The sequence below is a fragment of the Micromonospora sp. NPDC001898 genome (assembly GCF_042891255.1).
GTDB lineage: Bacteria > Actinomycetota > Actinomycetes > Mycobacteriales > Micromonosporaceae > Micromonospora.
Genome location: NZ_JBIATC010000003.1, coordinates 307,773 through 363,690 on the forward strand (window position 1 = coordinate 307,773; position 55,918 = coordinate 363,690).

Here is a 55,918-nt window from a genome sequence, read left to right on the forward strand (position 1 = left end):
GGTGACCGCGGCCGGGGTGCCGACGCGGGGGCCGCCGAGGCCGCCGCACCGCTGCTCGACGAGTCGGGGATGCGGCGGTGGACGGACGCGGACGGGATCACCGCGTCGGGCACCCTGCCGGTGGCGCTGATCGGCGTCCGGGTGGACGAGCCGGCTGGCGCGCCGGAGCGCTTCGGCCGGCGCAGCGCGGCCCGCGAGGCGCAGGCGGTGATCGGGGCGGTGACCGCGCCGCTGCGTCCGGTGGACCGGGCCGTACGCCTGTCGGACCAGGAGTACCTGTTGCTCCTGCCGGCGCTGACCGAGGAGCAGGCGGTGACGGTGGCCGGCCAGGTACACGAGGCGGTCGGCGACCTGGTCCGGTCGTACCCGTTCGTCGCGTTCGCGGTGCACGCGGCGGTCACCGTGACGGCCCGGCGGCCCCTGCCCGTGGCCGACGTCCGGCACGCGGTCGGGTGGGCCGCCCGGGAGGGCGTGCCGGTGGCCCGGCTGGCCCCCGAGACGGCCGAGGTACCGGTCGGGTAGTGCGAGGCGTTCCCGGCAGGCCGTGCGCGCTGCTCTCCGGGCGACATCTCACCTGGTAGGGCCCCGGTACCCGCCGGCGCGGCCGTCGGCCCCGCCCGCGCGATCACCGGTCTGCGGTCTCCGGTCTGCGGTCTCCGGTCTGCGGTCTCCTCGGTTGCGGTTGCGTGATCATCGACTACGGTCGGACGAGGCCGACGGGGGACTGTCCGGGCGGAACGAAGTGGATCAGGGTCGAAGGTCCCGGTCGGAAGCGGACCCATCGGCCCTGACCGGGACGTCGGTGACGATGTCCAATGGAACTGCCACCGGGAACGCGGTGCGAGGCACAGGAAGGGACGTGGAGACCATGGCCGCGACGACCGAGCGGACCACCGCCAACACCATCGCTCCATCGGGCGAGACCACCCCACAGAGGGCCACCCGGTACGTCCTGGCCGGAATTCGGATCGCCCTGGGCTGGACCTTCCTCTGGGCCTTTTTGGACAAGATGTTCGGTCTCGGTCACGGGACCGAGGCGAAGAACGCCTGGATCGAGGGGGGCAGCCCCACCAAGGGCTTCCTGGCTTTCGGCACGGCCGGCCCGTTCAAGGGGCTCTACACCGAGATCGCCGGCGCGGCCTGGGCGGACTGGCTGTTCATGGCCGGCCTCGCCGCCATCGGCGTGGCCCTGATCCTCGGCATCGGGATGCGGATCGCCGCCGTCGCCGGTGGCCTGCTGCTGGTGATGATGTGGACGGCCGTCCTGCCCCCCGAGAACAACCCCTTCATGGACGACCACCTCATCTACGCCGCGGTCCTGGTGGTCCTCGCCCTGCTCGGCGCGGGCGACACCCTCGGCCTCGGCCGGGCCTGGAAGCGGCTGCCCATCGTCCAGCGGTTCCCCTGGCTGATCTAGTCGGACGAGCACGGCCCGGCGGGCGCCACCTTCCCGGTGGCGCCCGCCGCCGCTTGTCGGACCGTGCCGGGGACGCCGGACGCGGGACCGCCGGACATCGGCGGATCACGATCCGGCAGGATCGACGGCGACCGCAGTTGACCGCAGCACCGAGCAGGAGGCGTACGACATGGACAAGCCCCAGGTTGGCCCGATCGAGGGCGCGCCGCCCGCCGATCTCGTCATCGAGGACCTCACGGTCGGCGATGGCCCGGAGGCCCAGCCCGGTCAGCGGGCCACCGTGCACTACGTGGGGGTGGCCCACTCCACCGGTCGCGAGTTCGACGCGTCCTGGAACCACGGCGAGGCGTTCGAGTTCCCGCTGGGCGGCGGGAGGGTCATCGCCGGCTGGGATCAGGGCGTGGTCGGCATGCGGGTCGGCGGCCGGCGCAAGCTCACCATTCCGCCGCACCTCGGGTACGGCAACCAGGGCGCCGGCGGCCTCATCAAGCCCGGCGAGACCCTGGTGTTCGTCGTCGACCTGCTCGGCGTCCGCTGACCCGGGTGGGGTCGTCGGCCGGTGCCGGCGGCCCCACTGGACGGCAGGCCGTCAGACGCAGGCCAGCATGGGTGCGGAGGACGCCTCCGCCACGGGCACGAGCGACCCCAGGGCGCGGGCCAGCGATCCGAGCACGACAGGTTCCGGCGGGGTCACCGCCGGACCCGGTCGCGCCGACGACTCTTCCGCCAGGGCCGGGGCGAGCGGCGCCAGCACCCGCGGCGCTGCCGCGATCGAGCCAGCGGCAGCGACGGTCGAGACAGCGGCGCCGTCCCGGACGGGGATGACGCGGTCCAGGCCGGTGACGTGCAGCACCCGGGCGACCACCGGGGCCGGGTCGACGAGCACCAGCTCGCCGCCACGGGCGCGGACCCGTCGGTGCGCGGCGACCAGCGCCCGGACCCCGGCCGCGGAGAGCAGCCGGACGCCGGAGATGTCGAGCCGCAGCAGCGGCCGGGCCGGGGCGGCCCACAGCGCGGCGCGCAGCAGGCCCACGGTGGCGATGTCGACCTCGCCGGTCGCCCTCATCTCCACCGCGTGGTCGCCCACGCTGACCTGCACGTGGAATCGATCGCTGCGCTGCTCCATGACCACGAATCTATCCCCACCCCCCGACAATTCCGCCCTGCCGAGGAGTGAGTCCGGGTACACCCAGGGTCTGACCCCGAGTCACTCCGGGTCCACCCTGAGCAGGAGCCACGGCAACGCCGGGCATCCCCGGGGGCACCGGCGAACCCGGGCCGGCCGACCGGGCCGCCCCGGGCGAGGTGGGCGACGGGGCGAGGTGGGCCACGGGGCGCAGCCGGTGAGGACGGCGACCGGGGCGCCCCCCCGCCGGGGGGGGCCCCCCCCCCCCCGCCCCCCCCCCCCGCGGGGGGCCCCCCCGGTCCGGCGGTCGTTCCTCCCGTTTTCAGCCGCCGCTGGCCGAGGGGGCCGGTGCGGGCGAGCTGCCGCCGGCCACCGCGCCGGGGTGCGGCGCCACGTGCGGGCTGGGCCGCAGCCCGGCCGGTACGGGCAACGCGCTGCCCTTGGCGAACTCGTCCCAGCCGACGTTCCAGGCCGTCCAGCCGTTGCCGGCCTGTAGCGGCACCTCGGTGCCCTTGACGGTCACCAGGTCGCCGACCTGGGTGATCCCCATCAGCCAGTCGGCCGCCGTGGCGGAGACGTTGGCGCAGCCATGGGAGACGTTGGTGTAGCCCTGGTCGCCCTCGGACCACGGCGCCGAGTGGATGAACTCACCGCCCCAGGTGATCCGCTGCGCGTCGTCGACATCGACCACGTACCCGCCGTCGGGCTCGCCGCGGGTGTCGAACGTCGTCCGCTCGTGCTTCTCCATGATCACCATTTTGCCGCTGGAGCTGGGCGTGCTCGGCTTGCCGAGGCTGACCGGGATCCGGCGGACCAGCTTGCCGTCCCGGAACACCGACATCTGCTTCGTGGCGTTGTCGATGTCGACGGCGACCTGCCGCCCGATCTTCGAGGTGGCCCTGCGGTCGGCGTCGCCCATCCGCTCCTTGCCGATCGGCAGCCCTTCCAGCGCCGCCCGGACGCTGATCGCGGTGCCCGGCCGCCAGAAGTCGGGTGCCCGGTAGTACACCTGACTGCCGTCCTCCAGCCACGACCAGGTGCCCGGCTGCGGCGGGTCGGTCTTGACGAACAGCCGCTTCTGCACCGCCGCCCGCGCCTCCTTCGGCACGGCCGGCTCGAAGGCCACCGTCACCGGCATCGCGGTGCCGTACGTCTGGTTGCCCGCGAAGTAGAGAGTGCTGGTGATCGCCGGCTTCGTCGACTTCGACGCCGTGGTGAAGGTTGTCTTCCGGGTGGAGGTCCGCCCCTGGTCCCCGGTCACCGTCACCTCGGCGGTGTACGTCCGCCCGTTCGCCAGGGGCGCGCTGGGCACCCAGCCCGACCCGTCATCCCGGGGCTCGCCGCCCAACTGCCGCCCCTTGTCGTCGGTGAGCCGGACGGCGCTGACCTTCCCGTTCGTCACGCTGGTGCCGACCTCGGCGCTGAGCGGGACGTCCCGGGCCCGGTCGACCGGCGTCAGCTCGACCGCGGGCGGCGGCGCCGCTCCCCCGGCGGCCTTCCGCTCGGCGGTGCACCCGCCGAGCACCAGCGAGGTGGCTGCGATGGTTACCGCAAATAGCGTCGATCGCCGCCTCACGTTCATATTCGCACCCCATTCCCATTTCCCCTTGGCCACATTCTGTACGGCCCGACGGGAGGCGCGACGTAGCTTTCCAGGAATTACGTGAAGCATTTTTCGGCAGTTTCGGCGGCACCGGGCCGAAAGTGTTCCCGCCGACCTGGCAGAACCCGATGTCACGGTTCTGCCGGGTCACCCCGGACGACCGGTTCGCCCCGTCGTGCACCCGGCCGGAACCGTCCACCGGCGATCAGCAGCCCCAGTCCTGGTCACCGTGGTTGCGGTCCCAACGGCCGCCGACCGGCGGGGTGTCCAGCCGGGTGGGGGCCACGGCGTTGCCCGCCAGGTCGTTGTCCTCCACCCGGCAGGCGACGCAACTGCCCCGCTCGGTGATCCACAGCCCGTGGGTCTGCGTACGCCTGTGGTGGTTGTCCCAGACCCGGTTGCCCCGGACGGTGGCGGAGTCGAACGGCGCGTTGATCGTGATCCCGGCCCGGCACTCCGGCGCCGGCAACAACTCGTACGCGGTGCCGGGCAGGGGGGTGTCGCCACTCCACCCGCTGTAGGCGTCGGGGCGGACCGGGGCGAGGGTGATCTCGTTGCCGTCGTTCGCGGCGACGACGGCGACCCGCCTGCCCACCCGCAGCACCTTGCCCCGGTGCCCGTCGTGCGGCCAGTCCGCCGCCCGGTCGACCAGCGACCGGTCGGTGTAGCGGACGGACTCCCCGCTGCCCCGGTGCTCGTCGGCGCACTGCCGGCCGTTGTTGCGGATCCGGTTGTTGAGCAGCACGGCGTCGGCCATCGGGCGGTCGATCCGGATGCCGTCCAGGCCGTTGCCCCAGAAGTCGTTGCTGTCGATGACCACGTCCATGGCCGCCCCCTGGTAGCCGTGGCCCAGATCGTGCCCGTGGTACCCGTACGCCCCGTTCCCGCTGATCCGGTTGCCCCGGATCGTGTACGGACCGGGGGTGTTGCCCATGCTGACGCCGTCGCGGACGTTGCCGTCGATGACGCAGTCGGTCAGCAGGCCGCCCCGGCCGGCGATGCCGGACGTGCCCTCGGCTGAGACGTCGAAGCCGGCCTCCAAATTGCCGATCATGGTGCAGGCGGAGACGACCAGCCCGTCGGCGCCCCAGTCGGAGATGCCGAACCTGTTGCCCTGGCTGTGGCAGCCGATGATCCGGTAGCCACGCGGGGGCTGCCAGTAGGGCTTCTGCAACTCCAGGAAGATGCCGTTGGTGCCGTTGCCCAGCGTGGTGCAGTTGGCGATGGTGAGCCGCTCCACGGTGCCCCAGCCGCCGATGCCGACGCCGATCCCGGCGCCGCCCATCTCCTCGCCGTTGTCCAGCCGGCCGCAGCCGACCACCACCACCCCCTCGATCAGGCTGTCCTGGAGGAAGTCGCAGCCGAGCCCCGTCGCGGCGGTGTGGTGGATGTAGAGGTTCCGGAACGTCCCGCGCACCACGTACTGGAGGCCGAGCCCCTTCGCCAGGTAGTTGTACTCGGCCATGCTCACGCCGGAGCCGTCGATCTCGAAGTCGGCGAAGGTGCAGTCGGCGATGTGCCGGTCTCGGTCGGCGCCGTGCTGGACCGTGGTCCAGAAGGCCAGCGGCGTCGGCTCGGCGCGGTTGCCCTCGTTGCTCAGCAGGAACCGGGTCGCGCTCGGTCCGGCGCCGATCAGTGACACCCCGCTGCGCCACACCGTGCCCGCGTCCCGGATGGAGTAGATGCCGGGCGGGCAGTAGATCACCCGGGCCCGTCCGTCGGCGTCGTACCCCGCACCGAGGCGGTCCACCAACGCGGCCAGCGCTGGCTGGTCGTTGGTCACCCCGTCACCGCGCAGCCCGTACTCGGTGGCGTCACAGTGCAACGGCGCTCCGGCGACGGCGGGACGACGGTCCCGGACGTTGACGGGCACTCCCTGGAACGGCACTGCGCTCTCCTCTCCGACGGCGAACGACGGGCGACGGAGGGCGCGGCTCACACCCGGACCGCCACCGCCACGGACGACCGGGACGGCCGCCGACGGCGCCGATTTCCCGGCCACCGAGCAGGAAAACGGAATGGCGCCGCCGCTGTCCCCGCACGACAGGTATGCCTCCCGGCGCTTATGGAGCTGAGTCGGATCTGCCCCGGCGCCTCAGTCGGATTGCGCTCGTTCGGGAAACAATTCCCTCATCGCACCCGCGAGGCCACTATTTGCCGGATCGCGCACGATATTCCCCGCCGTGACAGGTTGGCGAATTGTGGGGGCGGTGGTCCGGCCGGGCTCGGACACCCGTTTTCGCCGGAAAGGGATGTCCTCGACCGGGCGAGGTGGTTCACGACAAGGCGCGTCGAATGCGGTGACCGCAGGGTTCGCGTGCGTACCGGACCGACTGCTGCGGTCGCCTTCGGGTGCGTCTCCTGCCAAGACGGCAGGAGACGCACCCGAAGTGCGGCGCGCGCCGGGACGGACCGGCGCGGTCAGACGTTCGCCACCAGCAGGGCAGGCTGTTCGACGCAGTCGGCGACGTGCCGCAGGAAGCCCCCGGCCACCGCGCCGTCGCAGACCCGGTGGTCGAAGGTGAGACTGAGCTGCGTCACCTTCCGTACGGCGAGCTGCCCGTCGACCACCCACGGCTTGTCCACGATCCGGCCCACCCCGAGCAGCGCCGCCTCCGGGTGGTTGATGATCGGGGTGGAGCCGTCGACCCCGAACACCCCGTAGTTGTTGAGGGTGAAGGTGCCACCGGTGAGGCGGGCCGGGGGCAGGGCGCCGGCCCGGGCCGCGGCGGTGGTCTCGGCGAGGGCCACGGACAGCTCCCGGGTGGTGAGCAGTTGGGCGTCGCGCAGCACCGGGACGACCAGGCCCCGGTCGGTCTGCGCGGCGATGCCCAGGTGCACCCCACGGGACTGGACGATCCGCTGCCCCGCGGTGTCGACGTGCGCGTTGAGCTGCGGGAACCGGCGCAGGCCGCTGAGGCAGATCCGGGCCAGCAGGGCCAGGATGCTCACCGGCTGGTCCGGCGTCGCGGCGTTGATCGCCCGCCGGGTCTGCACCAGCGCGGTGGCATCCGTGTCGACCCAGATGGTCACCTCGGGGATCTCCCGCCGGCTGCGGGAGAGCTTGTCGGCGATCGCCTTACGGATGCCGGTGAGCGGGATGACCAGGTCATCGTCGCTGACCGACCGGGCGGGCTCGGACCGGGCCGGCACCGGGGCGAGCCGAGGGGCCGGGGTGGCGAGGGCTGCTTCGACGTCGGCCCGGCGGACCACCCCGCCAGGGCCGGTGCCCCGCACGGTGGCCGGGTCGATGCCGTGCTCGCGGGCCAGCCTCCGGACGATCGGCGAGATGACCAGCGCCGACCCCGTCCCGGTGCCGGCCGCCCCCACCGGGGCGCTCGCGGGAGCCACGGCTTGGGCGGTCGGCGGTTCCGGGGCGACCGCGGGAGCCACGGCCGGGTGGGCGGCCGGTGGTTCCGGGGCGATCGCGAGGCGGGGGCGGCGGCGCCGGCCCGGCCCGCCGTGACCGGTGCCGTACCCGATGAGGACGTTGCCGGAGCCGGCGCGCTCCTCCTCCCGGTAGGTGGCGTGCCCGGCGGGCTCGCCGCCGTCGCCGTCCGGCGGCGCGATGGTGATCAGTGGCTGACCGACCGGGCGCATCTCGCCGGCCGCGCCGTGCAGGGCCACGACCCGACCGGCGTACGGGCAGGGCACGTCCACGACCGCCTTGGCGGTCTCCACCTCGACGACGGTCTGGTCCACGGTCACGGTGTCGCCCACGGCGACCCGCCACTCGACGATCTCCGCCTCGGCCAGCCCCTCGCCCAGGTCCGGCAGGAGGAAGACCTGGGTACGGTCCACGGTGGTCATGCCGCGCTGCCCTGGGTCAGCCAGCGCGGATCGGGCCGGTCGTCCCACTGGAGCCGGGCCACCGTGTCGAGCACCCGGTCCACCCCGGGCAGGTGGGTGTGCTCCAGCATCGGCGCCGGGTACGGGATGTCCAGCCCGGACACCCGCAGCACCGGGGCGTGCAGGGCGTGGAAGCAGCGCTCCTGCACCCGGGCGGCGATCTCGGCGCCGACCCCGGCGAAGCCCTGCGCCTCCTGGATCACCACGCACCGGCCGGTCCTGCGCACGGAGGCGGCGATGGTGGCGTCGTCGAGCGGGACGATGGTGCGCACGTCCACCACCTCCAGGTCCCAGCCCTCCTCGCGGGCAGCCTCGGCGGCCTCCAGCGCGACCGGCACCGCCGGCCCGTACGCCACCAGGGTGGCGTCGCGGCCGGGGCGGCGCACGACGGCCCGGCCGAACGGCTCGGTGCGGGTGGGCAGCTCGGCCTCGGCGCTGGAGAAGTAGAGCTTCTTCGGCTCCATGAAGACCACCGGGTCGGGGTCGGCGATCGCCTCGCGCAGCAGCGAGTACGCGTCGGCCACGGTCGCCGGGGTGACCACCTTCAGGCCCGGGGTGTGCGCGTAGTACGCCTCGGACGAGTCGCAGTGATGCTCGACCCCGCCGATGCCGCCGGCGTACGGCACCCGGATGACCATGGGGACGCTCAGCGCACCCCTGGTGCGGTTGCGCAGCTTGGCCACGTGCGAGGCGATCTGCTCGAAAGCCGGGTACGCGAACGCGTCGAACTGCATCTCCACGACCGGCCGCATCCCGGACATGGCCAGGCCGACGGCGAAGCCGACGATGCCGGCCTCGGCGAGCGGGGTGTCGAAGCAGCGCTTGTCGCCGAACCGGGCCTGGAGCCCGTCGGTGATCCGGAAGACGCCGCCGAGCGTGCCGACGTCCTCGCCGAAGACGAGCACCCGCTCGTCTTCGGCCAGCGCGTCGGCGAGCGCGGCGTTGAGCGCCTTCGCCATGGTGGTGGCGCCCATCAAACGTCCCCCTCGGACTCCCGGTCGGCGGCCAGTTCGGCGCGGACCAGCTCGCGCTGCTCGACGAGCTGCGGGGTCGGCTCGGCGTAGACGTGGTCGAAGAGACTGAGCGGGTCGACCTGCGGCTGGACGTGCATCCGCTCGCGCAGGTCGGCGGCGTACGCCTCGGCCTCCTCGGCGATGGCGGCGATCGCGGCGTCGTCGAGCACCTCGCGCGTGCGCAGGTACGTCTCCAACCGGGCGATCGGGTCGCGGTCGCGCCAGGTGTCGACCTCGGCGACGTCGCGGTAGCGGGTGGCGTCGTCGGCGTTGGTGTGCGCCTCCATCCGATAGGTGTGCGCCTCGACCAGGAACGGGCCCTGGCCGGCGCGGGCGTGCTCGACCGCGCGGGTCAGCACGGCGAGCACGGCGACGGGGTCGTTGCCGTCGACCTGCTCGCTGGGCACGCCGTATCCGACGCCCTTGTACGCCAGCGACGGCGCGGCGGTCTGCCGGGACAGCGGGACGCTGATGGCGTACTTGTTGTTCTGCACGAAGAACACGACGGGGGCCTTGAACACGGCGGCGAAGTTGAGTCCCTCGTGGAAGTCGCCCTCGCTGGTGGCGCCGTCGCCGATGAAGGCCAGGGCGACGGTGTCCCGCCCCTGGTGGGCCTCCCCGTAGGCCAGCCCGGCGGCGTGCACGCACTGGGTGGCCAGCGGCGTGCACTGCGGGGCGGTGTGCCGCTGCGCGGGGTCGTACCCGCAGTGCCAGTCGCCGCGCAGCAGGGTGAGCACCTCGACGGGGTCGATGCCCCGGGAGACCAGCGCCATCGACTCGCGGTAGGTGGGGAAGACCCAGTCGGTGTCCCGGACGGCGAGCACGGCGCCGACCTGGCAGGCTTCCTGGCCCCGGGAGGAGGGGTAGACGGCGAGCCGGCCCTGCTTGGTCAGGGCGGTGGCCTGGGTGTCGAACCGGCGGCCGACCACCATACGGCGGTACAGCTCGCGCAGCGCCTCGGCGGACGGCTCGGGGTAGTCGGCGCGGGCCGGCAGCGGGGTGCCGTCGGCGTCGAGCAGCCGCACCGGCTCCGTCTGCGGCAGCAGGCCGGCAGTCGGATCGGGCGTCGCCTGCCCGCGGGCGGGGGCCTTGGTGGGCTTCTTGGCCGGCGGGCGGGTACGCGGGGATGCCCTGCGGACCGCCTGGGGTGTGGTCGTCACGGCGGGGACCTCCTGGACGTGTGGTGGCCCTATGCTCCTGCTGTTGGATGATTGACTCAAGATTCACAATGAACGTGGGACGAACGGCACTGGGGAGGGCCTGAGGTGAGCCAGGAGACAATCCCGGAGCCGGGCGTGACGGGCGGGGCGGGACGTTCGGCCGGACCGCTGGACGAGGTCGACCGGCGCATCCTCGACAAGCTGGTCCGCGACGGCCGGATCTCCATCCGTACCCTCGCCGAAAAGGTGCACGTCTCGCGCACCAACGCGTACGCCCGGGTGGAGCGGTTGCTGCGCGACGGCGTGATCACCGGTTTCCGGGCCCAGGTCGCGCCGGAGCCGGCCGGGCTGGGCACCTCGGCGTACATCGCGCTGACCATCCAGCAGAACACCTGGCGGGAGGTGTCGGCCGAGCTGGCCCGGGTGCGCTACATCGAGCACGCGGCCCTGCTCGGCGGCGAGCACGACGTCCTCGCGCTGGTCCGGGCGCCGGACAACGCCACCCTGCGGGACGTGGTGCTGGGCCGGGTGCAGAGCATCTCCGGGGTGTTGTCGACCCGGACCTGGCTGGTCTTCGAGGAGTTCGACGGCGCGCAGAGCCCCTGGGAGTGAACCCGCGCCCCACCGGTTCCGCCGCACGGCCGGCCTGGCCGGCGGCTCAGCGTTCCGGTGGGGCCTCCAGGCCCTCCCGGTCGGCCAGCTCCAGCAGCGGTTCCAGGGAGAACCGCTGCCCGTCCAGCCCGGCGTGCGGGTCGCCCCGCTCGGCGAAGCGGGCCGGCATACCGACCACGTCGAAGTCCTCCGGGCGGGCGTCGTCCAGCTCCGACCAGTCCAGCGGCGCGGAGACCAGGGCCTGCGGGGTGGGCCGGATCGAGTACGCCGAGGCCATGGTGTGGTCCCGGGACATCTGGTTGTAGTCGACGAAGACCGGGCGGTCCCGCTGGTCGCGCCACCAGGTGGTGGTGACCAGCTCCGGCAGCCGGCGCTGCATCTCGCGGCCGAGCGCCAGCACCGCCCGGCGGCAGTCGGCGAAGCTCCACCGCGGCTCGATCGACAGGTAGACGTGCAGGCCGCGCCCGCCGGTGGTCTTCGGGTAACCGGTCAGGCCCAGCTCGGCGAGGAACGCCCGGACCTCCCGGGCGACCGGCACCACCTGGTCGAAGCCGACCCCGGGCATGGGGTCGAGGTCGATGCGGAGCTGGTCGGGGCGTTCCACGTCGGCGGCGGTGACCGGCCACGGGTGGAACCGCAGGGTGCCCAGGTTGGCCGCCCAGACCACCACGGCCAGCTCGCTCGGCGCGACCTCGTCGGCCGTCCGGCCGCTGGGGAAGGTGAGGTGCGCGGTGCGGATCCAGTCGGGCGCGCCGGCCGGCAGCCGCTTCTGGTAGAACGCGTCACCCCGGTTGTCCTGCCGGGTGCCGATCCGCGCGCCGGGGAAGACGCCCTTGGGCCAGCGCTCCAGCATGGTCGGGCGGTCGCGGAGCGCGCGCAGGATCCCGTCGCCCACGGCGAGGAAGTAGCGCACCACGTCCAGCTTGGTCAGCCCGCGCTCCGGGAAGTATGGCTTGTCGGGGCTGGAGACGCGCACGACCCGCTCCCCGACCCGGATCTCCTGCGCCGCCGTCGCCATGCCTGACACCGTACGACGTGGCACCGACACGCGCGGGCGGGTCGGCGCCTCCCGGCCCGGCGGGTCGGCGCCGACGGTCAGGGCTTGCGGGCCACGCAGCCGTACTGCGGGACGGTGACCGGCTCCTCCCCGTCGGCCGGCCGCCACCGCGCGCACGACACCAGGCCCGGGTCGAGCAGTTCCAGGCCGTCGAGGAACCGGCCGATCTCGGCTGCGGTGCGGGACCGGATCGGCGGGGCGGCGTTCTCGTTCCAGAACTTCATGGCCGGCACGTTCGCCTCGCCACCCAGCTCGACGGTCGGATGGGTGAGCGCCAGGAAGCTGCCCGACGGCATCTCGTCCATCAGCCGGCGGACTATCGCCACGGCCTCGTCGGTGTCGAGCACGAAGTTGAGGATGCCCAGCATCATCACCGCCACCGGCCGGTCCAGGTCCAGTGTCCGGGCGGCGCCGGCCAGGACCGACGCCGGGTCGTGGACGTCGGCCTCCAGATAGTCGGTGGCACCCTCGGCGGAGCTGGTCAGCAGGGCCCGGGCGTGCACCAGCACCATCGGGTCGTTGTCGACGTAGACGATCCGGGCATCGGGGGCGACGGCCTGCGCGACCTGGTGGGTGTTGTCGGCGCTGGGCAGGCCGGTGCCGACGTCGAGGAACTGCCGGACACCCGCCTCGCCGGCCAGGTGCCGCACCGCGCGGGCGAGGAAGCGCCGGTCGGCCCGGGCGACCTCCCCGATGACGGGGAACATGGTGTGGATGTGCTCGCCGACCCGGCGGTCCGGCTCGAAGTTGTCCTTACCGCCGAGCCAGTAGTTCCACACCCGGGCGTTGTGCGCCACCGAGGTGTCGATACGCTCCGCCCGTTCGCCGTCACGGAACCCGACGTAGCCGGCCTCTGACACGAAAACTCCTCGACTGCCGCTGTTGTCCGATCAGCGTAGCCGAGCCTGGGGCCGCCGCGTCGCGGGAGGACAGTGTGGACGGTCAGGCCAGCACCGTCACGCCGACGACCATCAGCGGCAGTGAGACGAACAGGAAGATGCCGACCCCGGTGAGCACCCGGCCGCCGCCCGCGTCCTCGCGCTCCGGGGCGAGCCCGAACGTCGCCCGGGCCGGCAGCATGCCGATCCGGCTCAGGGTCAGGTCGCCGGTCAGCCCGAGCAGGGTGCCGACCACGATGAGCGCGACACCGAACCGGAAGACGAAGTCACCGCCGCCGACCACCGTCCACACGCCCACCGCGACGGCCACCGCCACGAGCGCGATGACGAACAGCACGAGAGCCTCCCGCAGACCCCTGACCACCGTCATCGCTCGCCGCCTCCTCCAGCCGGCCGGTTGCCGGCGTCGCACCGACACCCCGTCGCCGGGACCCCGGCGACGCCGGGGACATTCTGCCGGTCGGCACCCCTCGGCGCTGTCCCCCTGTCCAATTCGGCCGGGCAGAGCTCCGGCCACGGCCGCGCCCGCTCCGGACGGCCCGCATTGCCACCGTCTGACAGTCCCTGTCTGTCCGGACGGAGGTTTGTAACGGCCGCGACGAATTCCTACGCTGTGCATCGGAAGCGGGCGCCCCGTCCGCTTCCCGCCGAGCCGCGCCTCCACCAGGGGCGCGAGCCGGCCGGATACAGCCCCCTGGGAGCCTGTGTGAAGAACCTCCGTCGAAAGACCCTGGCCGCCGCGTCCTCCGTGACGCTCGGCGTCGGTCTCGCCCTCACCGGCGGACTGACCCCGGCCGCAGCCGCCGGCCCGGACGCCACCTACCTCGTCGTCGCCCCGCTGGGTGGCAAGGCCGACAGGGCTGCCGCCCGGGTGGCCGCCGCCAACGGCACGGTGGTGGCCCGCTACGACCAGATCGGCGTGATCGTCGCCCGATCCACCAACCCGAACTTCGTCACGGACGTGAAGGGCGCCGGCGTCGAGGCGGCGGCCTCCACCGCCGGCCTCGGCACCGCCCTCGAAGAGGGCGAGACCGTGGAGGTCCCGGCGGCCGACGTCGTCAACTCCACGGGCGACCCGACCGCCGAGCCGATGTACGGCCAGCAGTGGGACATGCCGATGATCGGCGTTCCGCAGGCCCACGCGGTCAACAACGGCCGCCCGAGCGTGGTCGTCGGTGTGCTGGACAGCGGCATCTCCAGCAGCCACCCCGACCTGGCCGGCCAGATCGCCAAGGACAAGAGCGCGTCCTGCGTCGGCGGTGTCCCCGACACCACCGAGGCGTCCTGGAACCCGACCTCCTCCGACCACGGCACCCACGTCGCCGGCACCATCGCCGCCGCCGTCAACGGTGTCGGCGTCACCGGTATCGCCCCGGGCGTCAAGGTCGCCGCGGTCAAGGTGGTCAACGACGACGGCTTCATCTTCCCGGAGTCCGCGGTCTGCGGGTTCGTCTGGGCCGCCGATCACGGCATGCAGCTCACCAACAACAGCTACTTCGTCGACCCGTGGGAGCTGAACTGCCGCAACGACCCGCGTCAGCGTCCGGCGTGGACCGCGATCCACCGGGCCATCCGCTACTCGCAGAGCAAGGGCGTGCTGAACGTGGCGTCCGCGGGTAACTCGAACTGGGACCTCGCCGGCAAGATCACCGACGACGGCAGCCCGAACAACGGCACCCCCGAGACGCGTCCGGACCTGGGCAACGAGTGCCGCGTACTGCCGGCCGAGGTGCCGGGCGTGGTGACGGTGTCGGCGGTCGGACCGACCGGTCAGAAGAGCTACTACTCGTCGTACGGCAAGGGCGTCGTCGAGGTGACGGCCCCGGGCGGCGACACCCGGTTCCGCACCCAGGGCGCGCAGTCGACCATCACCGACGGCATCCTGTCCACCACCTTCAACACCGCCACCCGGACCAACGGCTGGGGCTACAAGCAGGGCACCTCGATGTCCTCCCCGCACGCGACCGGCGTCGCCGCCCTGGCGCTGTCGGCCCACCCGAGGATGGGGCCGCTACAGCTGACGCTCTTCCTGCAGCTCACGGCGGTGGCACAGGCCTGCCCGGCGGGCGCGGTGTACAACCCGGTGCCGCTGATCGCGGCCGGCCCGCACGCGTACGACTCGACCTGCACCGGCGGGAAGTACTACAACGCGTTCTACGGCTCGGGCATGGTCAACGCGTACAACGTGGTGAAGTGACCGGCTGACCGCACGACCAGTGGTGGGGCCCGGCGCGTGCGTGCCGGGCCCCACCCGTGCGGTCACCGGGCCAGCCCGACCACCATCGCCAGGTGCGCCACGTCGGCCGGCGTCGGGCCGCCGCGCGCCAGGTCGGCGATCACCGTACGCGCCAGCGGCCGGCACCGGACCTCGGCCGGCGCGGTCCGGTCGGCGTCGACCAGTGCGCGGCCCGCCCGCAGCAGGTCACCGACGTGCAGGTACGCCCGCGCGGCGTCGACCAGGTGCGCGGCCCGGTGCTCCACCGGCAACCGCCCCCACGTGCTCCGGCCGGTGGCCCGCTCGTGCCGGCTGACGGCCCCGCCGCCGTCGCCCAGAGCGACCGCCACCGCCACCCGGGCCAACTCGACGGCCGTGGGCCCGAAGCTGGTCCGGTGGTGGTCGTGGCCGTCGCCGACCCGCTCGGCGACCTCGGCCGCCCGGTCGGCCAACTCCCCCGCGCCGCGCGCGTCGCCGCTCGATGCGGCGGCAAGGGCGGCCTCCACCAGCAGCGTCCCGCACAGGGCAAGTTCCTGCGGCGGGCCCTCGTACGACGCCGGGGACGCGATCCGGTGCGCGGCGGCGAGCGTCGCCGCCACCGCCAGCCCGCCCCGCCCCGACGCGCGCAGCGCCTGCCCGAGCGGGATGGCGGCGACCGCCGCCAGCAGCGGATCATCGGCCGCCAGCGCCATCGCCCGGTCGGCGGCCAGCCACGCCACGTCGGCCTCACCGAGCTTCACCAGCACCGACGCGGTGAGCCGGTACACCTGCACCAGCAGGTCCGCCCCGTCGCCCGCCGGGGCGGCAGCGCGGGCGCGCTGGGCGTCGCCGAGCAGGCCCGGAAGCGCCCGCACCAACTGCGGATAGCCCGCGTGCTGGTACGTCGACCAGGCGTGCTCCACCCGGCGGCGCAGCTCACCCGTCGACGGCCGGGGGCCGGGCAGGCAAGTGTCGTAGCGGGCCAGCGCCGCCCGCAGCCCGTCCAGCCCTTCGACGGCACCGGCCGTCCCCGCCGGCCGAGCACCCCCGTCGACCAGCACCGACGTGTCCACCCGGAGGACCTCGGCGACATCCTGGACGATGGAGAACCGGTCGAGCGCGCGGACGCCCCGCTCGACCTTGTCCACCCAACTCTTCGACTTGCCCAGCCGATCGGCGAGCATCTGCTGGGTCATCCCGCGTTGGGCCCGCCACCGCGCGACCCGCCGGCCTATCGGCAGGTCATCGCTGGTCACGACGCCACCGCCGGTCCGGCACCGCCCTGGTGGTGTCGTCCACCGGAATCCGGTCCGCCTCGGCCTGCGCCAACAGCCGTTGCCTCGCCGCCTCCCGCTCGGCGGCCTCGGCCTGCTCACCCCGGCTCGGCACCGGATCGTCACCGTGCACCTGCATCCCCACCTCCGTTGGCAGGGGCGCGACGGCAAGCTCGTGGAAGGACCGCCACCGCCGCGCCCGGACGACGGGCGCGATGGCAACCATCCCGCTGCCGCTGGATTTTCCCACTGAACGCGCCCCGTAGTTCAATGCTCACGATCGGATGATCGATGCGCCAGGTGCGGACAGGGCTACCAACAGTAGTAATTGATCCAACTGGCACGGCTTGTACCAGCTACGCGCCGACAAGCGATGCAAGATCCGCCAATTCCTGCGACATCGCTCGACGGCGCTGCTCGGCGATGGACCGCACGATGTCCCGCGCGTACCGCTGCTGGCGCAACCATGCCGGGGCGTTCTTTCGCAGATCGAGTAGCACGTCAGTCGCCTGCCCGTACTGGCGCGTCTCCGCGTACGCCCAGGCAACGTCTAGGCGGTGCCGCTGCCAACTCGACGCCACCACCGTCGGCCCCGGGGGCACGAGCGCAGACAGTTCCAGCACCCGGCCCGGGGCTCCGGCCACTGCCGCCGCCTCGACCCGCTGCATCTGCACCCGTCCAGGATCGAAGCCCTTGACCATCATCAGGTGCCCCGGCTCCAAGGTCCGCTCACCGATCCTGACCGCCGCCGCCGCTGCGGCCTCGGTCAGATCAGACGCCAGGTCGGGCTGATTGTCCCGGGCGTACGCGGCGGCAGCGCCCATCAGCAGCCAACCCCACGCGGCCAGCTCCCCCGGGGTCGCCCGACTGAACTTCGGCTCGATCGCATCGGCGGTCGAAACGGTCAACTCGGCAGCCTCAGCCAAGCGCCCCTGACGCAGCAACAACCAGCACATGCCCTGGATGACAGTTGCCCCTACCACCTGGTCACCGGCCTTGTTGGCGGCGTCGAGCGCGCCCGCGAGCGCGGTCTGCGCCAGGTCTCCGGCACGGAGTTGGATCAACAGGTTGCCGGTGAGGTGCTGAACGCGGGCGAGCAGCCGGTACAGGTTCGTCCGGGATGCGCCGTCCGCCACCGCTGCCGCAAGCCGAGCGTCAACCAGCAGCGAGGGCAGCATCGCCAGCGCCGAGGCGAAGTCGTTGGCGTGATACGACCGGTCGCAGACTCGGAGCCTGCCCTCAAGCACGTCAAGCGTGGGCGGTTCGCCACTGGTCGGCTTCGTCAACTCGGCACCAGCAAGCCCGCGCACCGGCGCAACCGCGCGACGGATCTCCGCCAGAGAGAGCGGACGGCTGTCGGGCTCGCCAAGTGCCGCCGCCCGGGATGCGTCACCCATGAGAGCAGTGGTTGGCACGCCAAGCGCATACGCGAGCTTCCGGAGAGTGGGAATGCGGGCGCTCTGACGCGTGCCCTGTTCGAGCTTCCTGACGACTCCCACATCGACGCCCGCCTTCTCCGCAAGCTGCTCCTGCGTCAAGGTCGACTGACGACGAATGCGGGCCAGGTGCTCACCGATGGTCGGCTCCACGTGAATCCCTCCCAGGTAGCGGTCTGGGCGGCAGCTCGTCGGCCGCTACACCAAGCGGAGCCGCCACTTCGGACGGTACACCTCGACGGATGCCAGAAAGTGACGCCACACTTCCATGCGGTGAGGCGATGAGCGCCACGCCAGCGCGCTCCACTGCCCGAGTCGACATCGACCTGCTCCAAGGTAATGACTGCGCTCGTTGACAGGACCCGGTGGTCGGGGAAGGGTCTGCGCCATGATCGGACACCTTGACGACGACCGGTTGCGCGCCTTCGGCAAGCCGGCGCGGGTCACGGTATGGCCGGCGCGCGACGCGTTGCTTCAGGTCGGTGATGCGGAGACCCTGCTCAGGATCGTCGAGCGGGACGGCGGTTTCGTGGTGGAGAAGCGGGACCGCAGCGGGGCGTGGCACCCCCAGATGTCCGCCGGGTCGCTGGCGGTCGCGCGCCGCTACGTGATCGGGGAGATCGGCGGCTGGGTGCGGGCCACCGTGGAACGGGGACAGCGAGGGCCGTCCCCGGACGAGCCGCTTCGGGACGGGTTCACGTTGACCGACCTCGGGCCGGCGGGGCTCGTGCTGTCCTGGACCGAGGCGTCCGGCGGGCAGTCCGTCAGCTTCCCGCCCGGCCCGTGGCGTGGCAGGGCCGTGCGGTTCGCCAGGTACGCCGACCTGTCGGAGGAATCGATCGTGCGGCGGTTCGGCGGCACCGGGGCGGCACCGGACGCGCCGCCGCCCGGCAGCACCGCCCCTACCGACGCCGAGGAGCAGCGGGCGGCGGCGCGGGAGATCGTACGGTTGGTGCGCCGCGAGCTGCCGGCGGGAGCGGACCGCCTCACGATGCGCGCCGGCGTCCTGGCGACGGTCGACTGCTGCCGGTGGTGGGCGGCGTGGGGCGAGCGGCGCGAGGAGATTCACCGCCCGGACGCTCCCGCGCTCCGCGACGCGCTCCACGCATCGCGGCGGGCCTCCTACCGGCCGGGCCTGGGCACGTGGTTCAGCGTGGAGCTGACCGTGACGTCAGCGGGCGACGAGACGATGCGGTTCGACCGAGACGACGAGCCGGTGTGGTGGTCGGAACCCGTCGACCCCACCGCGTACGTGGCGGAGCAGCGGTGCTTTCCCCGCGAGGAGACGCACCAGCCGCCGTGGCTGCGTCAGCGCCTGGCGCAGGGGCGTGCGCAACTGCCGCAGCGCCTGATCGAGCGGGGCACCGAACTGTTCGGCCGGATCGCGCCGGGCGCCGAACTCGTTCACCACCTGCTGCCGGAGGACGACGCGGTGCTCGTCGTCCGCCCGGTCCGGGGCGGCGGGTCGATCTACGTCGCGCACGACGGGAGCGTGCTGTTCGCGCCGTCCGCCGTGCCGCCGCACCAGGCGCTCGAACTGTTCCGGTCCGGGCAGCGTACGCCCGCCGAGAAGTTCGCGGGATGACGCCCGCAGCAGGATCCGCGCCCGGGCGGGCACCGCTCCGCGAGTTCTCCCGCCGGATCGGCTCGGCGACCGTCACGGTCGAGGCCAGGGAGCAGCTCGGGACGCAGGCGGATGCGCTGCTGGACATCGTCGCCGCCTACGCCGACGAGCTGCGGGACGGCGCGGTGGTGAGCCCCACCCGGATAGATGCGATCATCTCTCCGCCACCAGCGTGGCGGTCCTCGGGCCGCTCTGAGCCCAGGGCCGTACCGTCCGGGGCGGAGGTTTCGCCGGCACAGCCGCCCCGGGTCGCGTCGGCCGGCCCGGACGGCAGGTTGCTAGGGTCGCGCGGGTGACCGGACTCCAGCGGCTCGACGTCCAGCACGCCACCGCGCTGCTCCGCTTCGAGCGGGAGAACCGGGCGTACTTCGCCCGGTCCGTGCCGGACCGGGGCGACGCCTACTTCGCCGGCTTCGCCGCGCGGCACGCGGACCTGCTCGCGGAGCAGGCCGCCGGCCTGTGCCACTTCCACGTCCTGGTCGACGAGGACGGGGTCGTGCTGGGCCGGTTCAACCTGGTCGACGTCGCCGACGGCGGCGCGGAGCTGGGCTTCCGGGTGGCCGAGCGGGCGGCCGGGCGGGGCGTGGCGACGGACGGCGTGCGCCGCGTGGTCGAGCTGGCCCACGCCGGGTACGGGCTGCGCCGGCTGGTGGCGTCGGCCGCGCTGGACAATGCCGGGTCGCTCGGGGTGCTCCGGCGCACCGGTTTCGTCCCGGCCGGCGAGGTGCTGCTCGACGGGCGTCCCGGGCTGCGGCACGTCCGGGAGCTGGGGGCCTGACGCGGAGCCGACCCGCCCGCGTCGCCCGCCCGGGAGACGGCCGCCCGACCGGGTGACTGCTGTTTCCGCAGCTCACCTCACGGGTACGGAGGGATCACCAGCAACCGAGGAGGTCACGGGTGTCCACCGATGCCATCGTCCTGTTGAAAGAGGACCACAAGGAGATGCGCCGCCTGTTCAAGGCGTTCCAGGATGCCGAGGACGGCCCGGCGAGCCAGCGGCAGAAGCTGGTCGGGCAGATCCTGGAGGCCCTCACGGTGCACACCTACCTGGAGAACGAGGTGATGTACCCGGAGGTCCGCAAGCTGCTGCCGGACCTGGAGGACGACATCCTCGAGTCGTACGAGGAGCACCACGTCGCCGACCTGCTCTGCGCCGAGCTGGCCGCCATGGACGCCGGCGACAGCCACTTCAACGCCAAGACGACGGTGCTGATCGAGAACGTGCAGCACCACGTCGAGGAGGAGGAGCAGGAGTGGTTCCCGAAGGTGCGGGAGGCGCTCGGCCGCAAGCAGTTGCAGGAGATCGGCGAGCGGATGATCGCGCTGCGCCCCGACGCGCCGCGCAGCCCGACCGAGCCGAAGGCGGTCAAGAAGGCCGTCGACGCGGTCACCGCCTGAACGCGCACCACCCCGACCCGGGGCCCGGCCTGACGGCCGGGCCCCGCCGTCATCTCCACCGCCGGTTCTTGGACAGTTGCCGTCCCCGGCGGACAGCAACTGTCCCAGGTCCGAGGTCGCGGGGGCGGGTCGCCGGAGGGGCGGTCAGGTGCTGGGGGGCGGGGGGAGGATCTGACGGAGCTGGCCGGGTGGGGTGGCGCGGGGGCGCCACTCCCGGGGATAGCCCACCGACACCTCCTCGAAGCGCACCCCGTCGTGCCAGGTGGTGCGGGGGATGTGCAGGTGGCCGTAGACGGCCGCGACGGCGTCGTAGCGCAGGTGCCAGTCGGCGGTGGCGTCGGTGCCGCACCACTGGGCGAAGATCGGGTAGCGCAGGACCCGGGTCGGCTCCCGCACCAGCGGCCAGTGGCTGACCAGCACCGTCGGCAGGGCCGGGTCGCGGGCGTCGAGCCGCCGGGCGGTGCCGGCCACCCGGGCCGCGCACCACGCCTGCCGGCTCGGGTACGGGTCCGGATGCAGCAGGAACTCGTCGGTGCAGACGATCCCGGTGGCGTACGCCTCGGCGAGCGCCGCCTCCCGGGTGTCCAGCCCCTCGGGCCGCCAGCCGTAGTCGTACAGCAGGAACAGCGGCGCCACCAGCGCCGGCCCGCCGGGGCCCCGCCACACCGGGTACGGGTCCTCCGGGGTGAGCACGCCCAGCCCGCGGCAGACCTGGACGAGGTGCCGGTAGCGGGCCTCGCCGCGCAGGGCGATCGGGTCGGCCGGGGGCGTCCACAGCTCGTGGTTGCCGGGCACCCAGACCACCTTGGCGAAGCGGCGGCTGAGCACGCCGAGCGCCCACTCGACGTCGGCCACGGTGTCGCCCACGTCGCCCGCGACCAGCAGCCAGTCGCGCGGCGAGCGGGGCCGTAGGCCCTCGACGATGTCGCGGTTCTCCGCGTACCCCACATGCAGGTCACTGATGGCGAGCAGCGCGCCGTCTTCCTTCGCCATCCGTCGATCGTACGGGAGGCGGCTCCCGGCCGGGAGGCGCGGCGGCGACGGCCGGATCCTGCGCTCGTCGCGCCTCTGCGCTCCCCCGCCGATGGGGCCACGGAGGTCGGCCGGGGCGGCGGGGGCGGACCGGGTACGATCAGCACGGGCCGTGACTGGCGCGTGGGGATGGAAAACCATCGGGAAGCGGTCCCGTCATCAGGACGTTTGCCGAGCGCCTGGGCCTTCCGCACGTCACCAGGAGGTCGCATGTCGTCGCCGAATGCCGAGTCCAACGCCTTCCGCAGCGCCCTTGAGGTGGTCCGGGCCGTGGAGCCCCGGGTCGCCGACGCGATCGGGGCGGAGCTGGCCGACCAGCGCGAGTCGCTCAAGCTGATCGCCAGCGAGAACTATGCCTCCCCCGCCACACTGCTGGCGATGGGCAACTGGTTCAGCGACAAGTACGCCGAGGGCACCGTCGGCCGCCGCTTCTACGCCGGCTGCCAGAACGTCGACACGGTCGAGGCGCTCGCCGCCGAGCACGCCAAGGAACTGTTCGGCGCCGCGCACGCGTACGTGCAGCCGCACTCCGGGATCGACGCGAACCTGGTGGCGTTCTGGGCGATCCTGGCCGACCGGGTGGAGTCCCCGGCTCTGAAGAAGGCCCAGGCGCGGCACGTGAACGACCTGACCGAGCAGGACTGGTTCACGCTGCGCCGGGAGCTGGGCAACCAGCGGATGCTCGGCATGTCCCTGGACGCGGGCGGCCACCTCACCCACGGCTTCCGGCCGAACATCTCCGGCAAGATGTTCGACCAGCGCAGCTACGGCACCGACCCGGTGACCGGGCTGGTCGACTACGACAAGGTCGCCGAGGCGGCCCGCGAGTTCAAGCCGATGGTCCTGGTCGCCGGCTACTCGGCGTACCCGCGGAAGGTGAACTTCCGGATCATGCGGGAGATCGCCGACTCGGTCGGCGCGACGTTCATGGTCGACATGGCGCACTTCGCCGGCCTGGTGGCGGGCAAGGTCTTCACCGGGGACTTCGACCCGGTGCCGCACGCGCACATCGTCACCACCACCACCCACAAGTCGCTGCGCGGCCCGCGCGGCGGCATGGTGCTCTGCGGCCCGGAGCTGGCCGACCAGGTGGACCGGGGCTGCCCGATGGTGCTCGGCGGCCCGCTGCCGCACGTGATGGCCGCCAAGGCGGTCGCCCTGGCCGAGGCCCGCCGCCCCGACTTCGCCGACTACGCCCAGCGGATCGTCGACAACGCCCAGGCCCTCGCGGAGGGGCTGCTGAGCCGGGGCGCGAAGCTGGTCACCGGCGGCACCGAGAACCACCTGGTGCTGATCGACGTCTCCGGGTACGGGCTGACCGGCCGGCAGGCCGAGCAGGCGCTGCTCGACTCGGGCATCGTCACCAACCGCAACTCCGTCCCGCAGGACCCGAACGGCGCCTGGTACACGTCGGGCATCCGGATCGGCACCCCGGCGCTGACCACCCGGGGCCTGGGCGTGGCCGAGATGGACGCCACCGCCGAGCTGATCCACACCGTGCTCAGCCAGACCGTCTCCGCCTCGAACGCCGACGGCAGCCCGTCGAAGGCCAAGTACGTCCTCGACCCGGCGCTGGCCGACAAGGTCAGCCGCCAGGCCACCGACCTCCTGTCGACCTTCCCGCTCTACCCCTCGGTCACCCTGAGCTGACCCGCCCCTCCGCCCCCGCGATCATGGAGGCGTGGTGCCCGGAACGGCTGGTTCACACCAGCCCTCCCCCACCACAAGTCCGTGATCGGCGGGGTCGGGGGCGAGGGTCAGGCGAGGGGGCGCTTGAGGTGGTAGCGGTGGACCTCGGTGCTGCCCTGGACGTTGTTCACGTCCTCGGCGGCGGAGACCAGCTCCCAGCCGTCCCGGCCGGCACGGTTGAGGTGGGCGATCGCGGTGTCGCCGTACGCGGTGATGTCGGTGCGGGACCCGTCCGGGCCGTACCAGACGAACGAGACGTGGAAATTGCGTCCCTGCCCCTGGTAACGGCGGACCAACAGCGCGTACTCCCATGCGACCATACGGTCCATTATGGCCGGTGCATCCGGACCGCCGACACACGGGGGGTGGCGGAACGGCGACAGTGCGGGGTCAGGCCAGCGCCGCCGGGGCCGCCGCCCGGGCCAACTCGTCGGCGATCAGCGCGGCGAGGCGGTCCAGGCCGACGTCGATCTGCTCGCAGGTGACCGCGCTGATCGACAACCGCAGCGCGGCCACCGGTGCGGTGTCGTCGTAGAAGTGCGCCATCGGGGTCCACAGTACGCCGTACTCCTGGGCCGAGCGGCGCAGCAGCGCGTCGTCGACGGGGAACGGGACGGTCAGCACCGCGAAGAACCCGCCGGCCGGGACGTTCCAGGACACCGGGGAGGGTGCCGGGAACCGCCGAGTCAGGCCCGCCACCAGGTGGCGCAGGTTGCGGGCGTACGCGGCGCGCTCCCGGACGTTCGCCGCGACCAGGCTGCCCCCGTGGGCGAGCAGCGCGCCCCCGACCACCGCCTGGGCGATCGCCGAGGTGTTCACCGTGACCATGCTCTTGATCTTCGCGAGCTGGTCGGCGAGCGGCCCCACCGTCCCGTCGGAGTCGCGGACCCGCTGGTCGGCCACCAGGTAGCCGACCCGGGCCCCGGGCAGCACGGTCTTGGCGAAAGAGCCGAGGTAGACCACCCGTCGGCCGGTGTCCAGGGCCTTGAGCGTCGGCACCCGCTGCGCGCCGTCGGCGTGGAACAGCCCGTACGGGTTGTCCTCGATCAGCAGCAGGTCCTCCTCCGCGGCGAGGTCGAGCAGCCGCCGCCGGTCGGCCAGGTCGATGCTGGTCCCCGACGGGTTGGCGAAGTCCGGCATCACGTAGCAGGCGCGCGGGCGCAGCCCCTCGGCGCGGGCCCGGCGCACCTGCCGGCGCAGGTCGGCCAGGTCGATCCCGGTCGGGCCACCGGCCACCGGGCGCACCGGCAGGTCCACCAGCCGGGCCGCCCCGGTGAGCCCCACGTACGTCGGGGCGACCGCGAGCAGCACGTCCCGGGGGTCGGCGCGCAGCGCGCGCAGCACCAGCAGCATCGCCTCCTGGCAGCCGACGGTCACCACGATCGACTCCGGGTCGACGGTGATCCGCTCGTCGACGGCGAGGTTGCGGGCCACCAGGTCGTGGATGACCCCCTTGGTCCGGCCGTACTGGAACAGGGTGCGGTGCACCTGCTCCGGGCCGTACCCGAGGTCGTCGACCAGGTGCGCCCGGAAGCTCTCCAGGTGCCGGTGCAGGTCGGCGACGTCGAAGAACTCCTCGTACGGCCGGCCGGCGGCCAGCGACACCGCCGCCGGGTAGCGCTGGGCCACCTCGTTGAGGAAGTTCATCGAGTTCAGCGCCGGATCGCTCACCGCCGGGTGCAGGTCCGCGACGTCCAGGTCCACATCCATGGCCGCCTCCACCGGTCGTCCACCGTCCACGTTCAGCCTCCCGTGATCGTCCGCAGGTCGCGGGCCTCGGCCGGGTCGGCGCACCCGGCGAGGGTGAGCGCGTCGCGCAGCTCGGCGGCGAGCAGCGCGAATGCGGCGTCTGCGCCGGCCCGCCCGGCGACGGCCAGCGCCCACAGCAGCGGCCGGCCGACCAGCACCCCCGACGCGCCGAGCGCCAGTGCGCGCAGCACGTCGACGCCGCCGCTGATCCCGCTGTCGACGAGCACCTCGCACCGGTCACCCACTGCGGTCAGCACCTCCGGCAGCATGGTGACGGCGGCCGGGGCCGCGTCGAGCTGCCGCCCGCCGTGGTTGGACACCACCACCGCGTCCGCGCCCGCGTCGGCGGCGAGCACCGCGTCGCGGGGGTCGAGGATCCCCTTGACCACCAGCGGCAGGTCGGTCTGCCCCCGCAGCCAGTCGACGTCGGACCAGGTCAGGGCCGGGGCGAAGACGGCGCTGGTGTGCCGGGCCACGGCGGAGGTGCCGGGGATGCCGGCGTGCGCGAGGTCGTCGCGGCTGCCCGGCAGGTTGGCCGCACTCACCTCAGGCGGCAGGGCGAAGCCGTTGCGCACGTCGCGCAGCCGGGGGCCGAGGATCGGCACGTCGACGGTGACCATGAGGGCGGTGCAGCCGGCCCGGTGCGCCCGGTCCACCAACTCCCGCACCATCCCCCGGTCACGCAGCCAGTAGAGCTGGAACCAGACCGGGCCGCCGGCCGCCGCGATCTCCTCGACGGTGGTGCTGCTCAGCGTGCTCACCACGTACGGCACCCCGGCCGCGTGGGCCGCCGCCGCGAGCGCCGGCTCGCCGTCGGGGTGCACCAGCCGCTGGTACGCCATCGGCGCCACCACCACCGGCAGGGCGTGCGGCCGGCCGAGCAGCGGGGCGTCGGTGCGGGGCCGGTCGACGCCGCGCAGCATCCGGGGCAGCACGGCGATCCGGTCCAGCGCGGCCCGGTTCCCCGCGAGGGCGGTCTCGGTGCCGCTGCCGCCGGCCACGAAGTCGTACACCTCGGGCGGGAGTACGTCGCGGGCCAGGGCGGCGAAGTCGGCGAGGCTCGCCGCGAACGGGACGGGGGCCGGGTCAGCCATCGACGGCCCCCGCCTCGGAGAGGAGCGCCGGGGCGGTCCCGAGCCGCTCGCGCAGGAACGCGGCGGCCCGGTCCTGGGCCCGCCGGCCCGCGTCGAACGCGCCCGGCATGGCGAAGAACCCGTGGATCATCCCGTCGTAGCGGGCCAGTTCGACCGGCACCCCTGCGTCGCGCAGCCGGGACGCGTACCGCTCCCCCTCGTCGCGCAGCGGGTCGTACTCGGCGGTGACGACCAGGGCCGGCGGCAGGCCGGTCAGGTCCTCGGCGAGCAGCGGCGAGGCGAGCGGGTCCTCGGCCGTGGCGGGGTCGGGCAGGTAGTGCCCCCGGTACCAGGCCACCGAGTGCCGGTTGAACAGCAGCGGGTCCTGCTCGCCGGCCGGCTCGTCCCGCCGGCGCTGGTCGGTGTTCGGGTAGACCAGGAGTTGGGCGGCGAGCGCCGGCCCGCCCGCGTCCCGGGCCAGCAGGGTGACCGCGGCGGCGAGGTTGCCGCCGGCGCTGTCCCCGCCGACGGCCAGCCGGTCCGGGTCGACCCCGAACTCGTCGGCGTGCCCGGCGAGCCAGCGCACGGCGGCGTGGCAGTCGTGCACGGCCGCCGGGAACGGGTGCTCGGGGGCCAGCCGGTAGCCGACGGTCACCACCTGGCAGCCGGCGGCGTTGGCCAGCCGGCGGCAGATCCCGTCGGCGGTGTCGACGCTGCCCAGCGTCCAGCCGCCGCCGAAGAAATAGACCAGCGTGGGCAGCCGGCCCGGCCCGGCCGGCCGGTGTACGCGGATCGGAAGGTCCCCGGCGGGGCCGGGGACCACTGTGTCGCGTACCTCGTGCACCGGCTCGACGTCGCCGCCGCCGGCCCGGATCGCGGCCAGGTCGGCGGCGCGGGCCTCGGCGAGGGACTGGGTGTACAGGGGTGTGACGCCGGCCGCCGCGCGGGCGGCCCGGTACGCGATCACCTGCGGGTCCAGGGGCATGCCGGTCTCCTAACCGCCGGTCGTGACGAACAGCTTGTCGATGCCGCGCAGGAACAGACTGCCGCTGTACACCGGCGTCTGGGTGATCCGCAGCTCGGGGAAGCGGGTGAACAGCCGGGGCAGGGCCAGCCGGCCCTCCAGGCGGGACACCGCCGCGCCGAGGCAGTAGTGCAGGCCGACGCCGAAGGCCAGCGACGGCGGGCCGCCCCGACGCGGGTCGAATCGGTCGGGGTCGGGGAAGCGGGCGGGGTCCCGGTTCGCGGCGGCGATCAGCAGCATCACGTTCTCGCCCTCGGCCACCGGGACGCCGTTCAGGACGGCGTCCCGGGGCGCGGCCCGGGCCAGGAAGTGCACGGGGCTCTGCATCCGCAGCACCTCGTCGACGCAGCCCAGGGTCAGCTTGTCGTCGCCGGGCAGGGCGGCGGCCACCTCGGGGTGGTCGAGCAGCAGCGGCAGGCCGTTGCTGAACATGTAGACGGTGGTGACGAAGCTGGCGTTGAACAGCACGATCAGGTTGCTGATCAGCTCGTCCTCGGTGAGGTCCACACCGCCGGAGTCCACCGCCTCGACCAGGCCGCTGACCAGGTCCTCGCTGGGGGTGCGGCGGCGGTCGGCGATCAGCTCCCGGTAGTACGCGCGCAGCTCGGTGGCGGCGGTGTCGGCCTTGGCCAGCCGCTCCGGGGTCGCCCCGGCGACGTCCAGGAAGTCGTCGATCCGCTCGACCCGCTCGCGGTACCAGGACAGGTCGGCCTCGGGCAGGCCGATGAACTCGGCCATCACCAGCGCCGGGATCGGGTACGCGAAGTCGGCCACGAAGTCGACCTCGCCCCCACCGGCGCCGGCCTCCGCCATCCGGTCCAGCAGCCGGTCGGTGATCCGGTCGATCACCGGCTCCAGTGCGCCCAGCCGGCGGGGGGTGAACGTCTTGGCGAACACAGCCCGCATCCGGGTGTGGTCCGGCGGGTTGATGAACATCATCGAGGACTCGAAGGTGCGCAGGATCTCGTGCTGCTCCCAGCCCGGTGGGGACTGCTTGGTCCACTCGGGGTCGCGCAGCACCTCGCTGACCAGGTCGTATCCCCCGGCGACGGCGGCGACGGTGCTGTTTGCGGCGCGGTTCGGGATCTCGCGGATGGGCCCCAGCTCGTGCAGGGCCGCGTAGAAGGGGTACGGGTCTTGCCGGCCCTGTTCGCTGTACAGGCCGGCGAGCAGCTCTCGGACGTCCACGGTCGTGCTTCCTCCCCAGGAATTTTCAGACGGGGCGGCGGGGGGATCGCCCCCGCCGCCCCGCCGGTGTCACAGACCGAGCAGGCGCAGCGGCACCGCGTCGGCGATCGCCTGGTTGCCCAGGTCGTTCGGGTGGATGTGGTCACCCGAGTCGTACGCCGGGAGCAGCCGGCTCGGCTGCGCCGGGTCGCGCAGCACCTTGTCGAAGTCGAGCACCCCGTCGAACTCCTGGCTGCCGCGCAGGTACGCGTTGACCGCCTGGCGGGTGGCCTCCTTCTCCGGCGTCCACACCCCCGCGACGCCGTGCCCCTCGTACGGGGTCAGCGTGCCCACCAGGCTGGTCAGGCCGCGCGCCTTGACCTGCTGGTTGATCTGCCGCAGCGAGGCGATGATGCTCTCGGCGGAGTCGCCGGACATCCAGATGTCGTTGATGCCCAGGTGGGTGACGACGGTCTGCACGCCGGTCTGCGGGAAGACGTCCTCGTTGAGCCGGGCGAGGCCGTTCGGGCCCAGCTCGTAGTAGCCGGGGAAGCCGCCCGTGCCGGGCTCCGTGCCCTCGTGGTTGAGCCGGTTGCCGGCCAGGCTGAGGTTGAGCACGCCCGGGGTGCGCACCTCGGGACGGCCGTCGATCAGCCGGTCGGCGAGCAGGTCCGGCCAGCGCTTGTTGGAGTTGACCGAGCTGCCGTTGCCGTCGGCGATCGAGTCGCCGAGAACGACCACCGAGCCGGGGCTCTGCCGCCGCTGCACGTCCACACCGGACAGGAACATCCAGCAGCAGTCGGGGCGGGTGGTGAAGCCGGTGCCCGCGGCGGCACCGGTGAGGTCGGTGGCGCCGATGAACGTGGTCTGCCGGGACTGGCCGTGGAAGGTGACCGGCCCGGTCAGCACCGGGAAGTACAGCGTGACGACCAGGTCCTCCTGGTCACCGACCGGGAAGTCGATCGGGTCGCTGAGCAGCTCGGCGCCCCGGTTCATGGTGACCGAGGCGGAGCCGTTGAACTTCAGCTCCCGGACGCTGGCGGCGGTGACGTCCGACAGGTCCGTCGGGGTCGCGGTGTCCGGCCGGGCGACGGTGGCCCGGCCGACCTTCACGGCCTGCTCGCCGTAGACGTTGCTGAGCCGGATGCGCAGCCGGGGACCGCCCACGGTGGTGTGCACGATCATCCGGATGCTGTGGTTGTTCAGGCCGGTGTTGGTCAGGCCGGCCGAGTTGCCCCGGGTCACCGCGGCGGCCCAACTGCCCGCCCACACGGGGGCGCCGCGGCGCTCCCCGTTGTCCGGGCCTGCGGTCGCCACCACGGCCGGCGCCCCCACGACCAGTGCCGTGGCCACGGCGGCGATCATCTGCCATCTCTTAGGGGCCTTCGTCAATTGCCATCTCTTCGGAGTCGACATTGAACCTCCATGTTGGCCCAGGGTCGTCCACTGACGACAGCTGCCTGGACGATGGTCCAGAAACCTAGCGGCGCCCCTGACAGGCGTCAATCAACCTGATCGACAAGATCAATTGACGTCGAGGTGTGGCGGGGCACCGATCGGCCCTGTGCCGGGCGGGCCCGCGCGGCCTAGGCTCGAAGCGGCGGCGGTGCGGTCGTCGAAGCGCCCCGCCGTCGCCGCGTCCTGGCCGTGAGCTGCCCGGACGTCGCTCGCGGCCGGTCATCGCGGGTGCCTCGCCGGGTCGCCACCGATCGCCGCCGAAAAGCTGATGGGGGCTGGCGATGACTGACGGGTCCAACCGACCGACCACCTACGTCCACGAGGCGCTGGAACTGTTCGCCGGCTTCGGCGACCGGGAGGCGCTGGTGGGCGGCGGACGCCGATACACCTATCTGGACGTCGCCGCCGAGGTACGCGGGATGGCCGGTGCGCTCGCCCGGGGCGGGGTCCGGCCGGGCGCCGCGGTGCTGGTGATGCTCGGCAACGCGGTGGAGGGTCCGCTGCTCCAGCTCGCCCTACACCTGCTGGGCTGCCGGACGATGTGGATCGCCCCCGTCACCTCCCGGCGGGAGGTCGACGACTTCGTCCGGCTGTCCCGCCCCGAGGCGTTCGTCTACGACGCCCGCACCGGCGACGGGTTGGGCGCGGAGATCGCCGCCGGGCTGACCGGCGTACCGGTGCTCTGCCTCGGGCCGGGCGGCTCGGGCCCGGACCTGACCGCCGCCGACCGGGACGCGGCGGCCGGGCTGCCCGGCGACGTGCCGGAGCCCGAGTCGTTCCTACAGACCAGCGGCACCACCGGCACCCCGAAGCTGGTGCACCACCGGGAGAGCTTCTACCGGCAGATCCTCACCCTGGCCGCGGGCTTCCGCGCCGGCGGGGTTCCCCTGCTGCGGCACCTGTCCCACTCCCCGATGTGGCTGGCCAGCGGGCAGATCACCACGCTGGTCAACCTCTTCAGCGGCGGCGTGCTGTTCCTGCGCGCGCAGTGGGACCCGGCGGCGTTCATCGACACCGTCGGCCGGGAGCGGATCAACTCGACGTTCGTCACCCCGCCGATGCTCTACGAGGTGCTCGACCACCCCGACCTGGCCGGGGCGGACTTCTCCGCGATGTTCATGTTCAACGTGGGCGCCGGGCCCGCCGCGCCCGCCCGGCTACGGCAGGCCATCGCGCGCTTCGGCCCGTGCCTGCGCATCGTGTACGGCCTCAGCGAGGCCGTCGTGATCACCGCCCAGCCGGGGCTGACCGAGGACCCGGAGCACCCGGAGCGGCTGCGTTCCTGCGGCAGGCCGTACGGTGACGTGGCCGTGGAGATCCGCGACGCCGACGGCGAGGTGCTGCCGACGGGCGTCGACGGCGAGGTGTGGGTGCGCACGAAGCTGAGCTTCGTCGGCTACCACGGCCAGCCCGAGCTGACCGCCGAGACCCTGGTCGACGGCTGGGTGCGGACCCGCGACATCGGCCACCTGGACGCCGACGGGTACCTCTACCTCGTCGACCGGCTCCAGGATCGGATCCTCACCCGGCAGCGGAGCTGGCCGATCTACTCGCGGCCGATCGAGGACGTACTGGCGGGCCACCCGCAGGTGCGCGCCGCCGCCGTGATCGGGGTGCCCGACGAGGTGGCCGGCGAACTGCCGCACGCGTACGTGGTGCCGGCGCCCGGGGCGACGGTGACCGGGGCGGAGCTGATCGAGCTGGTCGTCGCCGAGCTGAGCGAGACGTGGGCGCCGGGCGCGGTGGAGTTCGTGGACTCGCTGCCACTGAACCGCTCGGCGAAGGTGGACAAGCGGGCGCTGCGCGAACGGCACGCCGCCGGTCGCCCCGCCGACCCCGTCGGCAGCCCCGCGTGACGACCGACGCCGCCCCCGAGCCCACGGTGAAGACCGACACCGGGCGGGATCCGGGGCGGGCCGCCGCCCGGCGGGAGCTGGTCACCCTGGTCGCCGCCGACCTGATCTCCAACCTGGGCAGCCGGATCTCGGTCATCGCCATCCCGTGGCTGGTGCTGACCACCACCGGCAGCCCGGCGAAGATGGGCATCGTCGCGGCGGCGGAGTTCCTGCCGTACATGCTCTCCAGCTCCCTGGCCACGCCGTGGGCCGACCGGTTCGGGGTCCGGCGCACCTCCATCGTGGTGGACGCCGCGAGCGCGGCGGCGATGGCCGTGGTGGCGCTGACCCCGTGGCTCGGATTCGGGGCGCTGGTCGTCCTGGTCGCATTCGCCGGCGGGCTGCGCGGCATCGGCGACCGGGTCAAGCACGTGATGTTCCGGCCCGCGGCGCAGCGCGCCGGGGTGGAGCTGATCCGGCTCACCTCCGCCTACGACGGGCTGGCCCGCGCGGTGACCCTGTTCGGGGCGGTGATCGGCGGCCTGCTCATCGGCTGGGTCGGGGTGACCCGGGCAATCTGGATCGACGCGGGCAGCTTCGCGCTCTGCGCGCTGCTGGTCGGGATCCTGGTGCGCCCACCGGCCACCGAGGCGTCGGCCGCGCCCCGGGAGAGCTACTTCCGGGCGCTGCGCACCGGCTTCGCCTACCTGCGCACCGACCGGGTGCTGCTGGCCATGCTGATGGTGGTCTCCGCGCTGAACATGATGGCCGCGGCCAACACGACCGTGTGGCTCCCGGTCTGGATCCGCGACGTGCTCGGCGACCCCGCCGGCTTCGGCCTGGTCCTCGGCGTTTTCGGCGCCGGGGCGCTGCTGGGCAACGTGGTCTTCACGACGATCGGCCCCCGGCTGCCCCGGACGCTGGTCTTCGCCGTCGGCGCCGCGATGAGCGGCGCTCCCCGGATGCTCACCATGGCCGTCACCGACCACCTGGTGGTGGTGCTGGTGGTGACGTTCCTGTCCGGGATCGGTATCGCCGCGGTCAACCCGCTGCTCGGGGTGACCCTCTACGAACGGGTGCCGGACGCGCTGCAGACCCGGGTGCTCGGCATCGCCGGCTCGCTGGCCTTCGTCGGGCTGCCGATCGGCGGCCTGGTCGGCGGCTGGTCGGTGGCGCTCCTCGGGCTCAAGCCGGCGCTGCTGGTGATGTCGGTGGTGTGCGCGGTGCTGACCGTGGGGCCGTTGCTCGTCGGCCCGCTGCGGGCGGGCCGGTCACGACCTCGGTCGGCCCCGGCGGGCTGAGCGCCGGCCGCGACGCCCGTCCGGGTTCGCCTCTTCCTCGGCAACGGACGTGGTGGTGCGACGCCGTCGGCCGGCCAGTTCGGCACGCAGCCGGCCGGCCCTCGGGGCGAGGCCGAACAGGGGCACCCGGATCTCGTACGGCCGCTGGGCTCGGGACTGGCTCCACAGGCCGCTGCGGCTCCATTCCCAGCGGTTCAGTGCCGGCCGGGTGCGGCCCGGGTCGGCCGGTTCCAGCACGAGGATCGGGCTGATCCGGCCGCGTACCTCGGCGACCACCAGGTTGTCCCGGTCGATGGCGAGCGACCCGCCACCGGGACGGGTCAGCACGATCTGTCCCTCGGTCAACAGCAGCGGGAGGCCGATCTGCTGCTGCGCCTGGACGTACCCGGCGACCGCCCCGAGCAGAAGAACCAACAGTTGCGGGGGCGGGCCGACGCCGGCCACGCCGAAGAAGAGGCGGCGCGTCAGCCAGGCGACCGCCATGACGACCAGTACTCCTGCGGCGAGGTACAGCAGCGTCCTGCGACGGGACCGCCGGAACCGCACCTCCCCCGGCGCGCCCACGGTATTCATGACCCCTGATTGCCGATTCCGCTCGGCGGCAAACGGGTGGCACCGCGGGAAACGGTGGCGCTGGGCGGGAGGGATGGCGCTGATGTCCACGCCGGCTCCGGCGTCGTCGCCGGTCGGCGGACGGCGGACGGCGGACGGCGGACGGCAGACGGCGGACGGCGGACGGCAGACGGCAGACGGCACCTGTGGCGGCCCTTTGCGCTGCTGCCCCCGCTGCAACGCGCGGGTCGCGGCGACTCCTGCCCTGCGTTCGTGCTGGTCCGCGACGTGCAGCGACCGCCTGGTCCGCGACGTGCAGCGACCGCCTGGTCCGCGACGTGCAGCGACCGCGTGGTGCCGGTGTTGCCGTGACGGCAGCAGAGCAAAGGGGCGGGGAGGCACCACCGGACGGTCGATGGCTCCTCCCAGCAACCGCCGCCAGAACCCCGGCTGACTTCCGGCACGGGCCCCAACCGAGCAGCCCGCCGAGCCACAGGCCGAACGCGGCCGGCACAAGGCTCACGCCGAGGCCGCCGAGCACATTGAATGCCTCGATGGCGGCGTTCCCGCCCCGCTGCTAGCGTGCCGATCATGGCATCGACCCCGACCGAGGCGACCGATCCACACTGTCTTCGTGCCGGGGAGAGCGCCCGGCTGCTGGCCGGTCACCCGTGGCGGCGGTTCGTGGTGCTCGGCGACAGCGTCGCCGAGGGGCTGTGCGAGCCGGTCGACGGGTACCCGGACGTGCAGTGGGCCGACCGGATCGCCGCCGAGTTGGACGCGGCCCGCCCCGGGCTGGCGTACCGGAACCTGGGGCTGCGCGGGCTGCGGGCGCACGAGGTCCGCGCGGCGCAGCTCGGCCCGGCGGTGGAGTTCGGCCCGGACCTGGCCCTGGTGGTGTGCGGCGGCAACGACGCGTTCCGCCAGGGGTACGACGCGGACGCCGTCGACGCCGAGCTGGCCGCGATTGTCACCGGCCTCCAGTCGGCCGGGGCGGACGTGGTCACGGTGGGCATGTTCGACGTGTCGCACAGCCCGGCGGTGCCCGAACGGCTGCGGGAGAGCCTGGGCGAGCGGATGCGCCGGCTGTCGGCGCACACCCGGGCGCTGGGCGAGCGGCTGGGCACCCTGCACGTACACCTGACCGACCACCCGGCGGTGGCCGACCCGGGCCTGTACAGCACCGACGGACGCCACGGCAGCGCCCGCAGCGACGCCATCGCCGCCGCCGAGACCATCCGCCGCCTCGGCGCCCACCTGGCCGGGCCAGGTCGCCGAGCGCCCGGTCGAGGATGATCCGCTGCACCGACCGGCCCGCCGTCGACCCGTCGAGCCCTGGTCGGCCGTGCCGGTCGCGGCGGCGGGCGTGCGTAGCCCGCACGGCGTCACCGAGCCGGCCCAGCGCCACCCCACCGCGCGCCACCCGTCGACCGTCAACCCCGTCCGGGCCCCGTCCCCCCGCCCATCCTGCCCGACCACCCACCACCCCCGCACCCGCGCCCCCGCGCCCGGCATGACCGGCCTGGCCGACGTCGATCATGCACTTATGGCCCTTGGTTCATTCACTTATGTCCACTTTAGGCGGGCCACAGGTGCATGATCGACGCCGCGGGGCGGGGCCGGGCGGGGTGGGGGGCGGAGCTGTCAGTCGGTAAGGAGGATTCCCGTCAGGAGGACGCCGCGGGCGAGGTTGAGGATGCTCTCGCAGCCGGGGAAGCCGACCCGGGCCAGGGCGCCGGAGCCCTGGCGGCCGAACAGGTACGGCGCGAGGCTATACGGGACGTCGGCGGTGACCGTCTCCCCCGTCTCCATCCGCACGAAGTCCATCGCCACCCGGTCCGCCGGCATGTACTCCTGGAGGATGTAGCCGCCCTCGTCGATGGCGGCGCGCAGCCCCTCCTCCCACGCCTCGGCGGAGGTCTCCCGGCCGAGGAGCACCCCGATGCCGGCGGAGCCGTCGGCGGGCTTGGCGACCAGGTCGTGCTGGTCGGCCAGGGCCCGGGGCAGCTCGGCGGCGGTGAGCGCGCTGGTACGCGGGACGTACCGGCGGATCAGCGCCTGGTCGGCCTCGGGCAGCGAGTCGAGGTCCTCCCAGAGCCAGGCAAAGTTGATCTTGTTGCCGAGCAGCCAGGCGGCGGAGCTGACGAACATCGGCAGGGTGCCGGCCGCGAGGGCGCCGGCCACGGCGTCCAGGCCGGGGCTGGCGTGGACCCGGTTGGGCACGAAGAGCCGGAACAGGCCGTCCACCGGGGCGCCGTTGACGACGAGCCGGCCCTCCTCGTCCAGGGTCGACAACTTGAGCTGGGCGATGACCAGGTCGATACCGAAGCGCCGGGCCCGGTCGGCCAACGGGGACAGGATCCTGATGAAGTCGTCCGGGGTCTCCAGGCCGGGGTAGTCGGCGTCGAAGTCCAGCAGCAGCGCCACCCGGGCCCCGTCGGCCAGGGCCAGCTCGTCCCGGATCGCCACGAACCGCTGGTCCAGCAGGGACGGGGCGGGCCGCACCGGCAGCCCGTCGAGGATGCCCTGGTCCTGGTAGATCTTCGTGTACCGGTAGACGACCGTGTCGGCGTCGAAGCCGCCGCCGAGGCTGCTGTCGATGTTGTACTCGACGAACTTCGGCACCCCTCCGGAGATCAGCACGTCCGGCCGGTACGCGGCCAGCAGCGCCTCGGACAGCTCCTCGGACTCGTCGAGCAGCCTCGTCTCCTCCGCCGGCACGCCGAGCAGTCGGGTCAGCTCGCCGGCGGTGCGGGCGCGCCGCTGGCACGCCTCCAGGATGAGCTGGGCGAGCCGGTCGCAGACCTCGTTCAGCTCGCGGAAGGCGTCCGCCGGCATGACCGGCGGGCGGGCCAGCCGCCACGTCTGGTTGTACGTCGCGCAGCCGTAGAAGACCTCCTTCCACACGGCAGCCCCGGCGGCCACCATCGCCGTGCGGGTCGACTCCGGCAGGTCGTTCCACGCCTGGTCCAGCGGCGGCCAGGGGTAGTTGGGATCGATCATGATCCGTCCTTGAGGGTGAGTTGGATGGCGGCGGTGAGCTGCTCGCGGCCGGGCTGCACGGCCCGGTCCAGCGCCGGGGCGAAGGGCAGCACCGCGCCGTCGGGGCGGGTGACCCGCCGGGGCGGCGCGAGCAGCCGCACCCGTTCGACCACGGTCGCGATGATCTCCCCGGCGATGCCGCAGGACCGGTTGGAGTCGTCGACCACGACCAGCCGGCCGGTGCGGGCCACGGACTCGATCAGCCCGTCCCAGTCGAACGGGTAGAGGGTGCGGGGGTCGAAGACCTCCACCGAGACCTGCCCGGCCAGTTCCTCCGCGACGGCGAGCGCGTCGTGCACCAGGTGCCCGACCGCGACCACGGTGACGTCGTCGCCGGCCCGGTGCACCCGGCCCCGGCCGATCGGCACCGGTGCCAGGGTGGCGAAGTCCACGTCGGCCCGGACGTCCATCGCCCCGGCCGGGGCGAACAGCACCACCGGGTCGACGTGCCGGATCGCCGAGACCAGCAGCCCGTACGCGTCGGCCGGGGTGGCCGGGACGAGGGTGGTCACCCCGACGTGGGCGAACAGGCTGTACGGGTGGTCGGAGTGCTGCCCCGCCCACCCCGTCCGCGAGCCGGAGCCCGGGACCAGGTAGGTGACCGGCACCGCGCACTGCCCACCGGTCATCAGCGGGAACTTGTGCGCGTGGTTGACGATCTGCTCGAAGACCAGGAACAGCAGGGACGGGATCTGGAACTCCACCACCGGGCGCAGCCCGGCCAGGGCCGCCCCGGTGGCGAAGTTGGTGAACGCCTGCTCCGACAGCGGGGTGTCCAGCACCCGGTCCGGCCCGAACTTCTTCAGCAGCCCGGCGGTGACGTTCGAGGCGGCCGCCCGGATGTCCTCGCCGAGCAGGAAGACCGACTCGTCGCGGGCCATCTCGTCGGCGAGCGCCCGGGTGAGCGCCTTGCGGTACGACAGCCGTGGCATCAGCCACCTCCCGTCCGGGCGACCAGCCCGCTGGCGTACAGGTGCTCCAGCGCGCCGGCCGGGTCGGGCTCGGGGCTGGCCAGGGCGAACTCCACCGCCGCGTCGAGGGTGGCCTCGACCTCGGCGTCGACGGCGGCCCGGTCGGCGGCGGCCAGCCGTCCGCCCTGGATCTCGACAGGGTCCCGGGACCGGCCCCGGGCCACCTCCTCGGGCGGGCGGTAGTCGAGGCGTACCGAGTGCTCGAAGGTGTGGTGGGCGTCGAAGCGGTAGGTGCGGGCCTCGATCAGCTCCGGCCCGCCGCCGGCGCGCATCCGCGCGACGGCGGCGGCCGTGGCGTCGCGTACCGTCTCGGGGTCCTGGCCGTCGACGACGGCGGCCGGCATGCCGAACGCCTCGGCCCGGCCGCCGATGGTGCCGGCCACCGCGCCCTCGACGGGCATGGTGGTGGCGTAGCCGTTGTTCTCGCAGACGAACAGCACCGGCACCCGCCACAGCGCGGCCAGGTTGAACGCCTCCAGCAGCATCCCCTCGTTGACCGCGCCGTCGCCGAAGAAGGTCGCCCCGACGATGTCGTCGCCGCGGCGCCGCCGGGCCCACACCGCTCCGGTGAGGATGGCCCCGGCGGCGCCCACGATGGCGTTGGCGCCGAGCACCCCGACGCCGAGGTCGGCGGCGTGCATCGACCCGCCCCGGCCCCGGTTGAGCCCGGTGACCCGGCCCAGCAGCTCGGCGAGCATCCGGGCCGGGTCGGCGCCCTTGGCGAGCACGTGACCGTGCCCGCGGTGGGTGCCGGTCACCAGGTCGTCGGCGCGCAGCGCGGCGCAGACCCCGACGGCGATCCCCTCCTGACCGAGGTACGGATGGATGCCGCCGACGATCGCTCCGGAGCGGACCAGCTCGATCGCCCGTTCCTCGAACCGGCGGATCAGCCGTACCGCCCGGTACAGCCGGACGGGATCGGTGGGGGTCACGCCGGGCGACCCTCCTTGATCGCGTCGAGGATGTCGTCCCAGAGCTGCGCCCGGGCGGCCAGCGCCATGTTGACCGTGTCGGCGCACTCCTGCCACTTGGCGTCGTCGTCGCCGCACAGGTCCGCCAGCATCTGCATGGCCATCGGGGTGTGCTGCTCCCCGTCGACCTCGATGTGCCGCTCCAGGTAGTCGACGAACTTGTGCAGCTTCTGGCTACGCTCGTTGACCGCGACGACCTGGGTGAACATGTCGGGGATCAGGTCCTCCCGGCCGAAGGCGAACGCCGCCGCCTGGCAGTGCACCGGGGTCGACTCGATGATCTTCCAGGTGGTGCCGGCGAACCTGGCGGAGGGGCCGGGCACGCCGGCCTTCACCAGCGCCTCGGTCACCGACGCGCCGCCGCGCAGCAGGTCGATCAGCGCGTCGACGGCGGTGGTGGAGGCGCCGGCCTCCCGCATGCCCTGCACGTACAGCTCGAAGTGGCTGATGTAGCCCTCGCCGAGCTCGTCGCTCTCCTCCACCATCACGATGTCGTTGATCAGCCGGCGGCTGCCGGTGGGCCCGGTGGGGATCCACGGCACCGTCACGCAGGTGAGCTGCCGCTGCAACGACTTCAGCAGGGACATGAAGTCCCAGACCGCGAAGACGTGGTGCTCCATGAAGGTGACCAGCGCCTCGTGGGTGTCCAGGTTGGCGTAGAGCGGGTGCTTGACCACCACGTCGCGGCGGTCGCTGACCGCCTGCTCCAGCCGCTCGATGCCCGGGTGCGTCCTACCCCAGTCGTACCGTGACATTGTTCAGCCTTCCTGCTGGGCGCGGTCGCGCCAGATGACCGGGCAGTATTCGGGGTCCGCGTAGTCCGGCCGACCGTCGTCGGTGCGGCGGACCAGCACGTCGTGGTTGTACGCGGCGAGGGTGCCGTCGGAGAGCGGGAACTTCCGGTAGGCGTTCGCGCCGTCCTGCAGGTGCAGCGAGATCGCCCGGCGGGGACGGCCGCTGACGTTCGCGCCGCTGCCGTGGTAGGTGCGGCAGTGGTGGAAGCTCACGTGTCCCTTGGGGATCACCATGGGGATCTTGCTGATCCGGGCGCCGTTGTGGGCGGCGTTCTCGGCCAGCATCTCCTCGAGCTGGCTGCGGTCGCGCTCGGCGAAGTGCCGCACGACGGTGTCGTTCGCGCCGATCTCCTTCCACCGGTGCGACCCGTCGACCATGGTGATGGTGCCCATCTCCTCGCCGCAGTCGTGGAAGGGGATGAACGCGGTGAGCATGTCCTCGGACGACGAGGACGACCAGTAGTGCTTGTCGAAGTGCCAGGGCACGATGTTCGACGGCTCGCCGGAGATCGGCGGCTTGTAGATCAGCGTGGACTGGAACACCCGGATCTCGGCGGCCCGGGCCAGCCGGGCGGCGACCGCCCCGAGCAGCGGCTTGCGCAGGATCGCGGCGATCCCGTCGTGCTCGTGGTGGACGTAGTCGTTGTGCCGCTGCACCGGGCCCTTCGACTGGTCCCAGTAGGCCAGCTTCGGCGGGCGCACCGGCAGGGTGCGGTCCCGCTCGCCGTCGTAGTACCGGTCGGTGGCCGCCACCAGGGCGTCCACCTCCTCGTCGGTGAACAGCTTCTTCGACAGGTACCAGCCGTGCTCGGCGTAGAACCGCACGTCCTCCTCGGACGGCAGCAGCGCCTCCTCCTCGGCGGTCAAAGCCGGCTGAATGTCGACGGTCTTCACGCTCCCACCCCCTGTGCCGTGGCCGTGGCGGCCAGCTCCCGTTCCTTGGCCTCGTAAAGGGCCTTGATGTTGCCGCTGCCGAAGGTCAGCGCCCCGCGCCGCTCGATCAGTTCGAGGAAGAGCGTGCGGCGCACGTGCATCGACTCGGTGAAGATCTGCAACAGCTGGCCGCCGTGGTCGCGGTCGACCAGGATGCTCAGCTCGCGCAGCCGGTCCAGCGACGCGTCGACCGGGCCGACCCGCCGCTCCAGGTCGTCGTAGTAGGCGCCGGGGGTGCCGGCGAAGCGGACCCCCCGCCCGCGAAGCGCGCCGACGGCGGTGACGATGTCGTCGGTGCGCAGCCCCAGGTGCTGCACCCCGGCCCCGGCGTGCTCGGCGAGGAACGCGTCGATCTGCCCCGGCCGGTGACTGCGGTCCGGCTCCAGCAGCACCAGGGTGACCCGCCCGGACGGGCTCTGCACCACGGTCGAGTTCATCGCCTGACCGGCGACCTCGACGTGCTCGGTGAAGATCTGCGCGAAGCCGAAAACCCGCTCGTAGTGGGCGACGGTGTCCTCAAGCTGCCCCGGCGGAACGCAGATGGCCAGGTGGTCGATCTCGGCGAGCAGACCGTCGTCCCCGCCGGTCGGCGGGTCCATCTCGATCGCCCCGGGCAGGAACTCGCGCCGGTCGCCCCGGCGCTGCACCAGCCGGTGCAGCACGTCGCCGAAGCCCCCCACCTCGGCGGTCACCACCTCGGCGTCCGCGCCGGTGAAGGTGGTCGGTGGGGTCACCGGCGTCGCCCCGCGGGCCACCAGCTCGGCGTACGCCCCGGCGGCGTCGTCGACCTCCAGCGCCACCACCGCGATGCCGTCGCCGTGCCGCTGCACGTACGTCGACGCCGGATGCTGCGCGGTCAGCCCGGAGGTGAGCACCATCCGGATGTCGGCCTGGCCCAGCAGCAGCGAGCGCTGCCCGGCCAGCCCGGTCTCCGGGCCGCCCTGGCCGTGGAGCCGGAACCCGACGGCGGTGCCGAAGTAGAAGGCGGCCTGCCGGGCGTCCCCCACGTAGAGTTCGATGTGATCTATAGAACGAATGTCCATTTCCCAGCCCTTCCGCATGTCCCCCCGTGACTGCCGCCCGGGCGGCGCACCGCCCGGGGTGGAACGAGCGATCACCTCCCCGGCCCGGCGGCGCGCGCACCCGCACCGGTGCTGCGTCGCAGCAGCAGGCTGACGTTCTGGCCGCCGAACCCGAAAGAGTTGGTCAGCGCGTGCTCCGGGGCGGCCGCCCTCGGTTCCTTGCTGATGTGGTCGGCGGGGCAGGCCGGGTCCGGGTCGTCGAGGTTCCAGGTCGGGGGCAGCAGCCCCCGACCCAGCGCCAACGCCGTGGCCGCGGCCTCCAGCACGCCGGACGCGCCGAGCAGGTGCCCGGTGAGCGCCTTGGTGGAGCTGACGGGCACCCCGCCGTCGCCGAACACCGCGGTGAGCGCGGCGGTCTCGGCGATGTCGCCGAGCTTGGTGGCCGTGCCGTGCGCGTTGACGTAGCCGACGTCGCCGGCCGTCACTCCCCCGCTGGCCAGGGCGCGGCGCATGCACTCCGCCGCCCCCGACCCGTCCGGGCGCGGCGCGGTCGGGTGGTACGCGTCGGTGTTCGCCCCGTAGCCGGCCACCTCGGCGTACCCGGTGACGCCCCGGGCGGCGGCGTGTTCGGCGCGTTCCAGCACCAGCAGCGCCGCCCCCTCGGCGAGCACGAAGCCGTTGCGCCGGGCGTCGAACGGCCGGCTCGCCTCGGTCGGGTCGGCCCAGCCCCGCGCGAGGGCCCGGGCGTTGCCGAAGGTGTCGGCGAAGGTGGGGAACAGCGGGGCCTCGCTGGCCCCGCAGACCACCACGTCGGCCTCCCCGGCCCGGATCAGCCGGACCGCGTCGGCCACCGACTGCGCGCCGGAGGCGCAGGCGGTGCCGACCGACGAGCTGTAGCCGCGGATGCCGTGGGCGATGGCGATCCGCGCCGCCGGCATGTTCGGCAGGATCCCGGTGAGCAGGTACGGGCTGACCGCCGCCCGTCCCCGGGCAGCCCGGGCCAGCACCTGGCTCTCCAGGGTGGACATCCCGCCGACCCCGCCCACGATCACGCCGATCCGCCCGGGGTCGACGTCCCGGCCCACCTCGATGCCGGCGTCGGCGAGCGCGTCGGCGGCGGCGAGCAGGGCGAGCACCACGATCCGGTCCAGCACCCGGGTCTCCGGGCCGGACGCGACGGTGCGCGGGTCGATGTGCGGCAGCAGCCCGGCCGCCTCCAGGGACTCCCGGGCGGGGTGGTCGTCGGCCGGGCGGGTCAGCCCGGACCGGCCGGTGAGCAGGGCGTCGAAGGTCTCCGCGACGCCCCGGCCGACCGGGGTGAACAGGCCCATCCCGGTGATGACGGCGGTCATGACGGCGACTCGGTCAGGTATCGCTCGCGCAGCACCACCTTGCGCACCTTCCCGGTCACGGTGACCGGGATGTCCTCCGAGCGCACCGGCACCACCCGGCGCAGGGTCGCCCCGACGTCGGAGCCCAGCGCGGCGCGCACCGCGTCGGTGCGGTCGACGTCCGGTTCGGCGCCGGCGGCCAGCTCCAGCAGCACGTCGGTGACGACCGTGTCGTTCTCCTTGACGATGACCACCGTGCAGTCGGTCACGTCGGGGCAGGCGGCGAGGATCCGCTCCTCGGACAGCGCGGTGAAGTACCGCCGGCCGTCGCCGACCTCGACGGAGTCGGCCGCCCGGTCCATGTGGTAGTACCGGCCCTCGTCGTCGGCGTACACCAGGTCGCCGGTGAGGTACCAGCCGCGCAACCGGAACCGGTACGTGGTGACCGAGTCGTTCCAGTAGCCCCGGAACAGCGACGGGGAGTCGATGCCGAGCCAGCCGACCTGGCCCGGGGGCAGTTCGTTGCCCTCGGCGTCGAGCACCGCGACCTTGGCGAACCGGTACGGGCGGCCCACGCAGCGGCCGTACTGGTTCGTCTCGCGGGTGTGGGTGATGTGGAACATCGAGTGGCCCATCTCGCTGGAGCCCAGCCCGTCGATGAAGACGGACCCGGGCACCCGGACCACTCCCTGGCGGGTGACGGTGTCCCGCGAGCCGACCGCGACGAGCCGGCGCACGTGCGGCTCGTGCGAGCAGTCGCCGGTGTTGAACCACAGCCGCACCGAGTCCAGGGCGTACCCGGACAGGTCGAACCGGGCCAGCTCCGCCCAGGTGACGGAGAACCCGAACACCCCGTCCGGCCGCCACCGCTGGATGGCGTCGAGCACCCGCTCCCCGCCCTGCTCGGACAGCAGGAACATCTCCGCCCGGTTGCCCAGCGCCTGGTTGACCATCAGCACGGTCGCGGTGTGCGGGGCGGGCAGCGCGTTGAGGATCCGGCCGGTGCCCTGTGCCTGCGGCATGGACAGCAGGTGCCGGGTCGCGGCGAACAGACTCGCGTGCGAGTGCAGCACCGCCTTCGGCACGCCGGTGGTGCCGGAGGTGTGGGTGATGACGATCGGGTCGTCCTGATGGTGCCGGTAGTGCGCCGGGGCGGCGGCCGGGTCGCCGGCGCCGGCCTCGGCGGGGGTGCCGATCAGCGGCGCGCCGAGGTCGTGGCCGGCCAGCAGCTCGGTGTGCGCGTCGTCGGCGAGCACACCCGCGCCGCGCAGCCGGCGGATGTACTCGGCGGCGATCTCGGGACGCAGCCTGCCGTTCATCAGCGCCGGGATCGCGCCGACGCGGGTCAGCGCCAGGAAGCTGAGCACCATGTCGGCGGCAGCCGTGGCCCAGACGGCGACCGGGTCGCGCGGCTTGACGCCCCGGGCGTGCAGCCAGGCGGCCCGGGCCGCGACCAGCTCGTCGAGCTGCCCCAGCGTCAGCGGGTGCTCAGCCGGGTGCCCGTCGACCGGCGTGTCGAAGGTCAGCCCCGGGCCGTCCGGGTCGGCGCCGTGCGCCAGCACCCGGGCCAGCATGTTGCCGGCGCCCAGTTCGGTGTCGGCGGCCAGCACGCCGCGCAGTCCCCTGGTCCTCATCGCGGGTCTCCTCCCCCCAGCAGCACCGCGGCGGCCCGGATCCCGGGCGCGTCGCCGGGATCCCCGGCCGCGACGCCCGCACCGGCGTCGTCGGGTGCCTGCTCAATCATGATCAACAATGTCTCGTCGGCGTCGCCGTCGTACCGCAGCAGTTCCGCCTCGGCCGTGCCCTCGGCCAGCGGGTCGTCCCCGGTCGGGGCGACGCAGACCACCGGCCCGCCCAGCCCCCAGCGCGCGGCGACGTGCCCGGCGACGCTGTTGGGCACCGACTGGTAGAAGAACAGCGGCCCGGGCCGCCCGCCCCGCGCGACCGTGGCGTGCACGTGGTCGGCGCTGGCCCGGTCCCCGGCCGCGCTGACCAGCACCACCGCGGTCCGGGCGCCGACCGGCTCCGGGGCCGGCCGTTCGCCGTGCCGGCGGGTGAGGCACCGCTCGGCGACGGCCGCCACGACCGGGCTGAACGTCGAGTGCACGAAGCCGGGCAGGGTCGGCGGCGCGCCGTCGCCCGGCTCGGGCCAGCGCGCCTGCGCGAGCACCCGCAGAGCGCCGGCTGCTTCCCCGCCGGCCCGGTCGGGCCCCCCGGTCACGCCGCACCCACCAGCAGGGCGGTGTTGGCGCCGCCGAAGGCGGAGTTGAGGCTCAGCGCGTAGGCGGTGGCGGCCGGGCGCGGCGCGTCGCGGATGACGTCCAGCGGGCACGCCTCGTCCGGGCCGAGCCAGCCGGCGTTGACCGGCAGCTTCCCGTGCCCCACCGCGAGCACGGTCACCACAAGCTCCAGCAGCCCGGACGCCTCCAGCGCGTGCCCGTGCAGCGCCTTGGTGGAGCTGACCGGCACCCGGCCGGCGTGTTCGCCCCAGGCCAGCCGCAGGGCCGCCGCCTCGGCGGCGTCGCTGTACCCGGTGCCCGTGGCGTTGGCGTTGACGTACCCGATCTCCTCGGGGTCGAGCCCGGCCCGGCGCAGGGCCGCACCGACCGCCCGGGCCAGCCCGCGCCCCTGCGGGTCGGGCTGGCAGGGGTGGTGGCCGTCGCCGGCCCGCCCCCAGCCGAGCACCGACGCCGGCGTCGGCGCGTCCCGCCGCCGGGCCGCCCCGGCCGACTCCAGCACCACGGCGGCCACCCCGTCGCCGAGCAGCAGCCCGCGGCGGCCGGCGCTGAACGGGCGCACCGCACCGTCGGTCGCGAACGCCCGCCCGGCGTCGAACAGCGCGTACTGGTCGGGTTCGACCAGATAGCCCGCGGCGACGACAACCCGGTCGACGTCGCCGCGACCGATCAGCGCTGCCGCGTCGGCCACCGCCGTGGACGCCGACACGCAGGCGCTGGTGTAGACCCGGGGGGCCCCGGCCAGCCCGCACCGGCTGGCCAGTTCCCCGGCCAGCTCGGGCACACCCGCCCCGCCGTGCGCGGCGAGCAGCAGCGGCGCGCCGGCCCGGTCGCCGGCGCCGAGCCGGGCCGCCGTGCAGGCGGCGTCCACCGCCTCGGCCAGCTCGTCGGCCAGCGGGCCGACGTCCGGCAGGGTGGCCGCCACGCCGACCCGGCGGGCCGCGGTGTCGAAGCGGTCGACCGGCCGGAACGCCGGTGCGCCGGCGAGCACCCCGGCAAGCTGCGCCTCGGCTCCCCTGCCGAGCGCGCTGAGCGCGTGGACGCCGGTGATCCGTACGCCGGGCCGCTCAGCCATCTGCGGGAGCGGTCAGGCAGGTGTGGAACACCGCCAGTGCGTCGTCGACCGTCCGGATGCCGGCGAGCTGGTCGTCGGTGAGGTCGAGCCGGCGGTCGTAGCGCTGTTCGACGAGGTGGACCAGCCAGGCGAGTTCCATCGAGCCCACCCGGTCGGACACCTGGTCGACCGGTTTCGCGGTCATCTCGGCGAGCATGGTGAGCAGGTCAGCTCGCCCCAGGTCGGGCTGACCGGACATCAGGAGTTGCCGTCGGCCGTCGCGGCGACCCGGTCGGCGATCATCGTGGTGAACTCGCCGACCGTCATCAGGGCCAGTTTCTCGGACTCGTCGTCGGCGAACTTCAGGCCGTAGCGGTCCTCGACCCGTACGGACAGGTCGGCCAGGGCCAGCGACTCCAGGTCGACGCCGGAGGGGCCGAGGGTGGTGTCGTCGTCGATGTCGTCGACGTCGTAGTTCATGTCGGTGAGCTGCTCGATGACGAAGACGCGTACGTCGTCGCGCATGGTTAACCTCTTTCCGTGAGCCAGTCAGCGGTGCCCGGTCGGGACACCGTGTACGTGTGGTTCGGCCGTACCGCCGGCGATCGGCCGGAGGCGGCCCGGCGGCTGTTGCGGCGCGCGGGTGGCGTGCTGCTCGGCCGGGTGGAGGCGGAGATCCGGGTGGGGCGCGACGCCGTGGGGCGGCCGTTCGTCCGCGCCGGTGACGCGGCCGGGCTGCCGGTCAGCGTGAGTCACGCCGGCGACGCCGTGGTGGTCGCGGCCCGCCGCGCCGGCCCGGTCGGGGTCGACGTGGAAACGCGCCGGGAGCTGCCGGCGGTGGCGCTGGCCCGCCGCTGGTACGCCCCGGAGGAGGCCGCGTGGCTGGCCGACCGGCCCGCCGAGCGGCGTGCCGAGGCGTTCCTGCTGCTCTGGACGGCCAAGGAGGCCGTCGGCAAGGCGCTCGGCCGGGGGTTGCGTGACGGCGGCCTGGGTCGGCTGATGCCCCGGCCCGACGGGCCGGGCGGCCTGCTGCGCCCGGTCCCCGGGCCGGGCGGCCTGCGGGTCGGCCATCCCCGGCTGACCGGCGACGGTGACCAGGTCGACGCCGCGCCCCCGACCGGCGGCCCGACGCTGCTCGCCGCCGAGGCGGGGCCCGGCGGCCTGGTGCTGGCGGTGGCGGTCGGCGGGCCGGTCGGCGCAGTCGGCGCGGTCGAGATCGTTGCCGACTGATTGATCAGTCAGGGTCGAGGGCGCGACGGAGGACCGCCGGAGCAGGCCGGTCACGGCGTGGCCGCCCGCAGCGCCTGGGTCGAACGGACCAGCTTGCCGGTGGTGGTCCGGGGCAGCCGGTCGAGCAGGTGCAACGTCCGGGGCCGCTTGTAGCCGGCGAGACGCTCGGCGAGCGACTTCTCCAGCGCCTCCTCCGACAGCGGCCCGTCCGGCTGCACGTACGCGGTGATGCCGTCGTCGTAGACCACCACGGCGGCGCCGACACCGGGCAGCCCGGCGAGGGTCGCCTCGACCTCGGTTAGGTCGACCTTCATCCCGCCCACGGACACCTGGGAGTCGAGCCGGCCCCGCACGGTCACCAGGCCGGTGTCCGGGTCGACGGTGCCGGCGTCGCGGGTGTGCAGCCAGCCGTCGGACCAGCGGTCCGGGTCGGAGAGCCCGACGTAGGGCGACTCCGGGCAGCTCACCCAGAGCTCGCCGGTGGCGGACTCGCGCACCTCGATGCCGGGGGCGGGGGCGATCGCCGGGCGGTGCCAGCCGTGCAGATCGGTGCCGATCACCCCGACCTCGGTCATCCCGTACATGTTGCCCAGCGGCACCCCGAACCGGTCGGTGAACGCGGCGACGACGGCCGCCGGGACCAGCTCGCCGCCGGTCGTCATCCGCTTGAGCTGCGGCAGCGGGCCGGTCGCCCGGGTGGAGGCCAGCAGTCCGATGTGGAAGGGCACGCCGAGCACGGTGGCGGGGCTGTCGTCGGCGGCGACGGCGGCGAGCACCGCGTCGCCGCTGAGCCGGTCCGGCGCGACCAGCGTGATCCGGGCGTGCAGGCCGTAGAGCAGGCCGCCCACCAGACCCAGCACGTGCACCATGGACGGCAGCAGGATGATCCGTTCCCCGGGCAGCGCGACCCCGTCGATCCGGGTGTAGCGGCGCACCTCGGCGACGAGCGAGGCGGCGCTGCGACCGATCACCTTGGACGGTCCCGTGGATCCGGAGCTGAGCTGGATCACCGCGTGCGGGCTGCCGGCCGGCCGGTCCGAGTGGGCGGTGACGCCCTCGGTCACGTCGACGAAGACCTTCAGCGCGCCGGGGCCGGTGCGCACCGGGGCCACCACGACCTGCGGGGTGAGCCGCTCCAGGGCGCGCTCCACCTCGTGGTCGGTGAGCCGGTGGTCCAGCAGGATGGCCTGCGCGCCGCTGCGCCAGGTGGCCAGCAGGTTCACCACGTACGCCAGCGACGGAGGCAGCCGCAGCGCGACGGCCCCGCCGGGGCGCAGCCCGCCCTCGGCGAGCCGGGCCTGGGCCTCGCCGACCAGCCGGCGCAGGGTGCCCCGGTCCACCGGGTCGGGCAGCCGGAAACAAACGTCGGTCGACGGGCCGGCCAACAACACTTCGTCAACCCAGGCAGGGTCGTCTACTGTAGATTCCTCTGCCGAACGATCCTTGCTCACTGTGGTCTACCGCCCAGCATCGAAAAGGGCGCAACCGCCCAATATGGTGCGTCTTTCGGAGTGATGACGGAACACTACGACAAGCGCCGAGACCATTACTAGATGCGAATGGCTAGATCAAAAAGGTCGGCCGGCCCGATTGCCGGTCGTCCGGTTCGGCGGGCAGGATCGGCCGCGACGCGGTGGCCGGCGGTAGCCTGCCCGCGTACCCCCGGCGTCCGGCGGGGGCGTGAGCCTGCCCGCCGGAAGGCGGGCCCACCGGGGCGGCAGCCTGCCCGCCGCACGGGCCCGAGACCCCGACAGCCTGCCCGCCGCCACGGGGACGAGGCCGGGCCCGGCCTCGTCCCCGTGGCGGCGCGAACCCGGCATGATGGTCGGAGGGCCGCCCCCGGCCCGGCCCCTGCCGATCGACCGACGGGAACGGGTTGACCGTGGACGGAACGCGCCGCATCCCGATCGAGGCCGCTCTGGTCCGCCTCTGGAAGGGCGACACCCCGGTCGGCGCGGGCTTCCTCGCCGGGCCGAGTCACCTGCTCACCGCCGCCCACGTGGTGGCCGCCGCGCTCGGCTGCCCGGCCGACGGCGACCCGCCCGCCGACGCGGTCGAGGTGGACTTTCCGCTGCTCGCCCCGGGCCGCCGGCTGACCGCCGAGGTCGTCGCCTGGCAGCCGGTCGCCCCCGAACACACCGGCGACGTCGCCGGGCTCCGGCTGCTCTCCCCGCCCCCACCCGGGGCGAGGCCGCTCAGCTTCGCCCGGCACCGCAGCCTCTCCGACGCCCAACTGGTCATGGTGGGCTTCCCGGCCAACCTGAGAATGGGTGGCTGGGTGTACGGCCGCACCGGCGGCGCGGTCGCCACCGGCTGGGTGGAGATCCTCAGCGACGACCGCCGACCGTCCACGCTGGAAAGAGGCTTCTCCGGATCACCCGTGTGGGACACCGAGGTCGACGCCGTGATCGGCATGGTGGTGCAGAAGGCCAGCGGCACCCCGCCCCGGATCGGCTACCTGCTCCCCACCGACCGGCTCCTGCCGGCCTGGCCGGAGCTGGCCCGGGTCGCCGAGGGCGAAGCCCCGTTCCGGGGGTTACGGGCGTTCGGCGAGCAGGACGAGGCGCTCTTCTTCGGCCGCACCGAGCAGGCGGAGCAGCTCGCCCGGCAGGCGCTGTCCGTGCCGGTGCTCTGCCTGGTCGGGCCGTCGGGGGTCGGCAAGACCTCGCTGTTGCACGCCGGGGTGCTCGCCCGGCTGCGCCGCACGCCGCGCCTCGCCGTCGCCGTCCTGCGCCCGTCGGACGCGGCCACCGGGCTGCACGCCCTTGCCCTGGCACTGGACCGGCTGACCGACCCGGACCCGGTGGACCGGTCGGACGGGACGGCCGCCACCGTCCGGAATCCGGTCGACCGGGTGGACCGGGTGGCCGCCCTGGCCGCCCGGCTGGCCGACGGGGGCGGGGCCGACGTGCTGGCGGTCGTGCTCGCCGCCACCGGTGCCGACCGGCTGGTCCTCGTGGTGGACCAGTTCGAGGAGGCGCTCGCCCAACCGGAGGCGGCCCGCCGTGGCCTGACCGACGCGCTGGGCGCGGCGCTGCGCCCGGGGGCGCGGGTGTCGGTCCTGCTCGCCCTGCGGGACACCTTCCTCGGGGCGTGTCTGCGCGAGCCGGCGATGACGGAGCTGACCGCCCGCTGGCTGCCGGCCACCGTCGCCGAACTCTCCCCGTCCCAGTTGCGCGAGGTGGTCACCGGGCCGCTGGCCCGGGCCGGCACGGTGAGCGCGGAGGCCGGGCTGGTCGACCGGATCGTCGACGACGTGCGGGACGCGCCGAACGCGCTGCCCCTGGTCCAGTTCACCCTGACCGAGCTGTGGCAGCGCCGGCACGCCGGGCTGCTCACACACCGGGCGTACGACGAGCTGGGCGGGGTGCGGGGCGCGCTGGCCGGCTACGCCGAGCGGGTGTGGGGCAACCTCGACCCGGCGGCCCGGAACGCGGCGGAACGACTGCTGGTCCAGCTCACCCGGCCGCTGCCCGAGTCCGGGCTGTCGGTGCGCCGTACCGCCGCCCTGGCCGACCTGGACGACGCGCAGCTCGCGGTCGCCCAGCGGTTGGCCACCACCCGGCTGCTGGCGCTGCGGGCCACCGGCGCGACGCCCGGCGTCGAGCTGGCCCACGAGTCGCTGGTGACCCGGTGGGAGCGGCTGTGCGCGCTCACCGACCGGCACCGCGAGTTCCGCGCCTGGCAGGAGATGCTGCGGCTGCGGATGGCCGGCACGCCGGCCGGTGACGCGGCGGGGCGGCGTCGGCTCACCGGCGGGGACCTGCACGACGCCCGGCGCTGGGCCGGCACGCACGGCGACCAGCTCGCCCCCGCCGAACGCGCCTTCGTCGCCGACAGCCTGCGCCGGCGCAACCGGCGGGCCCTCGCGGCCCTCCTCGTCCTGGTGGTCGTCGTGGGAGCGGTGGGGGGCGCGTGGCGCACCACCGCCGAACAGCGTGCCGAGATCGCCGCCGCCGACCTCGTCACGAAGGCCGGCGCTCGGGCGGGGGTGGACAGCTACGGGGCGAACCAGCTCGCGCTGCGGGCCTGGCGCACCGACCCCGACGTGTCGTTCAAATTCAGCACCCCGGACTGGTACGAGGGGGTGGACGCGCTGCTGCCGCACTACGCGGGCACGCGGAGCACCAGGGCGCAGCCCACCCCCAGCGACGCGTCCGGCGAGCCGCCCACCGGCGAGTGGTTCGGCAGCGACCTGTCGCAGCAGCTCAGCGCCGACGGCACCCACCTGGTCACACAGGACGCGGCGCTCCGCCCCGCGCTGTGGCAGCTGACCGACGCCGTCCGCCGCGACGGCGCCGTGACCTCAGTGGCCCGGACGGGCGTCGTCGCCGGCCGGCCCGTGATCAGCCGCTCCGGCCACCGGGTCGCGTTCGTCCAGACGGTCGTGCCCGTCCTGCGGACGGGCGCGCCGGTGGACGACGAGGGGCTGCCGAAGCCCGACCCGGCCGACTACCCCGCCTGCCGGCCCGCCTCGCTGTTCGAGGCGTTGAGCTGCCTCGTGGTCTACGACACCGGGGCGCGGCGGGTGAGCCTCGCGGTGCCGCTGGGCGGGATGGCGGCCGCCCTGCGGGTCCGGGCCATCAGCATCGACCCCACCGGGGAGGTGCTGGCCCTCGTGACGCCGGGCAGCGGAAAGCCCGGCGACCCGGGCGCGGACCTAAACACCGTCGTCCTGTACGACCTGCGCACCGGGGCGGAACGCGGCCGGGTCACCCTGGCCTGGCGCAGCACGGTCGTCAAGCTCTGGCTGGGCCCCGGCGGGCGCAGCGCGCTGCTGGTCGAGGCGCCCTCGGGCGACGGCGGCACGCCCGGTCCGCCGATCGCCCTGTCCGCCGCGGACCTGACCGGGGCGACCGCCCGGCGGGTCCTGGTCGACGGGATCAGCGACGTGGCGATGAGCGCGGACTGGAGCACGCTCGCCGTCACCACGCGGGACCGGACCCGCGACAACGCCCGGGTCAGCGTCCTGGACACCGCCTCGCTGCGCCCGAAGGCCCCGGTGATCGACCTGCGGCCGGAGGAACGGAACGGGTCCATCGCCCTGGACGCGACCGGGTCGACCCTGGTGCTGTCCTGGCGGCGCGACCTGCTCAGCGCCACCGCCAGCGACATCCGGGAGCTGTCCACCAGCTCCACCCCCGAGGTGAGCGTGTGGTCGCTGCCCGACGGGGCGCGCTCCGGCGAGCGCCGCACCCACTCCGGGGAGTGGCGGGCGGTGCTGCCGTTGGGCCGGGGCCCGGACGGACCGGTGGCGGTGCTGGACAACAGCACGATCGGCGTCGCCCTGCCGGCGGCCGGGAAGCCGCCGCCGCTGCGCCGCCTGGCGGACACCGCCGGCACGGGCCGCCACTCCGTCGACGACGTGATGGACCGGCTCTGCGGGCTGCTGGCCGACCCGAACACCGACGACGCCGTACGCGAACTCGCGCCGGACGACGCCCACCAGGGAAAGCTGTGCCCGGGCTGAGGCGGGGCCGGTCCCGGCCACGCCCTCCGGCCCGTCCCGCGTGGGCTCTGATCACGCCAGAGCGGGCGTCTGCGCGTAGACCAGGAAGCGCAGCGACAACTCCTCCTCGCTGAAGCACTCGCGCAGCGGCCGCACCAGGTCCCGGTGCTGCGCGCTGCGCTCCCACGCCTCGAACGCGGCCAGGTTGACCCACTCGCTGGTGATCAACCACTGCTCCGGGTCGGCGGCCGAGCGGCACACCTGGTCCACCAGGTGCCCCGGCGTCCCCTCGGCGACCAGGTGCCGGATCGACTGGTACGCGCGGAGGAAGTCCCCCGTGCGCTCGTCCGGCACCCGCACCAGGAACACCACCCGGGCCCGCTGTTCGATCATGCGTCCGCTCCTCTCGTCACGCCGGGCTCGGCCGCCCGGCGGGGTTGTGGCGCCGGGCGGCCCGGCGCGCCGCGCAGCACCAGCGCGCTGTTGAAACCGTCGAACCCGCGCGCGCCGACGAGCGCCACCCGGGAGGCGGGCCGGCGCGGCTCGCGCAGGAAGTCCAGCTCGCAGCCGTCGGCGGGGCGGTCCGGGCCGGCGGAGGCGGGCAGCGTGTCGTGCGCGAAGGCGAGCAGGGCCGTGGCCACGTCCAGCGCCGCCCCGCCCTGATGGGCCCGGCCGGTCAGCGGCTTCTGGGTGGTCACCGGGACTCCACCCGCCCCGAACACCGCGCGCAGCGCGTCGGCCTCGGCCCGGTCGTGGCGGGGGGTGCCCAGCGCGTCGGGCAGCACCACGTCCACCTCGTCCGGGGCGACCCCCGCCCGGTCCAGGGCCAGCCGCATCGCCCGGGCGTACTGGGCGGGGTCGCCCGCCGAGTCGGGGGCGGTGTGCGCGGCGTCGTGGGTGGACCCCCACCCGGTGACCTCCCCGTAGACCCGGGCACCCCGGGCCAGGGCGTGCCCCAACTCCTCCACCACGAACACCGCGCCGCCCTCCGCCGGGACGTACCCGGCGGCGTCGGCGTCGAAGGGCCGGTACGCCCGCTGCGGGTCGTCCTCCGTGCTGAGCAGCCCGGAGGCGAGCTGACAGGCCAGCGCGTACGGGCTCAGCGGGCACTCGGTGGCCCCGGCGATCACCACCGGGGTGCCCCGGCGCACGGTGCGCACCGCGTGCGCGAGGCTGTCCAGCCCGCCGGCGGACTCGCTGACCAGCACCCCGCACGGGCCCTTGAACTGGTGGTGGATGGAGAGCTGCCCGACGCTGGCCGCGTAGAACCAGGCGATCGACTGGTACGCCCCGACGGTGCGCGACGGGCCGCCCCAGAGCCGTTGCAGCTCCCGCTGGCCGAACAGGTTCCCGCCCGAGGAACTGGCCAGGGTGACCGCGTACCCGTACGGATCGGGGGCCCGCTCGGGCAGCCCCGCGTCGGCCAGCGCCAGCCGGGTGGCGGCGAACCCCAGGTGGGTCCACCGGTCGGTCTGTACCAGCCGTCGGTTGTCCGCCCAGGTCAGCGCCTCGAAGCCGGGCACCTCACCGGCGAGCCGGGTGGGGTAGGACGCCGGGTCGAACAGGGTGATCGGGCCGGTGCGCCGGGTCCGCGTGGACACCGTGGACCAGTGCGCGTCGGCACCGACGCCACTCGGGGCGACCACCCCGATGCCGGTGACCACCGCCCGGGCGGTCACGCGGCCACCTGCGCGGACAGCCGGCGGAACAGCATCGCCGACTGGAAGCCGCCGAAGCCGCTGCCCACCGACAGCGCCACGTCCACCGGCAGCTCCCGCGCCACGTTCGGCACGTAGTCCAGGTCGCACTCCGGGTCGCGGGTGGCCCAGTTGGCCGTCGGCGGCACCACCCCGTACTCGACGGCCAGGGCGCAGGCGGCCATCTCGATGGAGCCGATCGCGCCGAGCGAGTGCCCCACCATGGACTTGATGGAGCTGATCGGCACCCGGTGGGCGGCCTCGCCGAGGGCCCGCTTGAACGCCGCCGTCTCGTGCCGGTCGTTCTGCCGGGTGCCGGAGCCGTGCGCGCTGATGTAGGAGACCTGCGAGGCGTTCAGCCGGGCCTGCTTCAGGGTGGCCGAGATGGCCAGCCCCATCTCCAGCCCGTCGGGGCGCAGCCCGGTCATGTGGTAGCCGTTGCTGCGGCTGGCGTACCCGGCCAGCTCGCAGTAGACGTGCGCGCCCCGGCGGCGGGCGTGCCCGTACTCCTCCAGCACCAGCACGGCCGCGCCCTCGGCGAGGACGAAGCCGTGCCGGTCGGCATCGAAGGGGCGCGAGGCGTGCGCCGGGTCGTCGTTGTCGGGGCTGGTCGCCTTGATCGCGTCGAAGGAGGCGACGGTGACCGGGGAGATCGGCGAGTCGGCCGCCCCGGCCAGCACGATGTCGGCCTCGCCGTCGGCGATGAGCTGGTGGGCGTACCCGATGGCGTCGATGCCGGAGGTGCAACCGGTGGAGATCACCTGCGCCGGGCCGTGCAGCCCGTGCCGGCAGGCCACGTCGGCGGCCAGGCTGCTGGGGATCAGGGCCTGGTACAGGTACGGGCCGCCGCGCGCGTGGTCGACGAGCCAGCGGCTGCCGGAGTCGCTGACGGCGACGTACTCCTGTTCGAGGGCCATGGTGCCGCCGACGGCGGTGCCGAGCACCACCCCGGCGCGGTCCCGCTCGGCGTCGGTCAGTTCCAGCCCGCTATCGGCGATCGCCTCGATCGAGCAGGCCAGCGCGAACTGCACGTACCGGTCGGCGCGGCGCCGCTCGGCCTCGGTGAGCCCGGCGGCAACGGGGTCGAAGTCGCACTCGGCGGCGATCCGGGAGCGGAACGGCGACGGGTCGAAGAAGCTGATCCGCCGCGTCGCCGTACGCCCCTCGGTGATCGTCTTCCAGAATCGGTCCCGGGTCGCGCCGCCCGGGGCGACCACCCCGATGCCGGTCACCACCGTGCGGCGCGCGGTCACGACGCGCCCCGCTGTTCGGCCAGTTCGGTGTCGACGTGCCCGAGCTCCGGGCGGGGTGCGAGCGGACCCAGGTGGAACACCACCTCGGCCGGCTCGGTGCCGGTGTTGCGCAGCCGGTGCCGGACGTTGACCGGCACGAACAGGGACTCGCCGGTGGCCAGCGGCACGGGGCGGTCGTCCAGGTCGACGGTGATGGACCCGCGCGTCACGTACAGGAACTCCTCGCTGTAGGGGTGGTAGTGCTCGGCGATCCGCTCCCCCGGGGCCAGGGCCGCCACCCCCATGAACCCGGAGGTGCTGCCGACCGTCTTCGGGCCGAGCAGCACCCGCAGCTCGCCGCCGCGGCGCCGGTCGGCCGGCACGTCCCGGCCGGCGACGGGCCGGTGCGCCGG

51 protein-coding genes, 1 pseudogene and 1 riboswitch (2 of these 53 only partly in view) are annotated in these 55,918 nt (G+C 73.9%); of the genes and pseudogenes, 15 read left to right on the forward strand and 37 right to left on the reverse strand.

Annotated features, from left to right (window positions below):
• From ACFYZF_RS09235 to ACFYZF_RS09245, 3 genes are all read left to right on the forward strand, one after another.
• Positions 1-522: the final stretch of a DICT sensory domain-containing protein gene (locus ACFYZF_RS09235; protein ID WP_387017516.1), read on the forward strand. The gene continues 621 nt to the left of window position 1, outside the view; only the last 522 of its 1,143 coding nucleotides appear in the window; its start codon lies beyond the left edge, outside the window; the stop codon is at positions 520-522.
• Between the two features lie 337 nt (positions 523-859).
• Entirely contained in the window at positions 860-1,417 is a 558-nt protein-coding gene (locus ACFYZF_RS09240; protein WP_387017518.1) for a hypothetical protein, read from the forward strand.
• A gap of 169 nt (positions 1,418-1,586) precedes the next feature.
• Positions 1,587-1,955, forward strand: a complete 369-nt coding sequence (locus ACFYZF_RS09245; RefSeq protein ID WP_350888013.1) for an FKBP-type peptidyl-prolyl cis-trans isomerase — start codon at positions 1,587-1,589, stop codon at positions 1,953-1,955.
• A 276-nt stretch (positions 1,956-2,231) separates the two neighbouring features.
• Here ACFYZF_RS09245 and ACFYZF_RS09250 read toward each other — a convergent pair.
• From ACFYZF_RS09250 to pdhA, 6 genes and pseudogenes are all read right to left on the reverse strand, one after another.
• Positions 2,232-2,543: pseudogene (locus ACFYZF_RS09250) on the reverse strand (STAS domain-containing protein); the annotation flags it as partial.
• Between the two features lie 322 nt (positions 2,544-2,865).
• Positions 2,866-4,125 carry an Ig-like domain-containing protein gene (locus ACFYZF_RS09255; RefSeq protein WP_387017521.1) on the reverse strand — a complete coding sequence of 420 codons (1,260 nt, stop codon included), beginning with the start codon at positions 4,123-4,125 and terminating at the stop codon, positions 2,866-2,868.
• Between the two features lie 226 nt (positions 4,126-4,351).
• On the reverse strand, positions 4,352-6,034 hold the full coding sequence (locus ACFYZF_RS09260) for a right-handed parallel beta-helix repeat-containing protein (RefSeq protein ID WP_387017523.1): 1,683 nt from the start codon (positions 6,032-6,034) through the stop codon (positions 4,352-4,354).
• Positions 6,035-6,567: 533 nt separating this feature from the next.
• Positions 6,568-7,956, reverse strand: coding sequence for a dihydrolipoamide acetyltransferase family protein (locus ACFYZF_RS09265; protein ID WP_387017525.1), 1,389 nt, complete (start codon positions 7,954-7,956; stop codon positions 6,568-6,570).
• Complete coding sequence (locus ACFYZF_RS09270) at positions 7,953-8,969, reverse strand: alpha-ketoacid dehydrogenase subunit beta (protein ID WP_387017527.1); 1,017 nt, start codon at positions 8,967-8,969, stop codon at positions 7,953-7,955. Before ACFYZF_RS09270 ends, ACFYZF_RS09265 begins: the two co-directional genes overlap by 4 nt.
• The gene (pdhA, locus tag ACFYZF_RS09275) at positions 8,969-10,201 is read right to left on the reverse strand and encodes a pyruvate dehydrogenase (acetyl-transferring) E1 component subunit alpha (protein WP_387018385.1); all 1,233 of its coding nucleotides are present in this window, start codon (positions 10,199-10,201) and stop codon (positions 8,969-8,971) included. The genes ACFYZF_RS09270 and pdhA overlap by 1 nt, the downstream gene beginning before the upstream one ends.
• 72 nt (positions 10,202-10,273) lie before the next feature.
• Between pdhA and ACFYZF_RS09280 the strand changes: the two genes are divergently transcribed.
• Positions 10,274-10,780 carry an Lrp/AsnC family transcriptional regulator gene (locus ACFYZF_RS09280; protein ID WP_387017529.1) on the forward strand — a complete coding sequence of 169 codons (507 nt, stop codon included), beginning with the start codon at positions 10,274-10,276 and terminating at the stop codon, positions 10,778-10,780.
• Between the two features lie 46 nt (positions 10,781-10,826).
• Here ACFYZF_RS09280 and ACFYZF_RS09285 read toward each other — a convergent pair whose 3' ends face one another.
• The 3 genes from ACFYZF_RS09285 to ACFYZF_RS09295 all read right to left on the reverse strand — a co-directional run bounded on the left by ACFYZF_RS09285 (position 10,827) and on the right by ACFYZF_RS09295 (position 13,106).
• Entirely contained in the window at positions 10,827-11,798 is a 972-nt protein-coding gene (locus tag ACFYZF_RS09285; protein ID WP_387017531.1) for a DNA polymerase domain-containing protein, read from the reverse strand.
• A 77-nt stretch (positions 11,799-11,875) separates the two neighbouring features.
• Positions 11,876-12,697 (reverse strand): SAM-dependent methyltransferase, encoded by an 822-nt coding sequence (locus tag ACFYZF_RS09290; RefSeq protein WP_387017533.1) that lies wholly within the window; start codon positions 12,695-12,697, stop codon positions 11,876-11,878.
• 82 nt (positions 12,698-12,779) lie between these two features.
• The gene (locus ACFYZF_RS09295; RefSeq protein ID WP_387017534.1) at positions 12,780-13,106 is read right to left on the reverse strand and encodes a hypothetical protein; all 327 of its coding nucleotides are present in this window, start codon (positions 13,104-13,106) and stop codon (positions 12,780-12,782) included.
• 336 nt (positions 13,107-13,442) lie between these two features.
• Between ACFYZF_RS09295 and ACFYZF_RS09300 the strand changes: the two genes are divergently transcribed.
• Positions 13,443-14,933 carry a S8 family serine peptidase gene (locus ACFYZF_RS09300; protein WP_387017536.1) on the forward strand — a complete coding sequence of 497 codons (1,491 nt, stop codon included), beginning with the start codon at positions 13,443-13,445 and terminating at the stop codon, positions 14,931-14,933.
• Positions 14,934-14,995: 62 nt separating this feature from the next.
• Here the strand turns inward: ACFYZF_RS09300 and ACFYZF_RS09305 are convergent, their stop codons facing one another.
• From ACFYZF_RS09305 to ACFYZF_RS09315, 3 genes are all read right to left on the reverse strand, one after another.
• Entirely contained in the window at positions 14,996-16,126 is a 1,131-nt protein-coding gene (locus ACFYZF_RS09305) for a helix-turn-helix domain-containing protein (protein WP_387018388.1), read from the reverse strand.
• A 46-nt stretch (positions 16,127-16,172) separates the two neighbouring features.
• Positions 16,173-16,343, reverse strand: coding sequence for a hypothetical protein (locus ACFYZF_RS09310; RefSeq protein ID WP_387017538.1), 171 nt, complete (start codon positions 16,341-16,343; stop codon positions 16,173-16,175).
• Positions 16,344-16,560: 217 nt separating this feature from the next.
• Entirely contained in the window at positions 16,561-17,793 is a 1,233-nt protein-coding gene (locus ACFYZF_RS09315; protein ID WP_387017540.1) for a helix-turn-helix domain-containing protein, read from the reverse strand.
• A 235-nt stretch (positions 17,794-18,028) separates the two neighbouring features.
• Between ACFYZF_RS09315 and ACFYZF_RS09320 the strand changes: the two genes are divergently transcribed.
• From ACFYZF_RS09320 to ACFYZF_RS09335, 4 genes are all read left to right on the forward strand, one after another.
• Positions 18,029-19,225 (forward strand): hypothetical protein, encoded by a 1,197-nt coding sequence (locus ACFYZF_RS09320; protein WP_387017542.1) that lies wholly within the window; start codon positions 18,029-18,031, stop codon positions 19,223-19,225.
• Positions 19,222-19,560, forward strand: coding sequence for a hypothetical protein (locus ACFYZF_RS09325; protein ID WP_387017543.1), 339 nt, complete (start codon positions 19,222-19,224; stop codon positions 19,558-19,560). The genes ACFYZF_RS09320 and ACFYZF_RS09325 overlap by 4 nt, the downstream gene beginning before the upstream one ends.
• Positions 19,557-20,042: a GNAT family N-acetyltransferase gene (locus ACFYZF_RS09330; protein WP_387017545.1), complete on the forward strand. Its 486-nt coding sequence runs from the start codon at positions 19,557-19,559 to the stop codon at positions 20,040-20,042. Before ACFYZF_RS09325 ends, ACFYZF_RS09330 begins: the two co-directional genes overlap by 4 nt.
• 119 nt (positions 20,043-20,161) lie before the next feature.
• A complete protein-coding gene (locus ACFYZF_RS09335) occupies positions 20,162-20,662 on the forward strand; it encodes a hemerythrin domain-containing protein (RefSeq protein ID WP_387017547.1) in 501 nt (166 codons plus the stop codon).
• Between the two features lie 144 nt (positions 20,663-20,806).
• Here ACFYZF_RS09335 and ACFYZF_RS09340 read toward each other — a convergent pair whose 3' ends face one another.
• Entirely contained in the window at positions 20,807-21,655 is an 849-nt protein-coding gene (locus ACFYZF_RS09340; protein ID WP_387017549.1) for a metallophosphoesterase family protein, read from the reverse strand.
• A gap of 141 nt (positions 21,656-21,796) precedes the next feature.
• A riboswitch (ZMP/ZTP riboswitch) is annotated at positions 21,797-21,886 on the forward strand.
• Between the two features lie 18 nt (positions 21,887-21,904).
• Between ACFYZF_RS09340 and ACFYZF_RS09345 the strand changes: the two genes are divergently transcribed.
• A complete protein-coding gene (locus ACFYZF_RS09345) occupies positions 21,905-23,344 on the forward strand; it encodes a glycine hydroxymethyltransferase (protein WP_387017551.1) in 1,440 nt (479 codons plus the stop codon).
• A gap of 107 nt (positions 23,345-23,451) precedes the next feature.
• Here ACFYZF_RS09345 and ACFYZF_RS09350 read toward each other — a convergent pair whose 3' ends face one another.
• The 6 genes from ACFYZF_RS09350 to ACFYZF_RS09375 all read right to left on the reverse strand — a co-directional run bounded on the left by ACFYZF_RS09350 (position 23,452) and on the right by ACFYZF_RS09375 (position 29,758).
• Positions 23,452-23,712 (reverse strand): hypothetical protein, encoded by a 261-nt coding sequence (locus tag ACFYZF_RS09350; RefSeq protein ID WP_350887997.1) that lies wholly within the window; start codon positions 23,710-23,712, stop codon positions 23,452-23,454.
• 61 nt (positions 23,713-23,773) lie between these two features.
• Positions 23,774-25,177 carry a PLP-dependent aminotransferase family protein gene (locus ACFYZF_RS09355; protein ID WP_387017553.1) on the reverse strand — a complete coding sequence of 468 codons (1,404 nt, stop codon included), beginning with the start codon at positions 25,175-25,177 and terminating at the stop codon, positions 23,774-23,776.
• Positions 25,126-26,226, reverse strand: a complete 1,101-nt coding sequence (locus ACFYZF_RS09360; protein ID WP_387017555.1) for an alpha-hydroxy acid oxidase — start codon at positions 26,224-26,226, stop codon at positions 25,126-25,128. Before ACFYZF_RS09360 ends, ACFYZF_RS09355 begins: the two co-directional genes overlap by 52 nt.
• Positions 26,219-27,190: an alpha/beta hydrolase gene (locus ACFYZF_RS09365; protein WP_387017557.1), complete on the reverse strand. Its 972-nt coding sequence runs from the start codon at positions 27,188-27,190 to the stop codon at positions 26,219-26,221. The genes ACFYZF_RS09360 and ACFYZF_RS09365 overlap by 8 nt, the downstream gene beginning before the upstream one ends.
• 9 nt (positions 27,191-27,199) lie before the next feature.
• The gene (locus ACFYZF_RS09370) at positions 27,200-28,417 is read right to left on the reverse strand and encodes a cytochrome P450 (RefSeq protein ID WP_387017559.1); all 1,218 of its coding nucleotides are present in this window, start codon (positions 28,415-28,417) and stop codon (positions 27,200-27,202) included.
• A 69-nt stretch (positions 28,418-28,486) separates the two neighbouring features.
• Positions 28,487-29,758 (reverse strand): SGNH/GDSL hydrolase family protein, encoded by a 1,272-nt coding sequence (locus ACFYZF_RS09375; protein WP_387018390.1) that lies wholly within the window; start codon positions 29,756-29,758, stop codon positions 28,487-28,489.
• 377 nt (positions 29,759-30,135) lie between these two features.
• Here ACFYZF_RS09375 and ACFYZF_RS09380 point away from each other — a divergent pair, with 377 nt between their 5' ends.
• Both ACFYZF_RS09380 and ACFYZF_RS09385 read left to right on the forward strand, forming a co-directional pair.
• Positions 30,136-31,710 carry an AMP-binding protein gene (locus ACFYZF_RS09380; RefSeq protein ID WP_387017560.1) on the forward strand — a complete coding sequence of 525 codons (1,575 nt, stop codon included), beginning with the start codon at positions 30,136-30,138 and terminating at the stop codon, positions 31,708-31,710.
• A gap of 26 nt (positions 31,711-31,736) precedes the next feature.
• On the forward strand, positions 31,737-32,990 hold the full coding sequence (locus ACFYZF_RS09385) for an MFS transporter (protein ID WP_387018393.1): 1,254 nt from the start codon (positions 31,737-31,739) through the stop codon (positions 32,988-32,990).
• Here the strand turns inward: ACFYZF_RS09385 and ACFYZF_RS09390 are convergent.
• The gene (locus ACFYZF_RS09390) at positions 32,961-33,563 is read right to left on the reverse strand and encodes a hypothetical protein (protein WP_387017562.1); all 603 of its coding nucleotides are present in this window, start codon (positions 33,561-33,563) and stop codon (positions 32,961-32,963) included. The two genes, ACFYZF_RS09385 and ACFYZF_RS09390, sit on opposite strands and share 30 nt — an antisense overlap.
• 570 nt (positions 33,564-34,133) lie before the next feature.
• Here ACFYZF_RS09390 and ACFYZF_RS09395 point away from each other — a divergent pair.
• The gene (locus ACFYZF_RS09395; RefSeq protein WP_387017564.1) at positions 34,134-34,838 is read left to right on the forward strand and encodes an SGNH/GDSL hydrolase family protein; all 705 of its coding nucleotides are present in this window, start codon (positions 34,134-34,136) and stop codon (positions 34,836-34,838) included.
• A 348-nt stretch (positions 34,839-35,186) separates the two neighbouring features.
• Here ACFYZF_RS09395 and ACFYZF_RS09400 read toward each other — a convergent pair whose 3' ends face one another.
• The 12 genes from ACFYZF_RS09400 to ACFYZF_RS09455 form a co-directional block, all read right to left on the reverse strand.
• A complete protein-coding gene (locus tag ACFYZF_RS09400; protein ID WP_387017566.1) occupies positions 35,187-36,545 on the reverse strand; it encodes a hypothetical protein in 1,359 nt (452 codons plus the stop codon).
• Positions 36,542-37,516: an alpha-ketoacid dehydrogenase subunit beta gene (locus tag ACFYZF_RS09405; protein ID WP_387017568.1), complete on the reverse strand. Its 975-nt coding sequence runs from the start codon at positions 37,514-37,516 to the stop codon at positions 36,542-36,544. The genes ACFYZF_RS09400 and ACFYZF_RS09405 overlap by 4 nt, the downstream gene beginning before the upstream one ends.
• Positions 37,516-38,487, reverse strand: a complete 972-nt coding sequence (locus ACFYZF_RS09410; protein WP_387017570.1) for a thiamine pyrophosphate-dependent dehydrogenase E1 component subunit alpha — start codon at positions 38,485-38,487, stop codon at positions 37,516-37,518. The genes ACFYZF_RS09405 and ACFYZF_RS09410 overlap by 1 nt, the downstream gene beginning before the upstream one ends.
• On the reverse strand, positions 38,484-39,281 hold the full coding sequence (locus tag ACFYZF_RS09415; RefSeq protein ID WP_387017572.1) for a DUF3050 domain-containing protein: 798 nt from the start codon (positions 39,279-39,281) through the stop codon (positions 38,484-38,486). Before ACFYZF_RS09415 ends, ACFYZF_RS09410 begins: the two co-directional genes overlap by 4 nt.
• A 3-nt stretch (positions 39,282-39,284) precedes the next feature.
• Positions 39,285-40,214, reverse strand: coding sequence for a phytanoyl-CoA dioxygenase family protein (locus tag ACFYZF_RS09420; RefSeq protein WP_387017574.1), 930 nt, complete (start codon positions 40,212-40,214; stop codon positions 39,285-39,287).
• Entirely contained in the window at positions 40,211-41,296 is a 1,086-nt protein-coding gene (gene hppD / locus ACFYZF_RS09425; RefSeq protein WP_387017575.1) for a 4-hydroxyphenylpyruvate dioxygenase, read from the reverse strand. Before hppD ends, ACFYZF_RS09420 begins: the two co-directional genes overlap by 4 nt.
• A gap of 71 nt (positions 41,297-41,367) precedes the next feature.
• Positions 41,368-42,627: a beta-ketoacyl-[acyl-carrier-protein] synthase family protein gene (locus tag ACFYZF_RS09430; RefSeq protein ID WP_387017577.1), complete on the reverse strand. Its 1,260-nt coding sequence runs from the start codon at positions 42,625-42,627 to the stop codon at positions 41,368-41,370.
• Positions 42,624-44,240, reverse strand: a complete 1,617-nt coding sequence (locus tag ACFYZF_RS09435; protein ID WP_387017579.1) for a class I adenylate-forming enzyme family protein — start codon at positions 44,238-44,240, stop codon at positions 42,624-42,626. The genes ACFYZF_RS09430 and ACFYZF_RS09435 overlap by 4 nt, the downstream gene beginning before the upstream one ends.
• Positions 44,237-44,827, reverse strand: a complete 591-nt coding sequence (locus ACFYZF_RS09440; protein ID WP_387017580.1) for a hypothetical protein — start codon at positions 44,825-44,827, stop codon at positions 44,237-44,239. The genes ACFYZF_RS09435 and ACFYZF_RS09440 overlap by 4 nt, the downstream gene beginning before the upstream one ends.
• Entirely contained in the window at positions 44,824-45,918 is a 1,095-nt protein-coding gene (locus ACFYZF_RS09445; RefSeq protein WP_387017582.1) for a beta-ketoacyl-[acyl-carrier-protein] synthase family protein, read from the reverse strand. The genes ACFYZF_RS09440 and ACFYZF_RS09445 overlap by 4 nt, the downstream gene beginning before the upstream one ends.
• Positions 45,911-46,156, reverse strand: a complete 246-nt coding sequence (locus tag ACFYZF_RS09450; RefSeq protein WP_387017584.1) for an acyl carrier protein — start codon at positions 46,154-46,156, stop codon at positions 45,911-45,913. The genes ACFYZF_RS09445 and ACFYZF_RS09450 overlap by 8 nt, the downstream gene beginning before the upstream one ends.
• The gene (locus ACFYZF_RS09455) at positions 46,156-46,422 is read right to left on the reverse strand and encodes a phosphopantetheine-binding protein (protein ID WP_387017585.1); all 267 of its coding nucleotides are present in this window, start codon (positions 46,420-46,422) and stop codon (positions 46,156-46,158) included. The genes ACFYZF_RS09450 and ACFYZF_RS09455 overlap by 1 nt, the downstream gene beginning before the upstream one ends.
• 15 nt (positions 46,423-46,437) lie before the next feature.
• Here ACFYZF_RS09455 and ACFYZF_RS09460 point away from each other — a divergent pair, with 15 nt between their 5' ends.
• The gene (locus ACFYZF_RS09460; protein ID WP_387017587.1) at positions 46,438-47,127 is read left to right on the forward strand and encodes a 4'-phosphopantetheinyl transferase family protein; all 690 of its coding nucleotides are present in this window, start codon (positions 46,438-46,440) and stop codon (positions 47,125-47,127) included.
• 50 nt (positions 47,128-47,177) lie between these two features.
• On the opposite strand, the gene ACFYZF_RS09465 is transcribed toward ACFYZF_RS09460, so the two are convergent.
• Positions 47,178-48,578 carry a class I adenylate-forming enzyme family protein gene (locus ACFYZF_RS09465; protein ID WP_387017589.1) on the reverse strand — a complete coding sequence of 467 codons (1,401 nt, stop codon included), beginning with the start codon at positions 48,576-48,578 and terminating at the stop codon, positions 47,178-47,180.
• Positions 48,579-49,009: 431 nt separating this feature from the next.
• Here ACFYZF_RS09465 and ACFYZF_RS09470 point away from each other — a divergent pair, with 431 nt between their 5' ends.
• Positions 49,010-52,597 carry a trypsin-like peptidase domain-containing protein gene (locus ACFYZF_RS09470; protein ID WP_387017590.1) on the forward strand — a complete coding sequence of 1,196 codons (3,588 nt, stop codon included), beginning with the start codon at positions 49,010-49,012 and terminating at the stop codon, positions 52,595-52,597.
• A 51-nt stretch (positions 52,598-52,648) separates the two neighbouring features.
• On the opposite strand, the gene ACFYZF_RS09475 is transcribed toward ACFYZF_RS09470, so the two are convergent.
• The 4 genes in view from ACFYZF_RS09475 to ACFYZF_RS09490 are tightly spaced (each overlapping or abutting the next) and all read right to left on the reverse strand, a layout consistent with a single transcriptional unit that may run on beyond the window.
• Positions 52,649-52,969, reverse strand: coding sequence for an antibiotic biosynthesis monooxygenase (locus tag ACFYZF_RS09475; RefSeq protein WP_161683984.1), 321 nt, complete (start codon positions 52,967-52,969; stop codon positions 52,649-52,651).
• Positions 52,966-54,255 carry a beta-ketoacyl synthase N-terminal-like domain-containing protein gene (locus ACFYZF_RS09480; RefSeq protein WP_387017591.1) on the reverse strand — a complete coding sequence of 430 codons (1,290 nt, stop codon included), beginning with the start codon at positions 54,253-54,255 and terminating at the stop codon, positions 52,966-52,968. Before ACFYZF_RS09480 ends, ACFYZF_RS09475 begins: the two co-directional genes overlap by 4 nt.
• A complete protein-coding gene (locus tag ACFYZF_RS09485; RefSeq protein ID WP_387017593.1) occupies positions 54,252-55,526 on the reverse strand; it encodes a beta-ketoacyl-[acyl-carrier-protein] synthase family protein in 1,275 nt (424 codons plus the stop codon). Before ACFYZF_RS09485 ends, ACFYZF_RS09480 begins: the two co-directional genes overlap by 4 nt.
• Positions 55,523-55,918 carry the 3' portion of a cupin domain-containing protein gene (locus ACFYZF_RS09490; protein WP_387017595.1) on the reverse strand. Its footprint extends 39 nt past the window's final position, so 396 of the gene's 435 nt are visible here — the last part of the coding sequence; its start codon lies beyond the right edge, outside the window; it ends in the stop codon at positions 55,523-55,525. The genes ACFYZF_RS09485 and ACFYZF_RS09490 overlap by 4 nt, the downstream gene beginning before the upstream one ends.

What these genes read in the sequence shown, in the direction of transcription:
- ACFYZF_RS09245 (WP_350888013.1), top strand. Translation starts at nt 1,587, where the DNA reads ATGGACAAGCCCCAGGTTGGCCCGATCGAGGGCGCGCCGCCCGCCGAT.
- ACFYZF_RS09255 (WP_387017521.1), bottom strand. Translation starts at nt 4,125, where the DNA reads ATGAACGTGAGGCGGCGATCGACGCTATTTGCGGTAACCATCGCAGCC.
- ACFYZF_RS09265 (WP_387017525.1), bottom strand. Translation starts at nt 7,956, where the DNA reads ATGACCACCGTGGACCGTACCCAGGTCTTCCTCCTGCCGGACCTGGGC.
- ACFYZF_RS09270 (WP_387017527.1), bottom strand. Translation starts at nt 8,969, where the DNA reads ATGGGCGCCACCACCATGGCGAAGGCGCTCAACGCCGCGCTCGCCGAC.
- ACFYZF_RS09285 (WP_387017531.1), bottom strand. Translation starts at nt 11,798, where the DNA reads ATGGCGACGGCGGCGCAGGAGATCCGGGTCGGGGAGCGGGTCGTGCGC.
- ACFYZF_RS09295 (WP_387017534.1), bottom strand. Translation starts at nt 13,106, where the DNA reads ATGACGGTGGTCAGGGGTCTGCGGGAGGCTCTCGTGCTGTTCGTCATC.
- ACFYZF_RS09305 (WP_387018388.1), bottom strand. Translation starts at nt 16,126, where the DNA reads ATGACCCAGCAGATGCTCGCCGATCGGCTGGGCAAGTCGAAGAGTTGG.
- ACFYZF_RS09310 (WP_387017538.1), bottom strand. Translation starts at nt 16,343, where the DNA reads ATGCAGGTGCACGGTGACGATCCGGTGCCGAGCCGGGGTGAGCAGGCC.
- ACFYZF_RS09320 (WP_387017542.1), top strand. Translation starts at nt 18,029, where the DNA reads ATGATCGGACACCTTGACGACGACCGGTTGCGCGCCTTCGGCAAGCCG.
- ACFYZF_RS09325 (WP_387017543.1), top strand. Translation starts at nt 19,222, where the DNA reads ATGACGCCCGCAGCAGGATCCGCGCCCGGGCGGGCACCGCTCCGCGAG.
- ACFYZF_RS09340 (WP_387017549.1), bottom strand. Translation starts at nt 21,655, where the DNA reads ATGGCGAAGGAAGACGGCGCGCTGCTCGCCATCAGTGACCTGCATGTG.
- ACFYZF_RS09345 (WP_387017551.1), top strand. Translation starts at nt 21,905, where the DNA reads ATGTCGTCGCCGAATGCCGAGTCCAACGCCTTCCGCAGCGCCCTTGAG.
- ACFYZF_RS09350 (WP_350887997.1), bottom strand. Translation starts at nt 23,712, where the DNA reads ATGGACCGTATGGTCGCATGGGAGTACGCGCTGTTGGTCCGCCGTTAC.
- ACFYZF_RS09360 (WP_387017555.1), bottom strand. Translation starts at nt 26,226, where the DNA reads ATGGCTGACCCGGCCCCCGTCCCGTTCGCGGCGAGCCTCGCCGACTTC.
- ACFYZF_RS09365 (WP_387017557.1), bottom strand. Translation starts at nt 27,190, where the DNA reads ATGCCCCTGGACCCGCAGGTGATCGCGTACCGGGCCGCCCGCGCGGCG.
- ACFYZF_RS09380 (WP_387017560.1), top strand. Translation starts at nt 30,136, where the DNA reads ATGACTGACGGGTCCAACCGACCGACCACCTACGTCCACGAGGCGCTG.
- ACFYZF_RS09390 (WP_387017562.1), bottom strand. Translation starts at nt 33,563, where the DNA reads ATGAATACCGTGGGCGCGCCGGGGGAGGTGCGGTTCCGGCGGTCCCGT.
- ACFYZF_RS09395 (WP_387017564.1), top strand. Translation starts at nt 34,134, where the DNA reads ATGGCATCGACCCCGACCGAGGCGACCGATCCACACTGTCTTCGTGCC.
- ACFYZF_RS09400 (WP_387017566.1), bottom strand. Translation starts at nt 36,545, where the DNA reads ATGATCGATCCCAACTACCCCTGGCCGCCGCTGGACCAGGCGTGGAAC.
- ACFYZF_RS09405 (WP_387017568.1), bottom strand. Translation starts at nt 37,516, where the DNA reads ATGCCACGGCTGTCGTACCGCAAGGCGCTCACCCGGGCGCTCGCCGAC.
- ACFYZF_RS09415 (WP_387017572.1), bottom strand. Translation starts at nt 39,281, where the DNA reads ATGTCACGGTACGACTGGGGTAGGACGCACCCGGGCATCGAGCGGCTG.
- hppD (WP_387017575.1), bottom strand. Translation starts at nt 41,296, where the DNA reads ATGGACATTCGTTCTATAGATCACATCGAACTCTACGTGGGGGACGCC.
- ACFYZF_RS09430 (WP_387017577.1), bottom strand. Translation starts at nt 42,627, where the DNA reads ATGACCGCCGTCATCACCGGGATGGGCCTGTTCACCCCGGTCGGCCGG.
- ACFYZF_RS09435 (WP_387017579.1), bottom strand. Translation starts at nt 44,240, where the DNA reads ATGAGGACCAGGGGACTGCGCGGCGTGCTGGCCGCCGACACCGAACTG.
- ACFYZF_RS09445 (WP_387017582.1), bottom strand. Translation starts at nt 45,918, where the DNA reads ATGGCTGAGCGGCCCGGCGTACGGATCACCGGCGTCCACGCGCTCAGC.
- ACFYZF_RS09450 (WP_387017584.1), bottom strand. Translation starts at nt 46,156, where the DNA reads ATGTCCGGTCAGCCCGACCTGGGGCGAGCTGACCTGCTCACCATGCTC.
- ACFYZF_RS09455 (WP_387017585.1), bottom strand. Translation starts at nt 46,422, where the DNA reads ATGCGCGACGACGTACGCGTCTTCGTCATCGAGCAGCTCACCGACATG.
- ACFYZF_RS09475 (WP_161683984.1), bottom strand. Translation starts at nt 52,969, where the DNA reads ATGATCGAACAGCGGGCCCGGGTGGTGTTCCTGGTGCGGGTGCCGGAC.